General features: G+C 72.2%; 57 protein-coding genes, 1 tRNA gene and 2 pseudogenes (1 of these 60 only partly in view). 38 read left to right on the top strand and 22 right to left on the bottom strand.

The features are described 5' to 3' along the window. The 3 genes from pnp to truB form a co-directional block, all read right to left on the bottom strand. Nucleotides 1-1,465, bottom strand: partial view of a polyribonucleotide nucleotidyltransferase gene (pnp, locus tag FK498_RS02295; RefSeq protein WP_141851197.1) — the 5' portion only. The gene continues 707 nt to the left of window position 1, outside the view; only the first 1,465 of its 2,172 coding nucleotides appear in the window; its start codon is at nucleotides 1,463-1,465; its stop codon lies beyond the left edge, outside the window. Nucleotides 1,466-1,796: 331 nt separating this feature from the next. Beyond that, on the bottom strand, nucleotides 1,797-2,066 hold the full coding sequence (gene rpsO / locus FK498_RS02290; RefSeq protein ID WP_141851196.1) for a 30S ribosomal protein S15: 270 nt from the start codon (nucleotides 2,064-2,066) through the stop codon (nucleotides 1,797-1,799). A gap of 97 nt (nucleotides 2,067-2,163) precedes the next feature. Beyond that, complete coding sequence (gene truB, locus FK498_RS02285; protein WP_141851195.1) at nucleotides 2,164-3,096, bottom strand: tRNA pseudouridine(55) synthase TruB; 933 nt, start codon at nucleotides 3,094-3,096, stop codon at nucleotides 2,164-2,166. Nucleotides 3,097-3,297: 201 nt separating this feature from the next. Here truB and FK498_RS02280 point away from each other — a divergent pair, with 201 nt between their 5' ends. Together FK498_RS02280 and FK498_RS20170 are read left to right on the top strand one after the other, a co-directional pair. Next, nucleotides 3,298-3,777: an FkbM family methyltransferase gene (locus tag FK498_RS02280; RefSeq protein WP_141851194.1), complete on the top strand. Its 480-nt coding sequence runs from the start codon at nucleotides 3,298-3,300 to the stop codon at nucleotides 3,775-3,777. Between the two features lies 1 nt (nucleotide 3,778). Then, a pseudogene (locus tag FK498_RS20170) lies at nucleotides 3,779-3,886 on the top strand (FkbM family methyltransferase); the annotation flags it as partial. A 398-nt stretch (nucleotides 3,887-4,284) separates the two neighbouring features. On the opposite strand, the gene rbfA reads toward FK498_RS20170, so the two are convergent. Both rbfA and FK498_RS02265 read right to left on the bottom strand, forming a co-directional pair. Continuing rightward, entirely contained in the window at nucleotides 4,285-4,695 is a 411-nt protein-coding gene (gene rbfA / locus FK498_RS02270) for a 30S ribosome-binding factor RbfA (protein ID WP_141851193.1), read from the bottom strand. A gap of 107 nt (nucleotides 4,696-4,802) precedes the next feature. After that, nucleotides 4,803-4,877: transfer RNA gene (locus tag FK498_RS02265), tRNA-Val, on the bottom strand. Between the two features lie 92 nt (nucleotides 4,878-4,969). On the opposite strand from FK498_RS02265, the gene FK498_RS02260 reads away from it, so the two are divergent. Then, nucleotides 4,970-5,752: a DUF3108 domain-containing protein gene (locus tag FK498_RS02260; RefSeq protein ID WP_141851192.1), complete on the top strand. Its 783-nt coding sequence runs from the start codon at nucleotides 4,970-4,972 to the stop codon at nucleotides 5,750-5,752. A gap of 202 nt (nucleotides 5,753-5,954) precedes the next feature. On the opposite strand, the gene FK498_RS02255 is transcribed toward FK498_RS02260, so the two are convergent. The 4 genes from FK498_RS02255 to FK498_RS02240 are packed head-to-tail and all read right to left on the bottom strand — an operon-like array spanning nucleotide 5,955 to nucleotide 8,716. Then, nucleotides 5,955-6,848, bottom strand: coding sequence for a ParB/RepB/Spo0J family partition protein (locus tag FK498_RS02255; protein ID WP_141851191.1), 894 nt, complete (start codon nucleotides 6,846-6,848; stop codon nucleotides 5,955-5,957). After that, entirely contained in the window at nucleotides 6,845-7,660 is an 816-nt protein-coding gene (locus tag FK498_RS02250; RefSeq protein WP_141851190.1) for a ParA family protein, read from the bottom strand. The genes FK498_RS02255 and FK498_RS02250 overlap by 4 nt, the downstream gene beginning before the upstream one ends. Further along, a complete protein-coding gene (locus FK498_RS02245; protein WP_141851189.1) occupies nucleotides 7,641-8,246 on the bottom strand; it encodes a 16S rRNA (guanine(527)-N(7))-methyltransferase RsmG in 606 nt (201 codons plus the stop codon). Before FK498_RS02245 ends, FK498_RS02250 begins: the two co-directional genes overlap by 20 nt. A 56-nt stretch (nucleotides 8,247-8,302) precedes the next feature. Further along, nucleotides 8,303-8,716 carry a ferredoxin gene (locus FK498_RS02240; RefSeq protein WP_141851188.1) on the bottom strand — a complete coding sequence of 138 codons (414 nt, stop codon included), beginning with the start codon at nucleotides 8,714-8,716 and terminating at the stop codon, nucleotides 8,303-8,305. Nucleotides 8,717-8,791: 75 nt separating this feature from the next. Between FK498_RS02240 and FK498_RS02235 the strand changes: the two genes are divergently transcribed. From FK498_RS02235 to FK498_RS02200, 8 genes are all read left to right on the top strand, one after another. Continuing rightward, nucleotides 8,792-10,966: a thioredoxin domain-containing protein gene (locus FK498_RS02235; RefSeq protein ID WP_141851187.1), complete on the top strand. Its 2,175-nt coding sequence runs from the start codon at nucleotides 8,792-8,794 to the stop codon at nucleotides 10,964-10,966. Nucleotides 10,967-11,074: 108 nt separating this feature from the next. Then, the gene (locus tag FK498_RS02230) at nucleotides 11,075-11,404 is read left to right on the top strand and encodes a hypothetical protein (RefSeq protein WP_141851186.1); all 330 of its coding nucleotides are present in this window, start codon (nucleotides 11,075-11,077) and stop codon (nucleotides 11,402-11,404) included. A 627-nt stretch (nucleotides 11,405-12,031) separates the two neighbouring features. Next, the gene (gene hisB / locus FK498_RS02225) at nucleotides 12,032-12,634 is read left to right on the top strand and encodes an imidazoleglycerol-phosphate dehydratase HisB (protein ID WP_141851185.1); all 603 of its coding nucleotides are present in this window, start codon (nucleotides 12,032-12,034) and stop codon (nucleotides 12,632-12,634) included. Further along, nucleotides 12,634-13,014: a DUF2628 domain-containing protein gene (locus tag FK498_RS02220; RefSeq protein ID WP_141851184.1), complete on the top strand. Its 381-nt coding sequence runs from the start codon at nucleotides 12,634-12,636 to the stop codon at nucleotides 13,012-13,014. The genes hisB and FK498_RS02220 overlap by 1 nt, the downstream gene beginning before the upstream one ends. Further along, the gene (gene hisH, locus FK498_RS02215; RefSeq protein WP_141851183.1) at nucleotides 13,011-13,676 is read left to right on the top strand and encodes an imidazole glycerol phosphate synthase subunit HisH; all 666 of its coding nucleotides are present in this window, start codon (nucleotides 13,011-13,013) and stop codon (nucleotides 13,674-13,676) included. The genes FK498_RS02220 and hisH overlap by 4 nt, the downstream gene beginning before the upstream one ends. 14 nt (nucleotides 13,677-13,690) lie before the next feature. Next, nucleotides 13,691-14,311, top strand: coding sequence for a GNAT family N-acetyltransferase (locus FK498_RS02210; protein WP_141851182.1), 621 nt, complete (start codon nucleotides 13,691-13,693; stop codon nucleotides 14,309-14,311). Further along, nucleotides 14,308-15,042, top strand: coding sequence for a 1-(5-phosphoribosyl)-5-[(5-phosphoribosylamino)methylideneamino]imidazole-4-carboxamide isomerase (hisA, locus tag FK498_RS02205; RefSeq protein ID WP_237560808.1), 735 nt, complete (start codon nucleotides 14,308-14,310; stop codon nucleotides 15,040-15,042). Before FK498_RS02210 ends, hisA begins: the two co-directional genes overlap by 4 nt. Nucleotides 15,043-15,132: 90 nt before the next feature. Further along, nucleotides 15,133-15,714, top strand: coding sequence for a hypothetical protein (locus FK498_RS02200; RefSeq protein ID WP_161988280.1), 582 nt, complete (start codon nucleotides 15,133-15,135; stop codon nucleotides 15,712-15,714). A gap of 96 nt (nucleotides 15,715-15,810) precedes the next feature. Here the strand turns inward: FK498_RS02200 and FK498_RS02195 are convergent, their stop codons facing one another. Genes FK498_RS02195 through FK498_RS02175 form a run of 5 tightly spaced genes read right to left on the bottom strand, consistent with a single transcriptional unit; the run spans nucleotide 15,811 to nucleotide 20,425 of the window. After that, nucleotides 15,811-16,734 carry a branched-chain amino acid ABC transporter permease gene (locus FK498_RS02195; RefSeq protein ID WP_141851180.1) on the bottom strand — a complete coding sequence of 308 codons (924 nt, stop codon included), beginning with the start codon at nucleotides 16,732-16,734 and terminating at the stop codon, nucleotides 15,811-15,813. A gap of 3 nt (nucleotides 16,735-16,737) precedes the next feature. After that, the gene (locus tag FK498_RS02190) at nucleotides 16,738-17,622 is read right to left on the bottom strand and encodes a branched-chain amino acid ABC transporter permease (protein WP_141851179.1); all 885 of its coding nucleotides are present in this window, start codon (nucleotides 17,620-17,622) and stop codon (nucleotides 16,738-16,740) included. Between the two features lie 51 nt (nucleotides 17,623-17,673). Continuing rightward, on the bottom strand, nucleotides 17,674-18,918 hold the full coding sequence (locus FK498_RS02185) for an ABC transporter substrate-binding protein (protein WP_141851178.1): 1,245 nt from the start codon (nucleotides 18,916-18,918) through the stop codon (nucleotides 17,674-17,676). Between the two features lie 27 nt (nucleotides 18,919-18,945). After that, nucleotides 18,946-19,638: an ABC transporter ATP-binding protein gene (locus tag FK498_RS02180; protein WP_202614711.1), complete on the bottom strand. Its 693-nt coding sequence runs from the start codon at nucleotides 19,636-19,638 to the stop codon at nucleotides 18,946-18,948. Beyond that, on the bottom strand, nucleotides 19,631-20,425 hold the full coding sequence (locus FK498_RS02175; protein WP_141851176.1) for an ABC transporter ATP-binding protein: 795 nt from the start codon (nucleotides 20,423-20,425) through the stop codon (nucleotides 19,631-19,633). Before FK498_RS02175 ends, FK498_RS02180 begins: the two co-directional genes overlap by 8 nt. A 125-nt stretch (nucleotides 20,426-20,550) precedes the next feature. On the opposite strand from FK498_RS02175, the gene FK498_RS02170 reads away from it, so the two are divergent. Further along, nucleotides 20,551-21,285, top strand: a complete 735-nt coding sequence (locus FK498_RS02170) for a serine protease (protein WP_141851175.1) — start codon at nucleotides 20,551-20,553, stop codon at nucleotides 21,283-21,285. Here FK498_RS02170 and FK498_RS02165 read toward each other — a convergent pair. After that, complete coding sequence (locus FK498_RS02165) at nucleotides 21,274-22,359, bottom strand: AI-2E family transporter (RefSeq protein ID WP_161988279.1); 1,086 nt, start codon at nucleotides 22,357-22,359, stop codon at nucleotides 21,274-21,276. The two genes, FK498_RS02170 and FK498_RS02165, sit on opposite strands and share 12 nt — an antisense overlap. 90 nt (nucleotides 22,360-22,449) lie before the next feature. On the opposite strand from FK498_RS02165, the gene FK498_RS02160 reads away from it, so the two are divergent. From FK498_RS02160 to FK498_RS02065, 20 genes are all read left to right on the top strand, one after another. Continuing rightward, nucleotides 22,450-24,774 (top strand): xanthine dehydrogenase family protein molybdopterin-binding subunit, encoded by a 2,325-nt coding sequence (locus tag FK498_RS02160; RefSeq protein ID WP_141851173.1) that lies wholly within the window; start codon nucleotides 22,450-22,452, stop codon nucleotides 24,772-24,774. A 160-nt stretch (nucleotides 24,775-24,934) separates the two neighbouring features. Then, nucleotides 24,935-25,885: an acetamidase/formamidase family protein gene (locus FK498_RS02155; RefSeq protein WP_141851172.1), complete on the top strand. Its 951-nt coding sequence runs from the start codon at nucleotides 24,935-24,937 to the stop codon at nucleotides 25,883-25,885. 136 nt (nucleotides 25,886-26,021) lie between these two features. After that, entirely contained in the window at nucleotides 26,022-26,498 is a 477-nt protein-coding gene (locus FK498_RS02150) for a GcrA family cell cycle regulator (RefSeq protein ID WP_141851171.1), read from the top strand. 133 nt (nucleotides 26,499-26,631) lie between these two features. Beyond that, nucleotides 26,632-27,444, top strand: a complete 813-nt coding sequence (locus tag FK498_RS02145) for a DUF3108 domain-containing protein (RefSeq protein ID WP_161988278.1) — start codon at nucleotides 26,632-26,634, stop codon at nucleotides 27,442-27,444. Nucleotides 27,445-27,534: 90 nt separating this feature from the next. Next, entirely contained in the window at nucleotides 27,535-28,890 is a 1,356-nt protein-coding gene (gene glmU, locus FK498_RS02140; protein WP_141851169.1) for a bifunctional UDP-N-acetylglucosamine diphosphorylase/glucosamine-1-phosphate N-acetyltransferase GlmU, read from the top strand. Continuing rightward, nucleotides 28,890-30,713 (top strand): glutamine--fructose-6-phosphate transaminase (isomerizing), encoded by a 1,824-nt coding sequence (glmS, locus tag FK498_RS02135; protein WP_141851168.1) that lies wholly within the window; start codon nucleotides 28,890-28,892, stop codon nucleotides 30,711-30,713. The genes glmU and glmS overlap by 1 nt, the downstream gene beginning before the upstream one ends. A gap of 59 nt (nucleotides 30,714-30,772) precedes the next feature. Further along, nucleotides 30,773-31,618 (top strand): esterase family protein, encoded by an 846-nt coding sequence (locus FK498_RS02130; RefSeq protein ID WP_161988277.1) that lies wholly within the window; start codon nucleotides 30,773-30,775, stop codon nucleotides 31,616-31,618. 68 nt (nucleotides 31,619-31,686) lie between these two features. Then, on the top strand, nucleotides 31,687-33,165 hold the full coding sequence (locus tag FK498_RS02125) for an NAD-dependent succinate-semialdehyde dehydrogenase (RefSeq protein WP_141851166.1): 1,479 nt from the start codon (nucleotides 31,687-31,689) through the stop codon (nucleotides 33,163-33,165). 97 nt (nucleotides 33,166-33,262) lie between these two features. After that, nucleotides 33,263-34,627, top strand: coding sequence for a glutathione-disulfide reductase (gorA, locus tag FK498_RS02120; RefSeq protein WP_141851165.1), 1,365 nt, complete (start codon nucleotides 33,263-33,265; stop codon nucleotides 34,625-34,627). Nucleotides 34,628-34,691: 64 nt separating this feature from the next. Beyond that, nucleotides 34,692-36,074: a class II 3-deoxy-7-phosphoheptulonate synthase gene (locus FK498_RS02115; protein WP_141851164.1), complete on the top strand. Its 1,383-nt coding sequence runs from the start codon at nucleotides 34,692-34,694 to the stop codon at nucleotides 36,072-36,074. A 13-nt stretch (nucleotides 36,075-36,087) separates the two neighbouring features. Next, the gene (locus FK498_RS02110; protein WP_141851163.1) at nucleotides 36,088-37,224 is read left to right on the top strand and encodes a nicotinate phosphoribosyltransferase; all 1,137 of its coding nucleotides are present in this window, start codon (nucleotides 36,088-36,090) and stop codon (nucleotides 37,222-37,224) included. Next, on the top strand, nucleotides 37,221-38,144 hold the full coding sequence (locus FK498_RS02105; RefSeq protein ID WP_141851162.1) for a DMT family transporter: 924 nt from the start codon (nucleotides 37,221-37,223) through the stop codon (nucleotides 38,142-38,144). The genes FK498_RS02110 and FK498_RS02105 overlap by 4 nt, the downstream gene beginning before the upstream one ends. A gap of 10 nt (nucleotides 38,145-38,154) precedes the next feature. Then, complete coding sequence (locus FK498_RS02100) at nucleotides 38,155-39,819, top strand: NAD+ synthase (protein WP_141851161.1); 1,665 nt, start codon at nucleotides 38,155-38,157, stop codon at nucleotides 39,817-39,819. Next, a complete protein-coding gene (locus tag FK498_RS02095; RefSeq protein ID WP_141851160.1) occupies nucleotides 39,816-40,196 on the top strand; it encodes a hypothetical protein in 381 nt (126 codons plus the stop codon). The genes FK498_RS02100 and FK498_RS02095 overlap by 4 nt, the downstream gene beginning before the upstream one ends. Before the next feature lie 106 nt (nucleotides 40,197-40,302). After that, complete coding sequence (gene gltX / locus FK498_RS02090) at nucleotides 40,303-41,652, top strand: glutamate--tRNA ligase (protein ID WP_141851159.1); 1,350 nt, start codon at nucleotides 40,303-40,305, stop codon at nucleotides 41,650-41,652. A 74-nt stretch (nucleotides 41,653-41,726) separates the two neighbouring features. Then, nucleotides 41,727-43,082, top strand: a complete 1,356-nt coding sequence (gene cysS / locus FK498_RS02085; protein WP_141851158.1) for a cysteine--tRNA ligase — start codon at nucleotides 41,727-41,729, stop codon at nucleotides 43,080-43,082. Next, nucleotides 43,079-44,659 (top strand): citramalate synthase, encoded by a 1,581-nt coding sequence (gene cimA / locus FK498_RS02080; protein ID WP_141851157.1) that lies wholly within the window; start codon nucleotides 43,079-43,081, stop codon nucleotides 44,657-44,659. Before cysS ends, cimA begins: the two co-directional genes overlap by 4 nt. Nucleotides 44,660-44,743: 84 nt before the next feature. Further along, nucleotides 44,744-45,016 (top strand): metal-sensing transcriptional repressor, encoded by a 273-nt coding sequence (locus FK498_RS02075; RefSeq protein WP_141851156.1) that lies wholly within the window; start codon nucleotides 44,744-44,746, stop codon nucleotides 45,014-45,016. Between the two features lie 11 nt (nucleotides 45,017-45,027). Next, nucleotides 45,028-45,426: a DUF305 domain-containing protein gene (locus tag FK498_RS02070; RefSeq protein WP_141851155.1), complete on the top strand. Its 399-nt coding sequence runs from the start codon at nucleotides 45,028-45,030 to the stop codon at nucleotides 45,424-45,426. A gap of 34 nt (nucleotides 45,427-45,460) precedes the next feature. After that, nucleotides 45,461-46,279, top strand: coding sequence for an RNA methyltransferase (locus FK498_RS02065; RefSeq protein WP_141851154.1), 819 nt, complete (start codon nucleotides 45,461-45,463; stop codon nucleotides 46,277-46,279). Nucleotides 46,280-46,281: 2 nt separating this feature from the next. Here FK498_RS02065 and FK498_RS02060 read toward each other — a convergent pair whose 3' ends face one another. Beyond that, a complete protein-coding gene (locus tag FK498_RS02060) occupies nucleotides 46,282-46,488 on the bottom strand; it encodes a hypothetical protein (protein ID WP_141851153.1) in 207 nt (68 codons plus the stop codon). Nucleotides 46,489-46,656: 168 nt separating this feature from the next. On the opposite strand from FK498_RS02060, the gene rpsD reads away from it, so the two are divergent. Next, nucleotides 46,657-47,271, top strand: coding sequence for a 30S ribosomal protein S4 (gene rpsD, locus FK498_RS02055; protein WP_141851152.1), 615 nt, complete (start codon nucleotides 46,657-46,659; stop codon nucleotides 47,269-47,271). Between the two features lie 76 nt (nucleotides 47,272-47,347). Here rpsD and FK498_RS02050 read toward each other — a convergent pair whose 3' ends face one another. Continuing rightward, nucleotides 47,348-47,755: a metallopeptidase family protein gene (locus tag FK498_RS02050; RefSeq protein ID WP_141851151.1), complete on the bottom strand. Its 408-nt coding sequence runs from the start codon at nucleotides 47,753-47,755 to the stop codon at nucleotides 47,348-47,350. A 38-nt stretch (nucleotides 47,756-47,793) separates the two neighbouring features. Here FK498_RS02050 and FK498_RS02045 point away from each other — a divergent pair, with 38 nt between their 5' ends. Genes FK498_RS02045 through FK498_RS02040 form a run of 3 tightly spaced genes read left to right on the top strand, consistent with a single transcriptional unit; the run spans nucleotide 47,794 to nucleotide 49,692 of the window. Beyond that, nucleotides 47,794-48,090: a 4a-hydroxytetrahydrobiopterin dehydratase gene (locus FK498_RS02045; RefSeq protein ID WP_141851150.1), complete on the top strand. Its 297-nt coding sequence runs from the start codon at nucleotides 47,794-47,796 to the stop codon at nucleotides 48,088-48,090. A 43-nt stretch (nucleotides 48,091-48,133) separates the two neighbouring features. Then, the gene (locus FK498_RS19135; RefSeq protein WP_161988276.1) at nucleotides 48,134-48,313 is read left to right on the top strand and encodes a hypothetical protein; all 180 of its coding nucleotides are present in this window, start codon (nucleotides 48,134-48,136) and stop codon (nucleotides 48,311-48,313) included. After that, a complete protein-coding gene (locus FK498_RS02040) occupies nucleotides 48,310-49,692 on the top strand; it encodes an amidase (RefSeq protein ID WP_161988275.1) in 1,383 nt (460 codons plus the stop codon). The genes FK498_RS19135 and FK498_RS02040 overlap by 4 nt, the downstream gene beginning before the upstream one ends. 81 nt (nucleotides 49,693-49,773) lie before the next feature. Here the strand turns inward: FK498_RS02040 and FK498_RS02035 are convergent, their stop codons facing one another. Next, the gene (locus FK498_RS02035; RefSeq protein ID WP_141851148.1) at nucleotides 49,774-50,724 is read right to left on the bottom strand and encodes an MBL fold metallo-hydrolase; all 951 of its coding nucleotides are present in this window, start codon (nucleotides 50,722-50,724) and stop codon (nucleotides 49,774-49,776) included. Between the two features lie 136 nt (nucleotides 50,725-50,860). Between FK498_RS02035 and FK498_RS02030 the strand changes: the two genes are divergently transcribed. Beyond that, nucleotides 50,861-51,250, top strand: a complete 390-nt coding sequence (locus FK498_RS02030) for a DUF2237 family protein (protein ID WP_141851147.1) — start codon at nucleotides 50,861-50,863, stop codon at nucleotides 51,248-51,250. Nucleotides 51,251-51,337: 87 nt separating this feature from the next. Here the strand turns inward: FK498_RS02030 and FK498_RS02025 are convergent, their stop codons facing one another. Beyond that, entirely contained in the window at nucleotides 51,338-51,973 is a 636-nt protein-coding gene (locus FK498_RS02025; RefSeq protein ID WP_141851146.1) for a nicotinamidase, read from the bottom strand. Between the two features lie 57 nt (nucleotides 51,974-52,030). Further along, on the bottom strand, nucleotides 52,031-53,635 hold the full coding sequence (locus tag FK498_RS02020; RefSeq protein ID WP_141851145.1) for an MBL fold metallo-hydrolase: 1,605 nt from the start codon (nucleotides 53,633-53,635) through the stop codon (nucleotides 52,031-52,033). A gap of 33 nt (nucleotides 53,636-53,668) precedes the next feature. Here FK498_RS02020 and FK498_RS02015 point away from each other — a divergent pair, with 33 nt between their 5' ends. Next, complete coding sequence (locus FK498_RS02015) at nucleotides 53,669-53,872, top strand: hypothetical protein (protein ID WP_141851144.1); 204 nt, start codon at nucleotides 53,669-53,671, stop codon at nucleotides 53,870-53,872. A gap of 11 nt (nucleotides 53,873-53,883) precedes the next feature. Here the strand turns inward: FK498_RS02015 and FK498_RS02010 are convergent, their stop codons facing one another. Then, complete coding sequence (locus FK498_RS02010) at nucleotides 53,884-54,213, bottom strand: hypothetical protein (protein WP_141851143.1); 330 nt, start codon at nucleotides 54,211-54,213, stop codon at nucleotides 53,884-53,886. Beyond that, a pseudogene (locus FK498_RS02005) lies at nucleotides 54,210-54,576 on the bottom strand (hypothetical protein); the annotation flags it as partial. The gene FK498_RS02010 and the pseudogene FK498_RS02005, both read right to left, overlap by 4 nt.

The following is a 54,576-nucleotide window of genomic DNA, read 5'->3' as shown; positions in this document are numbered from 1 at the left end:
CGCCGAGATGGTCCTCGTCGCCGAGGATGTCCGAGAGCACCGCGAAGCCGCGCTCCTCCTTGATCAGCCCCATGGCGATGCCGGCCACGGGCCGCGGCAGCGGCACGCCCGCGTCCATCAGCGCGAGCGAGGATCCGCACACGGTCGCCATCGAGGACGAGCCGTTGCTCTCGGTGATCTCGCTCACCACGCGCAGCGTGTAGGGGAACTGCTCCTTGGTCGGCAGGAGCGGGCGGAGCGCGCGCCAGGCGAGCTTGCCGTGGCCGATCTCGCGCCGTCCCGGCGAGCCCATGCGCCCGGTCTCGCCCACCGAAAAGGGCGGGAAGTTGTAGTGCAGCAGGAACCGCTCGCGATACTCGCCCTCGAGCGCATCGATGATCTGCTCGTCGTCCCCGGTCCCGAGCGTGGCCACGCAGAGCGCCTGGGTCTCGCCGCGGGTGAACAGCGCGCTGCCGTGCGTGCGCGGCAGCAGCCCCACCTCGACATAGATCGGCCGCACCGTCTTCGTGTCGCGGCCGTCGATGCGCAGGCCGGTGTCGAGGATCGCGTTGCGCACGATGTCGGCCTCGAGCGCCTTGAGGAGCTCCTTCGCCTTGCCGGCATCGAGCCCCTCGGCGGTCACCGCCTCGATCGCGGCCTGCTTCGCCGCCGCCACCTTCTCGTGGCGCGCCTGCTTCACCGTCTCCCGGTACGCCTCGGCGAGCGGGCCGCGCGCCAGCGCCTCGAGGCGCGCCTTCAAGGTCGCGACCGTGGCGTCCTCCTCGGGCAGCGGCCAGGGGTCCTTCGCCGCCACCTCGGCGAGCTGGATGATCGCCTCGATCACCGGCTGCATCGCCTGGTGGCCGAAGGTGACGGCGCCGAGCATCACCTCCTCGGAGAGCTCCTTCGCCTCGCTCTCGACCATCAGCACGCCCTCGCTGGTGCCGGCGACCACTAGGTCGAGCGCGGTCTCCTTCATCTGCTCGGCGGTCGGGTTCAGCACGTAGGCGCCGTCGATGTAGCCGACGCGCGCGCCGGCGATGGGCCCGAGGAAGGGGATCCCGGAGAGGGTGAGCGCCGCCGAGCAGCCGATCATCGCGACGATGTCGGGATCGTTCGTGAGGTCGTGCGACAGCACGGTGGCGATCACCTGGACCTCGTTGCGGAATCCGTCCGGGAAGAGGGGGCGGATCGGCCGGTCGATCAGCCGGCTGGTCAGCACCTCCTTCTCGGTCGGACGGCCCTCGCGCTTGAAGAACCCGCCCGGGATCTTGCCCGCGGCGAAGGTCTTCTCCTGGTAGTGCACGGTGAGGGGGAAGAAGTCCTGCCCGGGCTTGGCCTGCTTCACGCCAACCGCGGTGCAGAGCACCACCGTGTCGCCGTAGCGGGCGACCACCGCGCCGTCGGCCTGGCGCGCCATCTTGCCGGTCTCGAGGACGAGCGTGCGCCCGCCCCAGGTCAGCTCCTTGCGGAAGAACTGGAACATTCGGTCTTCATCTCCATCGCGCGAGCTTGCGGCGGAGCATGCGTCGGGCGACGGCGCCGCCCGTGCGGGGGCAACGGCGTCTCGGGCGGCATGGAGGGGGGCGTGACGCGGCGTGCCGCGTGCCCCGGGCGCCATGTGGCCGGAAACGCCGTCCTTGCACCGTGACGGTCGGGTCGCGACGCCCGGGCGGGAACGTCCCGCCGCGCGCTCGCTGGTGCCCGCGCGCCCTCGCGGCGCGCGCAGCGGGATTGCCGCGCGCCCCCATGGCGCGCGGAAGGCTGGGCAGGGATGGCCGGCTTGGCCAAGGGGGTCCTGCCCCGGTGGGGCCCGCCTAGCGACGCAGCCCCAGGCGCCTGATCAGCGCCTCGTAGCGCGCCGCGTCCTTCCTCTTCATGTAGTCGAGAAGGCGGCGACGCTGGCCGACCAGCATCAGGAGGCCGCGGCGCGAATGGAAGTCCTTCGCATGCGCCTTCAGATGCTCGGTCAGGTTCCTGATCCGCTCCGAGAGGATCGCGACCTGCACCTCGGGCGAGCCCGTGTCGCCTGGATGGGTCGCGAATTCCCGGATCAGCGCCGTGCGGCGCTCGGCCGTGATCGACATCGTGCTGGTCCTTCGTCCTGGCCGTTGCGTTGCCCTCGCCGCAAGGAGGTGTCATCTCGACGGATCCCTCCGGCGTTCGGGGTCTCGGGGCGCCCTTTCAGGCCGTGGCGGCGAGCATGCGCACCGGGTGCAGCATTCCCCCCTCCAGGCGGCCGATCGCGAGCGCCTTGCCTCCCGCCATCACGCGGACGATCCCGCCATCGGGATCGGCCTCGGGCGGAACCCGGCCGAGGAACGCGACAAGCGAGAGCGCCTGCCCGCTCGACAGCCGTGAAGCCTCGCCCCCGGTCAGGGCCAGCGCCGGGATGTCGGCCAGCGCGGTCTCGACCGGGAGGAGAGGGCTTGAGGCAGCGTCCTCTTGCCCCATCGCAACGGCGCTGTCCAGGGAAACCGCCATCGCCTCGGCGAAGGGGCCGACCCGCAGCCGACGCAGGGCGGCGACATGGCCGACCGTTCCGAGGGCCCCGGCGAGGTCGCGCGCGAGGCTGCGCATGTAGACGCCCTTGCCGGAGACCACCCGGAACACCGCCGTATCGGCGTCCGGCCGCGCCTCGAGCGTGAACGCGTCCACCCGCGCCGGCCGCGGCGCGAGCTCGACCGCCTCGCCCGCGCGCGCGAGGTCGTAGGCCCGCTCGCCCGCCACCTTGATCGCCGAGAACCGGGGCGGCACCTGCAGGATGTCGCCGAGGAAGCCCGCCAGCGCCGCGCGGATCTCCGCATCGGTGGGCCGCACCTCCGAGGTCGCCGTCACCACGCCATCCGCGTCGTCCGTGTCGCGCGCCTCGCCGAACCGGAGCGTGAACCGGTACTCCTTGGTGCCGTCCAGCACATAGGGCACCGTCTTGGTGGCCTGGCCGAAGGCGACCGGCAGCACGCCCGTCGCCAGCGGATCGAGCGTGCCGCCATGGCCGACCTTCTGCGCCTGGAAGGCGCGCTTCAGGCGGTTCACCACGTCGGTCGAGGTGAGTCCGGCCGGCTTGTCGATCACCAGCCAGCCATCGATCTTCCGCCCGCGGCGGCGTCTGTCCATGTACCCAGTGTCCCCGATCGCTCTCTCACCGACGTCGTGTACGATGGCGCTGCCTGCCTGGGATCGACAATGCGGATCGGGCAGGGCGGGAATGACCTTCGCGCATCGGGCCGGCGATCCCCGGCTCGATTGTCTGGCCTGTGGTCGTCTCGGGTCGCTGGTCGTGGCGCCTAGAATAGCGTCCAGAAGAGAGCATATCGGATGTTTCTTGTCTCTCGTTGTATCGACGTTGTAGCCAAACGCCTGGGCCCCAAGGCGGAGTTCAGACTCCGGCTATTTCGGGCTCGCAGATACCGAGCCGGCGAACTCGAATGGCATCTGCTCGATCTGCTCTGCGATCGCGCTCGCATCGCCATCGACATCGGCGCAAATCGGGGCATGTTTGCGGGGCGGCTCGCATACTTGTGTCGCGAAGTCCACGCATTTGAACCGCTTCCGGCACTTGCCGCCGCGCTGCGCGGAAATTTGCCATCGAACGTAACGGTTCACGACTCGGCTCTCTCAGATAGGGCGGGCACTGCGATTCTGAAAGTTCCGGCAACGAAATCAGCGGTGTGCGATGGACTGTCATCAATAGAGTCTAAAAACAATGCAGCAAAACTAATCGGTGCTGCCGATGGATTGCGCATAGATGATATAGACATAAAAAACCGCGACTCTAGACAGTATCAATTTGCGTGATGTGGGCTTCATCAGGATCGATGTCGAGGGTCATGAAGAGGCCGTCCTTAAGGGCGGATATAGGACCATTTCCGAATCAAGGCCGGTTTGTCTTGTAGAGTCACAGAAGGCGACAAATCCGTCTGCCCCGCACAATGTGTTCAGGTTCTTTGCGTCTCTGGGATATGAGGGTGGTTCCTGGTCGGCTCGAATCTTCTTCCTGTGTCGCAATTCGACATTTCCGAACACCAGGATTGGAACAACAGGCATAAGCTCTACGTCAACAACTTCCTGTTCTTCCCAGGGCCGTTGCATCAGCCCGGCCGTGATCGACTTGAGCGGCGTGCCAGGGCCGTCCTGCGGCGGCGAGGCGTCTGAACGGATTGGAGGCGCAGCAACGTCATACCCGGAGCACAAGGGTTTGACCTTTGTGCGGAGGGTATGGCGCGCGGGGCTCAAGGGGCGGCCGCGCGCAAAACCAAGGCCTGATGCCCGGCCGGCAAAGGTCGAACCGTTGTCGGCCAGGTATCAGTCGCCCTCGCCGCCCTCCCGCCGGCAGGCGTCGGAGGCTCGATCAAGATCCCGCTGCACCGCGGGTGAATGGAACAGCGCCTCCACCCGCGCCGCGGCCTCGATCGACGTGTCCGCGCGGAAGGCGAGATCGGGGGCGTATTTGGTGCGCACCGCCTTCGCCACCTGGCCACGGAGGAACGGGGTGGCACGCTTCAGCGCTGCCAGCAGCGGGGCCGCGTCGCCGCCGCCCAAGGGCGTGACGAACACCGTCATGTGCCTGAGATCGGGCGAGGCACGGACCTCCGTCACCGTCACATGGGCCGAGGCGAGGGCAGGGTCGCGGAAGTCGCCGCGCTCGAAGATCAGCGCAAGGGCATGACGGACCTCTTCGCCGACGCGGAGCTGACGCTGGGAGGGAGGCTTCATGGCGATATCCTTTCGGGGGCTCCGCCCCCCTTTACCCCCGGCAGGGCTCCGCCCTGCACCCGCCAAGGGCCATTGGCCCTTGGAACCCTTGAACGAAGAGGAGCTGATGGTGGGCGCGGTAGGGATTGAACCTACGACCCCTGCCGTGTGAAGGCAGTGCTCTCCCGCTGAGCTACACGCCCATCCGAAGCGCGCGCTATAGGGCGCGCCGCGCCAGCGCGTCAAGCGACCGACCGGCTTGTCCGCCTGATGCCGCGGGCCTACCTCGCAGGTCATGCGCAGCCTCGCCGTCACGGCCCTGCTGCTCATCGGCTCCGCCGCCCACGCCGCGACGGTGGAGGCGCACTACGTCGCCCGCGTCGCCGGCGTGCGGGTCATGACCGTCGATGTCCGGGCCGCGATCGGCCCCGACCACTACCAGGTCGCCGCGCGGGCGCGCTCCGTCGGCCTTGCCGCCCTCGCCACGCGCTTCGACCAGACCGCCAGCGCCGAGGGCCGCTTGGCGCGCGAGACCGTCCGCCCGATCCTGTTCCGCGCCGAAGGCGACTGGCAGGGCCAGCACCGCCGCGTCGAACTGCTGCTCGCCGACACCCCGCCGCGCATCGCCCTCGACCCGCCGGATTTGCCCGAACGCGAGCCCGTCCCGCCCGCCATGGCGCAGGGCGGCATCGACACCCTGACCGCGCTGGTCGTGCTCTCGCGCCAGGTCGCGCAGCGCGGCGCGGCGGGCTGCAGCCTCGACGTCACCGTGTTCGACGGGCGGCGGCTGAACCGCTTCACCCTCCGTCCGGACGGCGAGGGCGCGGTCCCCGGCCGGTCCGACCTCGCCGCCGTGCGCTGCCGTGTCGAAGGCCGCCAGCTCGCCGGGTTCTGGCGCGGCTGGGACCGCGACCAGGCGGCGCGGCCGCAGTCGGGCACGGTCTGGATCGCCGCCCCGCTGCCCGACGCGCCGCCCATGCCGGTGCGGCTCGAGATGGGAATCGACTGGCTCGGCACGCTCGTGCTGACCCTCGATCACGCGAGGCCGGCCCCGCTCGGTGCGCTCGCCGCCCGTTGACACGGCCGCGGCTTGCGCCGGCTCCGCGCTCTCGCGAAGCCCTCCGCCCGAAGCCGGCGTCCACGCCCCAGGCAACGCCCGATCCCGGCCTCGGGAAAGGGTTCAGGCGATGGCCGAGGCGATCAGCCGCCCTCCGCGGATCGGGTGATCCGCTGCGCAGACCTGCGGCTGCGCCAACCGGCCCCCGTCATCCCGCCGGACGTCACGCCTCACGCATCAGCAGTGCGAGCAGCCCGTCGAGCTGGTCCAGCGTCGCGTAGCGCAGCCTGAGCTCTCCTCCCTCGCCGCGTGGACGGAGCTGCACCCCGAGCCCGAGCCGCTCGCGCAGGTCGCGTTCGAGGCTCGCGAGGTTCGGATCGGTCGCCTGCCGCGGACGGGTGGTCGGCTTCTTCTCCGGGTTCGCCTCGGCCGCGACCAGCGCCTCGGTCTGGCGCACGCTCAAGCCCTGTTCGACCACCCGGGCCGCCAACATCCCCGCATTGCGCGATCCGAGCAGGGCGCGCGCGTGACCCGCCGTCAGCCGTCCCTCCCGCACATGGTGCTGCACGATGATCGGCAGGTTGAGCAGGCGCAGCGTGTTGGCGACGTGGCTCCGGCTCTTGCCGATCATGCGACCGATCTCTTCCTGCGAGAGTCCATGCATCTCAATGAGACGCATCAATCCCTCCGCCTCCTCGATCGGGTCGAGATCCGTCCGCTGCAGGTTCTCCACCAGGGCTGCCGCCGCCGCCTCCATGTCCGGGAGCGCGCGCACCAGCACCGGCACCTCGTGCAGCGGGATCGCTTGAGCTGCGCGCCAGCGCCGTTCGCCGGCGATGATCTGGTAGCGGCCGTGATGCTCGGGGTGCGGACGGACCAACAGGGGCTGGAGGATGCCGCGCTCGCGGATCGAGGCGATCAGGTCGTCCAGGCTCTCCTGCCGCATGCCCTTGCGCGGCTGGAACGGGCTGGGCTCGAGCGCGGCGATCGGGACGGTCTGGATGTCACCTGCGGGGATGGCCGGCGCCTCGGCCGCGGCGGGGGCGGAGGCGGCGTCGCCCAGGAGTGCGGCCAGGCCGCGGCCGAGGCGCTTGGGTGCGTCACGCTTGGGGCTCATGCTCGGGTCTCCTTGGCCTCGCGCTCGCGCCGCATCAGTTCCGCGGCGAGGCGGATATAGGCCTGGCTGCCGGCGGAGCGGACGTCGTAGAGCAGCACCGGCTTGCCGTGCGAGGGCGCCTCGGAGACGCGGATGTTCCGGGGGATCACCGTCTCGTACACCTTGTCGCCGAAGAAGCCGCGCACATCGGCGGCGACGAGATCGGACAGGTTGTTCCGGCGATCGAACATCGTCAGCACGATGCCCTGGAGGGTGAGGCGGGGATTGAGCCCACGCTTCACGACCTCGATGGTGCGCATGAGCTGCGAGATGCCCTCGAGGGCGAAGAACTCGCATTGGAGGGGGACGAGCACGGAATCGGCCGCCACCAGGGCGTTCAGGGTCAGGAGGCCGAGCGAGGGGGGGCAGTCGATCAGCACGAGGCCGGGCGGGGCGGCGGCGAGGGCGTCGCGCAGGCGGAACTCGCGGCGGGTGAGCGCGACGAGCTCGATCTCCGCGCCGGCGAGGTCCTGATCGGAGGGGAGGAGGGAAAGGTGGGGCACGGCGGTGGGGCGGACCAGCTCGGCGAGCGGTCTTCCCTCGATCAGCATCGCATAGGTACCGGCGCCGCGCTCGCCGCGGGCGAGGCCGAGGCCGGTGGAGGCATTGCCCTGCGGGTCGAGGTCGATCAGCAGCACGGGCTGGCCGGTGGCGGCGACGGCGGTGGCGAGGTTCACCGCGGTGGTGGTCTTGCCGACGCCGCCCTTCTGGTTGGCAAGCGCGATGATGCGGGGGCGGCCGGCGGGCGAGGCGTCAGGGGCTGCGTCGGGCACGCGCGACCTCGGTCAGGCGTAGGATGGTGGCGGCGGGATCGGTGCGGCTGGGGAACCGCTCGATCCGCATTGTCCAGAGGGGGGCGGCGGCGGTCAATTCGGCGTCTGCGGCGACGCCCTTTGGCAGCAGAGCGGCACCGCCCGGCGCAAGGTGGCGGGCGACGAGGGGCAGGAGTGCGGGCAGCGGGGCGAGGGCACGGGCGGTGACGAGATCGGCGTGGAGCGGGGAGAGGGTCGCGGCATCGGCGGCGTGGACAGTGGCGGGTGCGGCGGCGGCGCGGATGGCCTCGCGCAGGAAGGCGGCCTTGCGGCGGTCGCGCTCGACGAGGTGGGTCGGCAGGCCGGTGAGGATCGCCAGGACGAGTCCGGGCAGGCCGGCACCGGAGCCGAGATCGGCGATCGATCGGCTGCCCGGCGGGATCAGCGGGACGAGCTGGGCGGCGTCGGCGATGTGGCGTTCCCAGAGCCGGGGCAGGTCGCCGGGCGCGACCAGGTTGATGCGCGGCGACCAGCGGGCGATCAGCGCGGCATAGGCCTTCAGGCGGGTGCGCTGGTCGGCGGTGAGGGCGGGGAGCTCCCGTTTCACGTGAAACGCCGGCCTTCACCTCGGCCGCCGGCCCGCGTGTTCCACGTGAAACACTCTCAGCCGTCGCCGGCGGCGGCCGCGGCCGCTCCGTCCCCACGCGGCTTCGGCGCCTTCTCCACCACGTCGCGCTCCGTCAGCATCAGCGCCGACACCCGCTCGCCGCGCAGCAGGTGCGCCTCCAGCACGGCGTCGACCTCCGCGCGGCTCCGCACCCGGTACCAGACCCCTTCGGGATAGATCACCATGGTCGGCCCGAACTCGCAGCGGTCCAGGCACCCGGCCATGTTCACCCGCACGCCCTTGAGCCCGAGCTCCTTCGCCCGCGCCTTCATGTAGTCGCGCAGGTCCTCCGATCCTTTCGCCGCGCAGCTCCCGCGCCGGTGTCCGTCGGGCCGCCGGTTGCAGCACACGAACACATGCGCCTCGTAGTACGGAGGAGGATCCCCCGGCCGCCGCCGACCATCCGCCATCGCTTTCTCCCGCGCCGTCGGGCCCTATGTAGAGAGGGGACGCCTCCGTCGAAACCCCGCACCCGGGAGGGCCCGATGCCCGACATCCCCGCCGCCACGCTTCCCCCGCGCAACCTGCTGGCCGCGGAGACCAGCCCCTACCTGCTCCAGCATGCCGACAACCCCGTGCACTGGCGACCCTGGTCGGAGGCGGCGCTGGCCGAGGCCCGCACCACCGGCAAACCGATCCTGCTCTCGATCGGCTACGCGGCCTGCCACTGGTGCCACGTCATGGCCCACGAGTCCTTCGAGAACCCGGCGATCGCCGCGCTGATGAACCGCCACTTCGTCAACATCAAGGTGGACCGCGAGGAACGCCCGGACATCGACGCCATCTACATGCAGGCGTTGCATCTGATGGGCGAGCACGGCGGCTGGCCGCTCACCATGTTCCTCACCCCCGACGCCAAGCCCTTCTGGGGCGGCACCTACTTCCCGCCCGAGCCTCGCTTCGGCCGCCCCTCCTTCCCCCAGGTGCTCGAGACCATCGCCCGCATCGTCCACGAGGAGCCCGACAAGGTTGCCCACAATGTGGAGGCGCTGACCCGGGCGCTCGCCGCCATGGCGCGGAGCCGCCCCGGCCCCGGCATCGGCCCCGCGCAGATGGAACAGGCCGCCGCCACGCTGCTGCGCACCATCGACCGGCGCGACGGCGGGCTGCAGGGCGCGCCCAAGTTCCCCCAGTCCGCGCTGTTCCGCTTCCTCTGGGCCGAGCACCGCCGTTCCGGCAACAGGGGGGCTCGCGCAGCCGTCATGCTCACCCTGGAGCGGATGTCCCAGGGCGGCATCTACGACCACCTCGGCGGCGGCTACGCACGCTACTCCACCGATGCGCGCTGGCTCGTCCCCCATTTCGAGAAGATGCTCTACGACAACGCCCAGATCCTCGAGCTCCTCGCCCTGCTCGCCGCCGCCGAGCCCGACGCCGCCGCCTACCCCGCCCCCCTCTGGCGCGCCCGCGCCGAGGAGACCGTCGCCTGGCTCGTCCGCGAGATGCTCGTCACCCCGGCCGAGGACGGCACCGCCGGCTTCACCTCCTCCCTCGACGCCGACAGCGAGGGCGAGGAGGGGAAGTTCTATGTCTGGACCGACGCCCAGGTCCGCTCCGTGCTGAAATCCGCCGGCTTCGACCCGGGCGCGATCGAGCGCTTCTGCCGCGCCTACGACGTCACGCCCGAGGGCAACTGGGAGCACAAGGTCATCCTCAACCGCGCCGCCTCCGCAGAGGCCGACCCGGCCGAGGAGGCGGGTTTCGCCCGCGCCCGCGAGGCCCTGTTCGCCAACCGCGCCGGCCGCATCCCCCCGGGCCGCGACGACAAGGTGCTGGCGGATTGGAACGGGCTGATGATTGCGGCCCTGGCCCGCGCGGGCCACGTCTTCCGCCGCCCCGACTGGCTCGCCCTCGCCGCCCGCGCCTTCGCCTTCGTCGCCCGCCACATGGACGCGGGCGAGGCCCCGGAGGGCGCGATGGGCGGCGGCCGTCGCCTCTGGCACTCCTGGCGCAACGGCGTGGTGCGGGTGCCCGGGCTGCTGACCGACTACGCGTCGATGATCCGTGCCGGGGTGATCCTCGCGGGCGCGACCGCCGACCCGGCGCCGCTGCGTGCCGCCGAGGCCTGGGCCCGTGCCGCCTTCGCCCTCTTCGCTGACGCCGACGGTGCCTTCTTCACCGCGCCCGCGGATGCGGCCGACGTGATCCTCCGCGCCAAGGACGCGACCGACAACGCCGTGCCCTCCGGCAACGGCATGATGGCGGATGCGCTGGTTCGGCTGTTCCTGGTCACCGGGGAGGACCGGTACCGCGCCGCCGCCGCGTCCCTGATCACGGCCTATGCCGGGGGTGCGGTCGAGCAGCCATGGGCTCATCCCTGGCTGCTGGTCGCGGCCGACATGCTCGAGCGCGGGGCGGCGGTGGTCGTGGCCGGCACGCCCGACGATCCGGGCACCCAGGCCCTCCTCGCCGCTGCCCACGCGGTGCCCGAGCTCGGCGTTACGGTGCAACTCGCCGGGGCGGACCTGCCGCCGAGCCACCCGGCCGCGGGCAAGGGACCGCTAGCGGGGCGTGCCGCCGCCTATGTCTGCCGTGCCGGCACCTGCGGCCTGCCGATCACCGAGCCGGACGCCCTGCGCGCCGCGCTAGTGCCCGTCGTTGAGACCTCTCCGTCGCGGTCGGGTTCTCTCTCCCAGGACCGTGGGGGAATGTCAGGGTGAGGGCACGACGGCGGCGGGCTGCGTCCACCCGCCGCTGCGCCGCCACGATCCCCGCGCCTTGCCGCCTTGATCGCGTGGTCACCTCCCCGCAACGAAGGGAGGGACAGCATGCGCAGATACCTCGTGCCTGTGGCTCTGCTGGTCTGCGGCTGCGCGACCTACGCCGAGCCTCATCCGGACTACGGCTATCCCGCCTATCCGGCCTATTCCTACGGCTATGCGACCTACGCCTATCCGGGCCACGTCCACTACCCGCGCGTCTATCGCCCGCCGCGCTACCGGACGGTAACCCCGCCATACTGGTACGGTCGGGACCGCGAGTATGACGCAAGAAGGCGCTGGCACGATCGCGATCGCCGCTGGGAGCCCGGCGAGCGACACTGGCATCGCGGCCACCGGCGCACGGATGAGCGTGGGCGGCGCTGGCGGGAGGAGTGATGGCCCGCCGCGGAAGTTCCGATCCCGGCCGCAAGAGGACCCGTATCGCCTGCAAGGGGGCAAGGCACATACACCCCGCTGGCGGCCGGCCAGCGGAGCATGGACCCTCCCGCGGACGATCGAGAGGCGCGCCCTTGGGGCGCGCAAGCCGCTGCGCGGGAGACTCGCCACCCGCTCGAAACGATACCACAGCACTATAGTAGTCACTGCGTATCCTGGCACATATATTTACCTTGTTCTTGTGGATATCGATGGTTTCATGCGTAGATACGTAAGTCTGTTCCGGCATCCCGCACCAGGACGATGGCGCCCGGGCGGGAGGTTGCGGCGGGCGCCGACGCGGTTGCGGCCGGCCGGTGAGCATGGGGTGAATGGTCGCGATGCGCAGGACGGCGCCAGCGATCCTGCTCTCCGCGCGCGGGAACCCGTGCCCCCGCTGATCGCGGTCGCGGCGGCGGTCACGGCCGATCCATCCGATGGCGCGCTGCACGACGCTTGACCGGCACGCCGTCGCGCAGCCGCGCCCGAGGGCGCCCGAGGGCGAGGCGCCCGTCACCGCCGCCAACACCGGCAAGTCCTCGGCGGCCCCGCGTGGACGCCGCCCCGCCCCTTCGCTAGAACGCCCGCATGACCTCCATGCGCCGCGCCTCCATCCGCCGCGAGACGAGCGAGACGCGCATCTCGGCCACTGTCGATCTCGACGGCACCGGCGCCGCCAAGGTCACGACCGGCATCGGCTTCCTCGACCACATGCTCACCGCCCTCGCCCGGCATGGCATGCTCGACCTCGAGCTCGCGGCCGAGGGTGACCTGCACGTGGACGCGCACCACACCACCGAGGACACGGGCATCGTGCTCGGCCAGGCGGTCGCCAAGGCGCTCGGCGAGAAGCGCGGCATCCGCCGCTACGGCGCGGCGACTATCCCGATGGACGAGGCGCTCGCCGAGGCGGCGGTCGATGTCTCCGGCCGGCCGTTCCTCGCCTGGGACGTGCGCTTCCCGACCATGACGGTCGGCGGGATGGACACGGAGCTGTTCGTCGAGTGGTTCCGCGCCTTCACGACCAACGCCGGCATCACCCTGCACGTCACGCTGCGCGCCGGGGCGAACAGCCATCACATCGCCGAGGCCTGCTTCAAGGCGCTCGCCCGCGCGCTGCGCCAGGCGGTCGAGGCCGATCCGCGCGCGGCCGGCAGCATCCCCTCCACCAAGGGACGGCTGGTCGGCTGATGCGGGTCTGGACCGTGCATGTCCGCCCGGGCCACGAGACCATCCTCGTGCGCGAGGGCTTCGCCTGGCTCGCCTTCCTGTTCCCGGCCCTCTGGTTCCTGGCGAACCGGATGTGGCTGGTGGTGGTGCTCTACCTCGCCGGGGCGGCGATCCTCGGCGCCGCGATGCGCGACCTGCCGGAGGCGCTGATCGCGCTCGCCGGCCTCGCCGCGCAGCTCCTGATCGGCTTCCACGCGCGCGACCTGCGCCGCTGGACGCTCGCGCGCCGCGGCTGGCGTCTCCTCGGCGTGGTCGCGGCCAGGGGCGGCGAGGATGCGGCCCTCGCCCGGCTCTACACCGGCCGGCCGGACCTGCTCGCCTGGGGGTCGGCGCGGGCGTGACCGGCACCGTCGCGATCGTCGATTACGGCTCGGGCAATCTCCGCTCGGCGGCCAAGGCGTTCGAGCGCGTCGCGGCCGAGGCGGCGCGGGGCGCGCGGGTCGTGGTCACCGGCGAGGCCGAGGTGGTGGCGCGCGCCGACCGGATCGTGCTTCCGGGCCAGGGCGCCTTCGCCGACTGCCTCGCCGGGCTCTCGGCCGTGCCGGGGATGCTCGAGGTGCTCGGGGATGCGGTGCGAAGGCGCGGCGTGCCCTTCCTCGGCATCTGCGTCGGCCTGCAGCTCCTCGCCGATCGCGGCCTCGAGCACGGCGTGCACCAGGGATTCGGCTGGATCCCGGGCGAGGTCGTGCATCTCCGCGACCTGCCGGGCCACGATCCGGCGGCGCGCCTGCCCTATCCGCAGATGGGATGGAACGCCCTCTCCTGGCGTGAGCCGGGTCACGCGCTCCTGGCAGGACTCCGTCAAGGATCCCATGTGTATTTCGTGCACTCCTATGCGCTGTCGGCGGGGGACCAGGGTGACGTGATGGCGGTGACCGACTACGGCGGCCCGGTGGTCGCGGCGGTGGCGCGCGGCAACATCGCCGGCGTGCAGTTCCACCCCGAGAAGAGCCAGGCGGCGGGGCTACGGATCCTGGCCAATTTCCTCGCCTGGGATCCGTGAGGAGAAGGGGCGCGATGGAGCGCAACGAGCGGGAGGCGCGCGAGCCCGGGCTGCACACCGAGGCGGCGCCCGATCGGCGCGGCGGGACCGCGCCGCAGCTTGCGGTGGAGCGTGTCCAGGCGCTCGGCGACAGCGAGGTCGCCGAGCTCGCCGAGGCGGCGGCCGCGGCGATCATGGATGGCGGCGGCTTCGGCTGGGTGAAGCCGCAGCCGCGCGACACGCTGGCGCGCTACTTCCGCGGCGTGCTGCTGGTGCCCGAGCGCAGCCTGTTCGTCGCGCGGCTGGACGGCACCATCGTCGGCGCGGCGCAGCTCGTCCGTCCGCCGCGCAACAACGAGGCGCAGGCCTTCTCGGCGCAGCTCATGCACTTCTTCATCGCGCCCTATGCGCGCGGCCACGGGCTCGCGCGGCTTCTGGTCCGTCGGGTCGAGGACTACGCGGCGGCGATCGGCGTGCGCGTGCTCAACCTCGACGTGCGCGAGACGCAGGCGAGCGCGATCCATCTGTTCGAGGCCGCGGGGTTCCTCCGCTGGGGCACGCATCCGGCCTATGCGCAGGTCGGCGGCAAGGTGATCGCCGGACACTTCTACTACAAGCGGCTGGCCCCGGCGCCGCGCCGGGGCAGGGGCGCGTGAGGCCGATCACCGTCTATCCGGCGATCGACCTGAAGGACGGCGTCTGCGTCCGGCTGCGCCGCGGCGCGATGAGCGAGGCGACGGTCTATGCCGAGGATCCGGCGGCCCAGGCACGCGCCTGGGCCGAGGCCGGCTTCGACTGGCTGCACGTGGTCGATCTGAACGGCGCCTTCGCGGGCCGCAGCGTCAACGCCGAGGCGGTGGCCGCGATCCTGCAGGCGGTGACGATCCCGGTGCAGCTCGGCGGCGGCATCCGCGACATGGCCGGGATCGAGCGCTGGCTCGCCGCCGGGGTGCGGCGGGTGATCCTGGGCAGTGCCGCGGCCAAGGATCCGGGCCTGGTGCGCGAGGCGTGCAGGGCGTTCCCGGGCCGCATCGTGGTCGGCATCGACGCGCGCGACGGCTTCGTCGCGACCGAAGGCTGGGCCGAGACCACCGCGATGCGCGCGCTCGATCTTGCCCTCGCGTTCGAGAACGCCGGCGTGGCGGCGATCGTGTTCACCGACATCTCGCGCGACGGGATGCTGGCGGGGCTCAACCTCGAGCAGACCGAGGATCTGGCCTGGGCGCTCACCACGCCGGTGATCGCCTCGGGCGGGGTGGCGCGGGTCGAGGACATCGCCGCCGTGCGCGCGCGCGCCGAGGCCGGGATCGAGGGCGTGATCGTCGGCCGGGCGCTCTATGATGGCCGGATCAGCCCGGCGGAGGCGCTGCGGGCGGCGCGGGGCTGAGCGGTGGGGAGGACGATGATCGACGTTTATGTCTGGAACCCGATCGGTGCGGCTGGCGGGGTGTTCGGCAGATCGGTCGGCCACGGGGCGATGCTCGTGCTGCCCGATCCGGCAAGGCCGGAGCGTGGGCGCTACATCTCGTGGTGGCCCTTGGCAGTCGGGGCCTTGGAGGCGAGCTTGAACGTCGGCGTCAGACCCTATCCGAACACCTGGAGCGAGGATCTGCGCGATATGGGGCGCCCGCCCGATTTCTGCTGGATGCTGAACCGGACCGGCACGGATTTCGACGAGACGGCGATCATGCGCGCCTGGGACGCAGAGGCCTCGCGGGTTCCCCTGTGGTCGGCGGGAAACCGCGCGAACCCGGAATACCGGGCGCTCGACCGCAACTGCTGTTCGACGGTGATGAACCTGCTCTTCGGCCCCGGCGGTGGCGCGCGGTACCGCACCTACGGCCCCATTCCGCTCACGTGGTGGAACCCCAATGACGTCAACGCTTGGATGGAAGGCGCCGTAACCCGCGGGCTTGCTCTGGGCATCTCGCCCGCTCCCCCTCCGCCCGGCGGCGTGCCCGCCTTCGGCAGGAGCCACCTCGAGGGGCCGGAGGCCGATCGGCTGACCGAGCTCGGCCGTCGCCTCGCCACGAGGGCGCCGCCGCGGCCCCGGCGCTGAGCGTCGCGCGAGGCGGTCCGTCGATCCCGGCCTACCGGCGCTCAAGCCTCCGGAAGCCGGGCCTGGGGTCCCCCGTCGCCGCGTCCCGATCCGCCGCTACAGCGGGCACCGCAGCTTCGCCTGCAGCTCGCCGATGATGCCGCGGCGGAACGCCAGCACGCAGGCGACGAAGATCGCCCCCTGCACCACCGTCACCCAGGCGCCGATCTGCGCGAGCTCGTTCTGCATCGTGATGATCACCAGCGCCCCGACCGAGGGGCCGAACATCGTGCCGATCCCGCCGAGCAGCGTCATCAGCACCGCCTCGCCGCTCATCGGCCAGTTCACGTCGGTCAGCGTGGCGATCTGGAACACGATCGCCTTGGTGCCGCCGGCGATCCCGGCCAGCGCCGCGGAGAGCACGAAGGCGATCAGCTTGTAGGTCTCGACCCGGTAGCCGAGCGAGACGGCGCGCGGCTCGTTGTCGCGGATCGCCTTCAGCACCTGGCCGAAGGGGCTGTGCACCACGCGCCAGACGAACAGGAAGCCGGCGAGGAAGATCGCCGCCACCACCCAGTAGAGGACGAAATCGTTGCCGACGTCGATCAGCCCGAACAGCCGCCCGCGCGGTACCGCCTGGATGCCGTCCTCGCCGCCGGTGAACGGCGCCTGCACGCAGAAGAAATAGACCATCTGCGCCAGCGCCAGCGTGATCATCGCGAAGTAGATGCCCGCGCGCCGGATCGCGAGCCAGCCGAACGCCGTGCCCAGACCCGCCGCCACCAGCCCGCCCGCGAGGATCGCGAGCTCCGGCGTCAATCCCCACACCTTCGCCGCGTGCGCCGAGATGTAGGAACCCATGCCGAAATACGCCGCATGGCCGAAGCTCAGCAGCCCGACGAAGCCGAGCAGCAGGTTGAAGGCGGTCGCGAACAGCGCGAAGCACAGCACCTTCATCAGGAACACGGGGTAGAGCAGGAACGGCGCGGTCGCGATCAGCGCCGCCATGACCAGGAAGGCAATCCGCTGCGAGCGTGCCATGCGTCAGGCCCGACCGAACAGGCCCGCAGGCCGCACCAGCAGCACGATCGCCATGATGATGAAGATCACGGTGGCGGAGGCCTCCGGCCAGAACACCTTGGTCAGCCCCTCGATCAGGCCGAGCCCGAACCCGGTCACCACCGAGCCGAGGATCGATCCCATGCCGCCGATCACGACCACGGCGAAGACGACGATGATGAGGTTCGAGCCCATGTTCGGATTGACGCTGTAGATCGGCGCCGCCAGCACGCCGGCGAGGGCGGCGAGCCCGACGCCGAAGCCGTAGGTCAGGGTGATCATGCGCGGCACGTTCACGCCGAAGGCGCGCACCAGCTCCGGCCGCTCCACCGCGGCGCGCAGATAGGCGCCGAGCTTGGTCTTCTCGATCACGAACCAGGTGAGCAGGCAGAGCGCGAGCGAGGCGACGATCACCCAGCCGCGGTAGTTCGGCAGGAACATGAAGCCGAGATTCATCGCCCCCTGGAGTTCGTGCGGGATCTGGTAGGGCAGCCCGGAGGAGCCGAAGAAGTTGCGGAACGTTCCCTCGATCACCAGCGCGAGCCCGAAGGTCAGCAGCAGCCCGTAGAGGTGGTCGAGCTTGTAGAGCTTCGAGATCATCAACCGCTCGAGCACGATGCCGAGGGCGCCGACCGCGAGGGGGGCGAGCAGCAGCGCCGCCCAGTAGCCGATCCCCGCCCAGTTCAGCAGCATCCAGGCGACGAAGGCGCCCATCATGAACTGCGCGCCGTGCGCGAAGTTGATGACGTTCATCATCCCGAAGATCACCGCGAGACCGAGCGAGAGCATCGCGTAGAACGCGCCGTTCACCAGCCCGAGCATGAGCTGGCCGTAGAGCGCGACGGTCGGGACGCCGAGGATCGTGGTCATGGGATGGCGGGCGGGGGAGGGGCCCGCGGGCCCTTCCCCCGCCGTTCCGTGTCAGGTGCGCACGAGCGGGCAGTTGCCCGCGGTGATCGGGCGGAACGCCTCGTTCGCGGGGATGGTGTTGAGCAGCTTGTAGTAGTCCCACGGCCCCTTGCTCTCGGCCGGAGCCTTCACCTGGAACAGATAGGCCGGGTGGATCTTCCGCCCGTCGGGGCGGATCGTCCCCTCGCCGAAGCAGTCGTCGCTGGTCGGCATCGCCTTCATCTGCTCGACCGCCTTGCTGCCCGAGGCCTTGGCGGCGGCCACACCCATCGCCTCGACCGCCTTCAGGTAGTGGAGGACCGCGGCGTAGCAGCCGGCATGCGCCATGGTCGGGCGGACATCGTTCGGCATCCGGCCGAGCCGGCGCGTGAAGTCGCGCGTGCGGTCGTTCAGGTCCCAGTAGAAGCTCTCCGTCAGCACCAGGCCCTGGGCGGTCTGCAGGCCGAGCGCGTGCACGTCGGTGAGGAACACGAGCAGTCCGGCGAGCCGCTGCCCGCTGCGGGTGATGCCGAACTCGGCCGCCTGCTTGATGCAGTTGATGGTGTCGCCGCCGGCATTGGCGAGGCCGATCACCTGCGCGCCCGAGGCCTGGGCCTGCAGCAGGAACGAGGAGAAGTCGGTGGTGCCGGGGAAGGGCGTGCGCACGCTGCCGACCACGCGCCCGCCGGCCTTGCGCACGAACTCGGCGGTGTCGCGCTCGAGCGCGTGGCCGAAGGCGTAGTCGGCGGTGATGAAGAACCAGCTCCGGCCGCCGGACTGGACGAGCGCCGCACCGGTGCCGTGCGCCAGCATCCAGGTGTCGTAGGTCCAGTGCACCGTGGTCGGCGCGCAGGCCGGGCCCGTCAGGTCCGAGGTCGCGGCGGTGGAGTTGAGGAACACCTTGTCGCGCTCGCGGCAGAGCGTGTTGACGGCGAGCGCCACCGACGAGGTCGGCACGTCCACCACCACATCGACGCCGTCGCGGTCGAGCCACTGGCGCACGATGGTGGAGCCGACATCCGGCTTGTTCTGGTGGTCGGCCTCGATCACCTCGACGTTCACGCCCTTGGTGGTGATGCCGCTCTCGCGCACCGCGAGCCGCACCGCCTGGGTGGAGCCCGGGCCGGCGAGGTCGCGGTAGAGTCCGGACTGGTCGTTCAGCACGCCGATCCGGATGGTGTTCGCGGCCTGCGCGCGCGCATGGCGCAGCGGCGCGACCAGCGGCAGGGCCGCCCCGGCGGCGGCGCCTGCGAGCAGCGTGCGTCGGTTGAATGCCATCGGTCGTCTCTCCCTGTATCGGCCGCGCTACACGCCGAGATAGGCGTGCAGGCGGTCCATGCTGGACCCGAGCTGGGCGCGGGGGATCATGTCGACGATCCGCCCATGCTCCATCACATAGTGCCGATCCGCGACCTTCTGGGCGAATCGGAAATTCTGCTCCACCAGCAGCACGGTCAGGCCGATCTCCTTCAGCGCCTGCACGGTGCGGCCGATCTGCTGGATGATCACCGGTGCCAGCCCCTCGGTCGGTTCGTCGAGCAGCAGCAGCCTGGCGCCGGTGCGCATGATGCGCGCGATCGCCAGCATCTGCTGCTCGCCGCCCGAGAGCTTGGTGCCCTGGCTGCCGAGCCGCTCCCTGAGATTGGGGAACAGCGCGTAGATGCGGTCGAGATCGACCTGGCTCGGCGCGATCTCGGGCGGCAGCAGCAGGTTCTCCTTCACGGTCAGCGACGCGAAGATGCCGCGCTCCTCCGGGCACCAGGCGAGCCCGAGCCGGGCGATCCGGTCGGGCGGAAGGCCGACCGTCTCGGTGCCGTTGAAGCGCACCGAGCCGCGGCGGTTCTCCACCACCCCCATGATCGCCTTGATGGTGGTGGACTTGCCGGCGCCGTTGCGGCCGAGCAGCGTCACGACCTCGCCGTCGGCGACCTCGAGGTCCACGCCGTGCAGGACGTGGCTCTCGCCGTACCAGGCCTCCAGCCCCCGCACCTCAAGCATCGTCGGATCCGATATAGGCGGCCTTCACGTCCGGATTCGTGCTGATCGCGGCGTAGTCGCCTTCCGCCAGCACCTGCCCGCGCGTCAGCACGGTGATGGTGTCGGACAGGCCGGCGACCACCTTCAGGTTGTGCTCGACCAGCAGGATGGTGCGTCCGGCGCGCACGCGCCGGATCAGCGCGACGACGCGATCGACATCCTCGTGCGTCATCCCCGCGGTCGGCTCGTCGAGCAGCATCATCGGCGGGTCGAGCGCGAGCGTGGTGGCGATCTCGAGCGCGCGCTTGCGGCCGTAGGGCAGAAGCCCCGCCGGCACGTCCTCGTACCCGGCGAGCCCGACATCGGCGAGCAGCGCGCGCGCGCGCTCCTCGTAGCCGGCGAGCAGGCGTTCGGAGCGCCAGAAGTCGTAGGACGAGCCGCGCGCGCGCTGCAGTGCGACGCGCACGTTCTCGAGCGCGGTCAGGTGCGGGAACACCGCCGAGATCTGGAAGCTCCGCACCATGCCGAGCCGGGCCACCTCGGCCGGCTTGAGGCGGGTGATCTCCCGCCCCTCGAAGCGGATCGTGCCTGCCGTCGGCTCCAGGAACTTGGTCAGCAGGTTGAAGCAGGTGGTCTTGCCGGCACCGTTGGGGCCGATCAGCGCATGGATGCTGCCGCGCCGGACGCGCAGGGCGACATCCTTCACGGCCACGAAACCGCGGAACTCCTTCGTCAGCCCTTCGGTTTCGAGAACGACGTCGCTGTCCAAGGCCCCCCCCTTGCGAGACGCAGCCTGCCAGCTTGTCATGCTGCGGCGCAAGGGCAGCGTTGCGGCAGGGGCGCGGCTGGCTACCCCTGCGATTGTGTGTTCACGCTTCGTTCAGGCGTTTCTGGTTCCATGGCGTCCTGTTCGCCCGCACGAGGATCGCCCTGATGCGCTGCCCCCTGTCCGCCCTGCTGCTCGCCCTGACGGCCGCCTGCGCCGCCGTGCCCGGCCCCGCCACCATCGGCACGCCGGTCGAGCCGGTCGCACGGCAGAGCTATGCCGCGGTCGTGATCGGCGCGCCGCCGCTGATGGAGGGGATCGGTTCCGCCGTCGCGATCGATGCGCGCCATGTGCTCACCAACAGCCACGTCATGCGCCTCGCCGGCATGGCGGTCGAGCGCGCGACGCTGGTGCGCGACGACGGCGGCCGCGCCGAGGCCACGCTGGTCGCCCGCTCCGAGGCGATGGATCTCGCCGTCCTGCGCATGCCCGAGGGCTTCCTCGCGCCGGCGCGGACCGCCAAGGCCGGGCCCTTGCCCGCGCAGCCGGTCTGGGCGGCCGGCACGACCGCGGCCGGTCCCGCCCTCGCCCAGGGCTGGGTGATGGAGCATGACGCCGCGATCGAGGGCCTGGGCGAGGGGTTCATCGCCCGCCTGGGCGCGCGGATGGGCTATTCCGGCGGTCCCGTGATCGGCCCCGACGGGGCGGTGCTGGGCCTGACCACCGCGCTGGTCTCGCCCGACGCGGCACCGCCGATCGGCCTGCTCGCGGGCGCCGAGGTGGACGCCCGGCCGGGCGGCGGGGCCGGCGAGGTGTTCGTGCTCGGCATCGGCCCGGCGCTCGACGAGGCGCGGCGGCTGATCGCCGCCTCCGACCGCGTCGCCGAGGCCTCACGCCGCTGACGGCGCGGTCGGGATCGGCTCGAGCCCGAGCCAGCGGCGCAGCAGCACGTAGCCGACGCCGAGGATGGTGGGGCCGAGGAACACCCCGATCAGCCCCATCGACAGGAGCCCGCCCAGCACACCCACCAGCATCAGCAGCAGCGGCAGCCGCGCGCCGCGGCTGATCAGGATCGGCCGCAGCACGTTGTCCACCGTCTGCACCACGCCGGCGCACCAGACCGCCAGCAGCACCGCCGCGAGCGTGCTCTCCGCGGTCGCGAACATCCAGGCCACGACCGGCAGCCAGACCGGCAGCGGCCCGACCTGCACGATCCCCAGCACCAGGATCCCGACCGCGAGCGGCAGGGCGGCCGGCACGCCGGCGACCGCGAAGCCGATCCAGGCCAGCACGGCCTGCACCGCCGCCGTGCCGATCACCCCGGCCGAGACCGCGCGGATCGCCCGCACCGCCACCTCCAGCGTCTCGATCCCGTCCGTCCCGCCGACCCGCTCGGCCAGGCGGAGCGCCACGCGCGCCCCTGCCGGGCCCTGGGCGTAGAGCACTCCGGTCGCCAGCGCGACCAGCAGGAGCTGGATCAGCGTCGCCCCGAGCGCCAGCGTCTGGCGCGCGAGCCAGGCGCCGATCTCCGGTGCCACGCCGCTCACCGTGTCGATCAGCGCGCCGGCGTCGCCCACCATCATGCGCCAGGTCGCGGCCAGCCGGTCGCCGATCATCGGAACGCCGGCAAGCCAGAGCGGTGCGCGTTCGGCCGCGACCGCGCCGAGCGCCTGCGCCATCGCCTGCACCTGCGGAAAGGCCGCGACCGCCGCATCGCCGAGCGCGATCGCCGGCCCGACGAGGAGCGCCAGCATCGCGAGCGCGAGCAGGGTGCCGACCGCCGCGCGTCGCCCGCCCAGGCGTGCGGTCAGCCACTCGAGCGGGCGCCAGAGCGAGACCACGATCACCGCCGCCCAGAGCAGCGCCGCGGCGAAGGGCGCGATCACCACCAGACAGGCGACCAGCAGCAGGCCGGGCAGCGCCAGCGCGAGCAGCCGTTCGAACTGGACGTAGCCGGCGGGGGGATCTGTCGGCACGGGGCGACTCCGAAAGCCGGGGGCTTGGCGAAGCATAGCGCTCCGCCACATGCTGTGGCGCGGAACGATGCAACCCCCGGGAGAGAGCGCATGAAGTTCGGGCTCAGCCAGCCGATGCGTCGCGTCGAGGATCCGCGCCTGCTGCGCGGTGCGGGGCGCTACACCGACGACCTCTCCCTGCCGGGCCAGAGCTACGGCGTGGTGGCGCGCAGCCCCCATGCGCATGCGGTGATCCGGGCGATCGACCCGGCGCCGGCGCTGGCCGTCCCGGGCGTGCTCGGCGTCTTCACCGGCGCGGATCTGAAGAAGGCGGGACTCGGCGACGTCCCCTGCATGATCCCGCTCAAGAGCCGCGACGGCTCCCCGCGCGCCGAGACGCCGCGGCCGGCGCTGGCGGTCGGGCGCGTCCGCCATGTCGGCGACCCGGTCGCCTTCGTGGTGGGCGAGACGCCGCAGGCCGCGCGCGACGGTGCCGAGGCGCTGGCGGTGACGTACGAGGAGCTGCCGTCGGTGACCGATCTCGCGCGCGCGCACGACCCCGACGCGCCGCTGGTGTGGGAGACGGCCGAGCGCAATCTCTGCTTCGACTGGGAGACCGGCGACCGGGCCGAGACCGACCGGCTGTTCCGCGAGGCCGCCCATGTCACGAAGTTGACGGTGGTGAACAACCGCATCGTCGTCGCCTCGATCGAGGCGCGCGCTGCCCTCGCCGCCTACGACGTCGCCACCGGCCGCTTCACGCTCTACGCCAACACCCAGGGCTCCTGGCAGCTCAAGGAGATGCTGGCGAAGTTCGTGTTCAACCTGCCGCCCGAGCAGTTCCGCGTGATCACGCCGGATGTCGGCGGCGGATTCGGGATGAAGCTGTTCCTCTACCCCGAGCACGTGATGGTCTGCTTCGCCGCGCGCGCCCTCGGCCGGCCGGTGAAGTGGGTTTCCGACCGGTCGGAGGCGTTCCTCTCCGACACGCATGGGCGCGACAACATCACCACCGGCGAGCTCGCCCTCGACAGGGACGGGCGGTTCCTCGCCCTGCGCACGAAGACGCTCGCCAACATGGGCGCCTATCTCTCGAACTACGCGCCCTTCATCCCGACCGGCGCCGGTTCGAAGGTGCTGGCGAGCGTCTACGGGTTCAAGGCCGTGCATGTGAACGTGCTCGGCCTGCTCACGAACACGACCCCCGTCGATGCCTATCGCGGCGCGGGCCGGCCGGAGGCGAACTACGTGGTCGAGCGGCTGATCGACACGGCCGCGCGCGAGATGGGGATCGACCGCGTCGAGATCCGCCGGCGCAACATGGTCCCGCCCTCGGCGATGCCGTGGAGGACGCCGATGGGCGCCACCTATGACAGCGGCGACTTCGTCGCCGTGCTGGATGCGGCGTTGAAGCGGATCGACTGGGCCGGCTTCCCGCAGCGCCGGCAGGAGGCGGCGCGGCGCGGCCGCCGGCGCGGCATCGGACTCGCCTACTATCTCGAGGCCACGGGCGGGGCGCCGACCGAGCGCGCCGAGATCCGCTTCGCCGAGGACGGCATGGTGGACGTGCTGGTCGGCACGCAGTCGACCGGCCAGGGCCACGAGACCGCCTACATCATGCTCACCGCGCACGAGCTCGGCATCCCGCCCGAGAAGATCCGCGTGGTGCAGGGCGATTCGGACGTGATCCCGACCGGCGGCGGCACCGGCGGGGCGCGCAGCCTCTACTCCGAGGGCCAAGCGATCCTCGCCACCACCGCGACCGTGATCGAGAAGGGCAAGCGCGCCGCCGGCGAGGCGCTGGAGGTCGCACCCGCCGACATCGTGTTCGAGGGCGGCCGGTTCAGCGTGGTCGGCACGGACCGCGCGATCGGCATCATCGAGCTCGCGCTCGCGCAGCGGCGGAAGGCCGCGGCCGGGCAGGACGTGACCACGCTCGATGCGGCGGAGGTGGCCGAGATCAAGGCACACACCTTCCCGAATGGCTGCCACATCGCCGAGGTGGAGATCGATCCGGCGACCGGCGAGGTGGACGTGGTGCGCTACATCGTCTGCGACGACGTCGGCCATGCGATCAACCCGCTGATCGTGCGCGGCCAGGTGCATGGCGGGGTGGCGCAGGGGATCGGCCAGGCGGTGCTCGAGCACACGGTCTATGACCCGTCGAGCGGCCAACTCGTCTCGGGCACCTTCATGGACTACGGCATCCCGCGCGCCGACGACCTGCCGGACATCGACGTCGACCTGATCGAGATCCCCTGCGAGACCAACCCGCTCGGGGTGAAGGGGGCGGGTGAGGCGGGCGCGGTGGGCAGTCCGCCGGCGGTGGTGAACGCGATCGTCGACGCGCTCGCCGAGGACGGCGTGCGGCACGTGGACATGCCGGCCACGCCGGAGCGGCTCTGGCGCACGATCGCGGCGGCCAGGGCAGCCTGACCGGGGGGGCGTCCGCCCTCCCGCCCGGGCTTCTGCCCCCTTCGGACGGGACGAGAAGGGGCGCGGACAGCGCGCGGGCGGCCGCAGGGCCGTGTCGGCCGCCATGATTGACGCGCCCCGCTCGGGCTGCTGCGATGCGCCCATCCTGCCGGAGTCCCCCATGGCCACGCACCGTCTCGCCGCCTCGCCCGCGACCGTCCACTGGGGGTATTTCGACGCGGCCCTGCCGCCGGTGCTGACGGTGAACTCGGGCGACACGGTCGAGGTGCAGTGCGTCTCCGGTCGCGAGGGCGTGATGCCGCCGCCCGAGTCCGGCCTCGCCATCCCGCCCGCGCTCGCCGAGATCGTCGCGCGCGTCACGCCGGAACTCGGCGCGCACATCCTGACCGGGCCGATCGCGGTCGCGGGGGCGGAGCCGGGCGACATGCTCGAGGTGCGGATCGAGCGGATCACCCCGGGGGCGGACTGGGGCTACAACATGGTGCGTCCCCTGGTCGGCACGCTGCCCGAGGACTTCCCCACCACGCGCGTGCTGCACATCCCGGTCGATCGCGACCGGCTCACCTGCCGCCTGCCCTGGGGAACGGAGCTCGCGCTCAGCCCCTTCTTCGGCGTGATGGGCGTGGCCCCGCCGCCGGCCTATGGCCGGATCGCCTCCAACCCGCCGCGCGAGCACGCCGGCAATCTCGACAACAAGGAGCTGGTCGCCGGCACGACGCTCTATCTGCCGGTGCATGTCGCCGGGGCGAAGTTCTCGGTCGGCGACGGGCACGGCGTGCAGGGCGACGGCGAGGTCTGCATCACTGCGCTCGAGATGTGCCTCGACGGCGTGCTCACCCTCGTGCTGCACAAGAAGCGCGGCGCAGCACCACTCCTGGCCTTTCCCCGCGCCGAGACCCCGACGCACTACATCTCGATGGGGCTGAACGAGGACCTCGACTTGGCGATGAAGCAGGCGCTGCGCGAGATGATCGCCTTCATCTGTGCCCGCACCAATCTCGCCCCGATCGACGCCTACCAGTTCTGCTCGCTGGCGGCCGATTTCCGCGTCACCCAGACCGTGAACGGGGTGAAGGGGGTGCATGGGATGCTGCGCAAGGATCTCCTCTGAAGGCGCGCCGATCCCTGCGCGTTCCGGTTGTCCACAACTTTCTGGTGCTGCGCGACCTCTATCCGTTGTGTTTCTTCCGCGGTCTCTGATACCGTATGTGGTAGAGGAAGGACCCTACAGGTCGAGGGCACGCGGGATGGAGTGGACCGAGGACGCGATCGCCACGCTGCGGCAGTTGTGGGCGGAGGGCCTCTCGACCGCCGAGATCGGCCGGCGCATGGGAATCTCCAAGAACGCGGTGGTGGGCAAGGCGCATCGGCTCAACCTCGCCGCGCGACCTTCGCCGATCCGGCGCACCCCTGGGGTCGCCCCCGCGCCGCGGCCCCCGCGCCGCGCGGCGCGGCCGGCGATGCCGCGACCCTCGCCGATGATGGCGGGTGCGGTCGTCGCGGCGCGGCCGCCGGCGGAACGCCCGGCCGCTCCGGTCGTGGCGATGCGCCCATCGCCGCCTCTCAGGCTCGGCAACAGCGCCTGCTGTTGGCCGATCGGCGATCCCGGCACCCCCGGCTTCCGCTTCTGCGGCGCCCAGGCGCTGCTCGGCAAGCCCTACTGTGCCGAGCACGCCTCGGTCGCCTATGTGCGGGTGAAGGACCGGCGCGAGGACGCGGCCTGAGGGCGGTTCCCGACGTCCGGGAGCGGATCGGCGCCTCCGGCGCGCCAGCGGGCTGGCGATGGGCCGACGCGGCGACGCCGTCGCCGGCCCGTTCCCTATTCACACCCGCAGGACGCCCCCCTTATACGGAGGCATGCGCACGCTGATCGCCGCCGCGGCTGCCGCCGCGCTCGCTCCGGCCGCCCGTGCCGGCGAACCCGTGCTCGCCTCCTACACGGCCTATTTCAGCGGCTTCTCGGTCGCCGCGCTCGACGCCTCCTTCGCCCTCGACGACCGTCGCTACCGCATGGTCGCACGCATGCGCACGATCGGCATCCTCGCCGCCTTCGTCACCGGCGAGCAGACCACCGAGGTCGAGGGCACGATCCGGTCCGGCCATGCGCTCGGCCTCGCTCCGGCGCGCTACGCCATGGACGGGCGCTGGCGCGACCGGCCAAGACGCATCGCCATGACCTGGCCCGACGGCCGGCCGGAGGTGCTGGCGCTGATCCCCGCCAACACCGAGGAGCGCGAACCCGTGCCGCCCGAACTCCAGCACGGCACGGTGGACACGCTGACCGCGATCGCCGCGCTGCTCCGCAGCCTCGCCGCCACCGGCCGCTGCGAGGGCGAGGCCGCGCTGTTCGACGGCCGCCGCCGCACCGACGTCGTTGTCCGCACCGAAGGCGAGGACACGCTGGAGCCACACCGCTGGGGCGTCTTCGCCGGTCCTGCCCTCAGGTGCAGCGTCGAGGGGCGCCAAGTCGCCGGCTTCCGCACCGACCAGGACCGCGCGGAGGCGGGCAGGCCGCGCAGCGCCACGGCCTGGTTCGCCCGTCCCGCGCCCGACCTGCCGCCCATCCCCGTACGCATCGAGGCCGAGACCGGCTGGGGGCCCGTCTATCTCCACCTGACCCGGATCGGCCGCGGCGACCTGCCGGTGCCGACCCGGCAGACGCGCAACTGACGGCGCGCAACGCCGTTGCATCGCGAAACGCGAAGTGACTGCGGGCGCCTTTGACAGCACCGTCTCGCCTGCGGCACAACCTGCGCCGCCGTGACGCATCCAGATCCCCTCCCTGATGCGCTCGCCGTGATCCTGGCCGCAGGTCTTGGGACGCGGATGCGCTCCGCCATCCCCAAGCCCCTGCACCGTCTCGCCGGCCGGCCGATGGTGGCGCACCTGATCGCGGCCTGCGCGGAGGCAGGCTTCGGCCACGCCGCGGTGGTCGTCGGTCCCGAACCCGCCTTCGGCCCGCTGCGCGAGGCGGTGGCGCCCCATCCCTGCTTCGTGCAGCGGGACCGGCTCGGCACCGCGCACGCGACCCTCGCCGCCGCCGAGGCGCTCGCCGCCACCGCGGGAGAGGCGATGGTGCTCTATGGCGACGTGCCGCTGGTGCGTCCCGCGACCATGCGGGCCCTCGCCGCGCGGCGGCGCGAGACCGGGGCCGGCCTCGCCCTGCTCGCCTTCCGCCCGGCGGACCCGGCGCAGTACGGCCGCGTGATCCTGGGCGAGGACGGGTTCGTGACCCGCATCGTCGAATGGCGTGACGCGGATGCGGCCGAGCGCGCGGTCGGGCTCTGCAATGCCGGCCTGTTCTGCGCTCCGGCGGCCGACCTCCTGCGCTGGCTGCGCCGGGTCGGCAACGACAACGCCAAGGGCGAGTACTACCTGACCGACGTCGTCGCGATCGCGCGCGCCGAGGGCGCCCGGGTCGCGCATGCGGAGGCGCCGCCCGGGGAGCTGCTCGGCATCAATTCCCGCGCCGAGCTGGCCGCTGCCGAGGCGGCGCTCCAGCAGCGCCTGCGCGCCGCGGCGATGGAGGGCGGGGCCACGCTGGTCGCGCCCGAGACCGTGTTCCTCGCCTGGGACACGCGGCTCGGCGCCGACGTGACCGTGCACCCGCACGTGGTGTTCGGCCCCGGCGTGACGGTGGAGGAGGGAGCCGAGATCCGGGCCTTCTCGCATCTCGAGGCCTGCCGGGTCGGCCCGGGCGCGACCGTCGGGCCGTTCGCCCGGCTGCGCCCAGGTGCGGAGATCGGCGCGGGCGCGCATGTCGGCAACTTCGTCGAGCTGAAGAACGCCTCGCTCGGCGCGGGGGCGAAGGCGAACCATCTCGCCTATCTCGGCGATGCGACGATCGGCGCGGGCGCCAACATCGGTGCCGGCACCATCACCTGCAACTACGACGGTGTCACCAAGCACCGCACCACGATCGGCGAGCGCGTCTTCGTCGGCTCCAATGCCACGCTGGTGGCGCCCGTCACGCTCGGTGACGGTTCCTTCATCGCCGCCGGATCTACCATCACCTCGGATGTCGCGCCGGACGCGATGGCCTTCGGCCGCGCGCGCCAGAGCGACAAGCCGAATCGCGCGGCCGAGTTCCGCGCGCGCTGCAGGGAGAAGGGCTGATGTGCGGCATCGTCGGCGTGGTCGGGCGCAACCCCGCCTCCCCGCTCCTGGTCGAGGCGCTGCGCCGGCTCGAGTACCGCGGCTACGACAGCGCCGGCATCGCCACCCTCGTCAACGGCCACATCGAGCGCCGCCGCGCCGAGGGCAAGCTCGCCCGGCTCGCGGCACTGCTCGACCAGCGGCCGCTGCCCGGCACCACCGGCATCGGACACACGCGCTGGGCGACGCACGGACGGCCGTCGGAGACCAATGCGCACCCGATCGCGACCGACCGCGTCGCGGTGGTGCACAACGGCATCATCGAGAACCACGCCGAGCTGAAGGCGCGGCTCGCCGCCGCGGGCGCCACCTTCGAGACCGAGACCGACACCGAGACGGTGGCGCGGCTGCTCGACCGCGATCTCGCCGCCGGCGCCACCCCCGAGGAGGCGATGGCGGCGACGCTGAAGCGGATCGAGGGCGCCTTCGCGCTCGCCGTGCTGTTCGCCGGCCGGCACGACATGATCATGGCCGCGCGCCGCGGCTCGCCGCTCGCGATCGGCTACGGCGACGGCGAGATGTACGTGGGCTCGGATGCGCTCGCCCTCGCCCCGCTGACCGAGCGGATCAGCTACCTCGAGGAGGGCGACTGGGCGATCGTCACCCAGCAGGGGGCGGAGATCTTCGACCATGCGGATCGGCCGGTGGTGCGGCCGATCAGGCGCACCGCGGTCTCCGGCGCGATGGTGGGCAAGGGCAATTTCCGCCACTTCATGCAGAAGGAGATCCACGAGCAGCCGGCGGTGATCGGCGACACGCTCAAGACCTATCTCGACCCGGCGACGCGCCAGATCACGCTGCCCGACCTGCCGGTCGACCTCGCGCGCATCCCGCGCGTCTCGATCGTCGCCTGCGGCACCTCGCTCTATGCCGGCCAGGTGGCGCGCGACTGGTTCGAGCAGGTCGCGCGCCTGCCCGCCACCGCCGAGATCGCCTCGGAGTTCCGCTACCGCGAGCCGGTGCTCGATCCGGGCGCGCTCGTGCTCTGCATCAGCCAGTCCGGCGAGACGGTCGACACCCTTGCCGCGCTGCGCTGGGCCAAGGGCCAGGACCAGCGCGTGCTCTCGGTGGTGAACGTGCGCGAGAGCGCGATGGAGCGCGAGAGCGACGGCACGCTGCTCACGCTCGCAGGCCCTGAGATCGGCGTCGCCTCGACCAAGGCCTTCACCACCCAGCTCGCCGCCCTCGCCTGCCTCGTGGTCGCCACCGCGCGCGCGCGGGGCACGCTCTCGGCGGTGGATGCGGCCGCGCTCGCCCAGGCGCTGATCGAGACCCCGGGCAAGACGGCCGAGGCGCTCGAGCTCGACGAACGCATCGCGGCGGTCGCGGCCGAGATCGCCGAGGCGCGCGACGTGCTCTATCTGGGGCGCGGCACGGCCTGGACCGTGGCGATGGAGGGCGCGCTCAAGCTCAAGGAGATCAGCTACATCCACGCCGAGGGCTACCCCGCCGGCGAGATGAAGCACGGGCCGATCGCGCTGATCGACGAGCACGTGCCGGTGGTGGTGGTCGCGCCGCCGGGGCGGCTGTTCGAGAAGACGGCCTCCAACGTGCAGGAGGTGCATGCCCGGGGCGGCCGGGTGGTGCTGCTCTCCGACCGGGCGGGGTGCGAGAAGCTCGCCCATCTCTGCGCCCACACGATCGCCCTGCCGGAGACGCACCCCTTCACCGCGCCGATCGTCTATTCCATCCCGGTCCAGTTGCTGGCCTATCATGCGGCCGTGCTGAAGGGGACGGATGTCGACCAGCCGCGCAACCTGGCCAAGAGCGTGACGGTGGAGTGACGGCGGAGCGGGGATCGAGGCTGCGGCGGCCGGGGAGAGCGTTCGCGGCGCTGCTTTTGGTGCTGGCTCTGGCCGTCCGTCCGGCGCTGGCCGAGTGGCGTGTCGTGCCCGACCGCGTCGAGGCCGGGAGCGGTGCGGCGCTGCGCTACAACGTCTTCCTGCCCGACGGCTGCGATCCCGCCCGCGGCCCCTATCCGCTGCTGGTGCTGCTGCACGGCGCGGGCGGCGACGAGCAGTCCTGGGCCGGGCGGATCCGGCTCTGGCAGGCGGTGGAGGAGGGCATCCGCGCCGGGCGGCTGCCGAAGCTGATCGCGGTGATGCCGGGGGCGAGGGACACCTGGTGGATCGACAGCGCCTTCGCGCGCGCCGAGACGGCCGTCGTCTCCGACCTGCTCGCCGATGTCGCGCGCAAGTATCCCGTGATGACGACCCGCGAGGGCCGGGCGATCGCCGGGTTCTCGGCCGGCGCCTATGGCGCGCTCCGGATCGTGCTGAAGCATCCGGAGCTGTTCGGCGCCGCCGCGCTCTGGGCGCCGGCGATCTACGCCGAGAGCCCGCCGCCGCTCTCCGCCGCACGGCGGTCGCCCGCCTTCGCCGGCGCCGATGGCGGCTTCGATCAGGAGGCCTGGACCCGCAACGCCTGGCCGGCGCTGCTGCCCGCCTATCTGGTCCAGCCGCTGCGCGTTCCGCTCTTCATCGCGGCGGGCGACGACGACCGGCTCGAGATCGCCTTCGAGGCGGCCCGGCTCGCCAAGGCGCTGTTCCGCCATCAGCCCGAGGCGTTGGAACTGCGCATCGTCGATGCCGGCCACACCATGCGCGTCTGGGAGGTGACGGCCGACGAGGCGCTGACCTTCCTGTTCGCCCATCTCGCGCGGATCGGGCTGGCGCGGCTCGCGGAATAGCCGTCCGGTTGGACCCGGCCCCGGCCCGGGGCTATGGTCCGCCCCGAACCTCCGGGGAGGACCATCCGATGTTGAACCCAGCCGCCCCCCTGCCGCTCAAGGACCCGAGCCTGTTCCGCCAGGCCTGCCTGGTCGACGGCAAGTGGATCGAGGCCGACAGCGGCAGGACGATGCCCGTGCCGAACCCCGCCACCGGCGAGACGCTCGGCGTCGTGCCCGCCTTCGGCGCCGCCGAGACGCGCCGCGCCATCGAGGCCGCGCACCGCGCCTATCCCGCCTGGCGCGCGCTGACCGCGAAGGAGCGCAGCGCGATCCTGCGCCGGCTCTACGAACTGATGCTCGCGCATGCCGACGACCTCGCGCTGCTGATGACCTCCGAGCAGGGCAAGCCGCTCGCCGAGGCGAAGGGCGAGGTGCTCTATGCGGCCTCCTTCGTCGAGTGGTTCGCCGAGGAGGGCAAGCGCGCCTACGGCGACATGATCCCGACCAACCAGAAGGGCCGGCGCATCCTGGTGATGAAGGAGCCGGTCGGCGTCTTCGCCGCGATCACGCCGTGGAACTTTCCCGCCGCGATGATCACGCGCAAATGCGCGCCCGGCCTCGCGGTCGGCTGCACCGGCGTGGTGCGGCCGGCGAGCCAGACGCCCTTCACCGCGCTCGCGATCGGCGTGCTGGCGGAGCGCGCCGGGATGCCGCCCGGCGTCCTGAACATCATCACCGGCCCGTCGTCCGAGACGGGCAGGGAGCTCACCGGCAATCCGCTGGTGCGCAAGCTCTCCTTCACCGGCTCGACCGAGGTGGGCAAGGTGCTGATCGCGCAGTGCGCGCAGACGGTGAAGAGGATCAGCATGGAACTCGGCGGAAATGCGCCCTTCATCGTCTTCGACGACGCCGATCTGGACGCCGCCGTCGCGGGCGCGATGGCGAGCAAGTTCCGCAACACCGGCCAGACCTGCGTCTGCGCGAACCGCATCCTGGTGCAGGACGGGATCCACGACGCCTTCGCGGAGAGGCTCGCGGCGGCGGCGAGGGCGATGAAGGTCGGTCCCGGCACCGAGGAGGGGGTGACGCAGGGGCCGCTGATCAACGCCGCTGCCGTCGCCAAGGTCGAGGAGCACATCGAGGATGCCGTGAGGCAGGGCGCGAGGATCCTCGCCGGCGGGCGGCGGCATCCGCGCGGCGGCACGTTCTTCGAGCCGACCGTGCTCGCGGATGTGCCGGTGGGGGCGAAGATCTTCCGCGAGGAGACCTTCGGTCCGGTGGCGCCGCTGTTCCGCTTCAAGACCGAGGAGGAGGCGGTGCGGCTGGCCAACGACACCCCCTTCGGGCTGGCGGCGTACTTCTATGCGCGCGATGTCGGCCGGATCATGCGCGTGAGCGAGGCCCTGGAATACGGGATCGTCGGCGTGAACGAGGGGGTGATCTCGACCGAGATCGCGCCCTTCGGCGGGTTCAAGGAGAGCGGGCTCGGCCGCGAGGGATCGAAGTACGGGATCGAGGAGTATCTGGAGATCAAGTACGTGGCCCTGGGCGGGATCGGAACGTAAGGCCCGGGGGAGGACGGCCGCCCCCCGGGTCCCTTCCGGAGAGCGGCCCTCCCCTCGGTCGGGCCGCGGCCCCCCGCGCGGGTTCCAGGAGACCTTCATGGACTTCGACCTCTTCGTGATCGGCGGCGGCAGCGCGGGCGTGCGCTGCGGACGCATCGCCGCGGGCCACGGCGCGCGCGTCGGCATCGCCGAAGCGCGCTTCTGGGGCGGCACCTGCGTCAATGTCGGCTGCGTGCCCAAGAAGCTGATGGTGCAGGCCGCCGAGTACGGTACGCTCGCCGAGGACGCGCGCGGCTTCGGCTGGGACGTCGCGGTGCACGGCCACGACTGGAGCAGGCTCGCGCGCGCGCGCGACGGCGAGGTCGCCCGCCTCTCCGGCATCTACCGCAAGCTGCTCGAGGGCGCGGGCGCGGCCGTGTTCGAGGCGCGCGCGCGCCTGCTCGACGCCCACACGGTGGAGGTGGACGGCCGGCGCGTCACCGCGAAGCATATCGTCATCGCCACCGGCGGCGCGCCGGTGCGCCCGACCTTCCCCGGCGCCGAGCACTGCCTGGTCAGCGACGACCTCTTCACCCTGCCGCGGCGGCCCGATCGGGTGGTGCTGCTCGGCGGCGGCTACATCGCCTGCGAGTTCGCCTCCATCCTGCACGGCCTGGGCGCCAAGGTGCACCAGCTCTATCGCGGGCCCTTGTTCCTGCGCGGCTTCGACGACGACATCCGCGAGGGACTGGCGGAGGAGATGCGCGCCGCCGGCATCGATCTGCGCTTCGACTGCGACGCGCTGCGGGTCGAGAAGGCGCATGACGGGTTCATCGTCCACACCACGGACGGGCGGATGCTGGAGGCGGATGCCGTGTTCGCCGCTGTGGGGCGGCGGCCGAACATCGCCGGGCTCGGGCTCGAGGACGCCGGCGTGCGGGTGACCGGGCGCGGCGCGATCGCGGTGGACGAGGCGGGCCGCACCTCGGTGCCGCACATCTACGCGCTCGGCGACGTCACCGACCGGCTGAACCTCACCCCGGTGGCGACCGCCCAGGGCCATGCGCTGGCCGATACCCTGTTCGGCGGCAATCCGCGGACGGTCAGCCTGGAGAACGTGCCGACCGGAATCTTCACCATCCCGCCGATCGGCACCGTGGGTCTGTCGGAGGCGCAGGCGGCGAAACGCGGACCGGTCGATGTCTACCTCGCCCGCTTCCGCCCGCTGCGCCACGCGATCACGGGACGCGACCGCAAGACCCTGATGAAGCTGGTGGTCGAGCGCCAGACGCAGCGCGTGCTCGGCGCCCACATGCTGGGCGAGGACGCGCCCGAGATCATCCAGGGCATCGCCATCGCCGTGGTGATGGGCGCGACCAAGCAGGATTTCGACCGCACGATCGGGGTCCACCCCTCGGCGGCCGAGGAGTTCGTCACCATGCGCCAGAAGCGGCCCGACCCGCTGGCCGAGGCGGCGGAGTAGCGCGCGCGGCCCGGCTGTGGGAGAATTCTGCCGCACTGCAACGAAGTCATCCGAGGATCACGCCATGTCTCCGTCCTGGACCCCCGATTCCTGGCGGGCCAAGCCGATCAGGCAGATGCCGGTCTATCCCGACCAGGCTGCGCTGGCGGCCGTGGAGGAGCGCGTGCGGCGATTTCCCCCGCTGGTCTTCGCGGGCGAGGCACGCCGGCTCAAGGCGGCGCTGGCCGCCGCATCGGAAGGCCGCGCCTTCGTCCTGCAGGGCGGGGACTGCGCCGAGAGCTTCAACGACCTGAACGCCAACATCATCCGCGACAGCTTCCGCGTGCTCCTGCAGATGGCGGTGGTGCTCACCTATGGCGGCCAGGTGCCGGTGGTGAAGATGGGCCGCATGGCCGGCCAGTTCGCGAAGCCGCGCAGCGCCGAGACCGAGACGGTGGACGGCGTCACCCTGCCCTCCTACCGCGGCGACAACATCAACGGGCCGGAGTTCACGCCCGAGGCGCGCACGCCCGACCCGACGCGGATGGAGCGCGGCTACTTCCACGCTGCCTCGACGCTGAACCTGCTGCGCGCCTTCGCCCAGGGCGGCTATGCCGACCTGCACGAGGTGCACCGCTGGAACCTGGGCTTCGTCGAGCGCAGCCCGGCCGCCGAACGCTACCGGGATCTCGCCGACCGGCTGGACCAGACGCTCTCGTTCATGGCGGCCTGCGGGCTGACCAGCGAGACCACGCCGCAGATCCGCGAGACCGACTTCTACGTCTCGCACGAGGCGCTGCTCCTGCCCTTCGAGCAGGCGATGACGCGCATCGATTCCACCTCGGGCGACTGGTACTGCACCTCGGCGCATCTGCTCTGGATCGGCGACCGCACGCGCCAGGCCGACGGCGCGCATGTCGAGTTCCTGCGCGGGGTGAAGAACCCGATCGGGCTGAAATGCGGGCCGAGCCTCGAGCCCGACGACCTCTTGCGCCTGATCGACATCCTCAACCCGGCGAACGAGCCCGGGCGGCTGACCCTGATCGCGCGCATGGGCGCGGACAAGGTCGAGGCCAGGCTCGCCCCGCTCGTGCGCGCGGTGAAGCGCGAGGGCCGCAAGGTGGTGTGGCTGACCGACCCGATGCACGGCAACACCGTGAAGGCGGCGAACGACTACAAGACGCGCAGCTTCGATGCGATCCTGTCGGAGGTGACGCGCTTCTTCGACGTGCACGAGGCGGAAGGGACCTGGGCGGGCGGCGTGCACGTGGAGATGACGGGGCAGGACGTCACCGAGTGCCTGGGCGGGTCGCGCGCGGTGACCGAGGCCTCGCTCGCCTCGCGCTACCACACCTTCTGCGACCCGCGGCTGAACGCCGAGCAGTCTCTCGAGCTCGCCTTCCTGGTCGCGGCGGAGCTGAAGGAGCGCCGCCAGCCGGCCGATCGGCGGCGCGTCGCGGCCCAGTAGCCCGGGCCGCGCCGTGCTCGGCCCGCCCTCGCCGCCGCCCGAGGAGATCGCGCGCCGCACCGACAGCTATTTCAGCCGCACGCGCGCGATCGTCGAGCGGTTCGGCGACATCGAGGTCACCTATGCGGTGTTCATGCGCCGTCCGGTGATCTCGGCGCCGCGCTTCGCGATCGAGTGGATCCGCGGCGTGCGGGGCGAGGACGTCACGATCGAGGTGATGCACCCGGAAGGGGCGGCGGTCGGCGCGGGCGACCCGATCCTCTACATCACGGGCTCCTTCGCCGCGCTCGCCGAACTGGAGACGCTCTACCTCCAGAAGCTCGGCGCCCCCTGCGTCGCGGCCTGGAACGCCTGGGCGATGTGCCTGGAGCTGCCGCAGGTGGGGTTCCTGGCGATGGATGCGCGCCACTGCGCCGGCACCGAGATGGCCGAGATGATGGCCTATGCCGCCTCGGTCGGCTCGCGCGCGGCGCAGAAGCAGGGGGCGAAGGGCTTCATCGGCAACGCCACGGACGCGACCGCGCATTGGTTCGGTCTCAACCGCGGCCGCGGCACGATGCCGCATGCCTTGATCGGCTATGCCGGCTCGACCGTGCGGGCCGCCGAGATGTTCAGGGAAACCTTTCCGGACGAGGATCTGACGGTGCTGGTGGATTACTTCGGTCACGAGATCACCGACGCGATCGCGGTGGCGCGCCGCTTCCCCGATCTCGCCGCGGCCGGGCGGCTCGCGGTGCGGCTCGACACCCATGGCGGACGGTTCATGGAGGGGCTCGATCCGCCCTCCTCCTATGCCGTGCTGGAACGGCACGCCCCGGATGCGATCCGCCGCTACCGCACCCATGACGAGCTGCGCTGGCTGGTCGGGACCGGCGTCTCCGCCGCCGCGGTCTGGCGCATGCGCGAGGCGCTCGACGAGGCCGGGTTCCCGCGCGTGCGGATCGTCGGCTCCTCGGGCTTCTCGGTGGAGAAGTGCCGCGTGATGGCGGATGCGAAGGCCCCGCTCGACGTGGTCGGCACCGGCTCCTTCCTGCCCGAGGCCTGGTCCGAGACCTATGCGACCGCCGACGTGATCGCCTATGGCGGCGAGAAGCGGGTGAAGGTCGGGCGGGAGTTCCTGTTCCGCAAGAACGGCGCCGCACGGTCGTGATCGCGACGGTGCTGGCGGCGTCGCGGGATCCCGCGCGCGAGCGGCGGATCGGCTTCGCCTGCGCCTTCGCGATCCTGTTCGTCTGGACGGGGTTCATCCTGGCCAGCCGCGCCGGCGCGCGCGGCGTGCTGACGCCGTGGGACCTCGCCGGCCTGCGCTTCGGGGTCGCGCTGGTCGCGCTGATGCCGCTCGTGCTGCGCGGCGTGCTGAGGCGGATCGCCCTCTGGCGCATCCTGGTGATGGGGGCGACGGCCGGGCTGGGCTTCGCGCTGTTCGCCTACAACGCCTTCGCGCTCGCCCCGGCCGCGCACGGCGCGGTGCTGCTGCCGGGCGCCTTGCCGTTCGTCACCGCTCTCCTCGCGTGGAGCTGGCTGGGCGAGGCGCCGACGGCGCGGCGCGCGGTCTCGCTCGCGGTGGTGGCATTCGGCATCGCGCTGCTGGCGGGCGCGGAGTTCTTCGCCACCCCCGGCGCCTGGCGGGGCGACATCCTGTTCTTCATCGCGACCTCGAGCTACGCCGTCTTCATCGTGCTGGTGCAGCGCTGGCGCATCACCGCGATCGAGGCCACCGCCGCGGTCGCCGTCGGCGCGGCGCCGTTCTACCTGCCGGTCTGGTGGCTGGCGCTGCCCTCGGCGATGGCGGAGGCCGCCTGGCAGGAGGTCGTGTTCCAGGGCGTCTATCAGGGCTTGGTGGCGATGGTGCTGGCCTCGCTGCTCTACACGCGTGCGCTGGTGGCGTTGGGATCCACCACCGTCTCCCTCTTCACCGCGGTGGTGCCGGCGCTCGCCGCGCTCGCCGCCTGGCCGGTGCTGGGCGAGCCGCTGGGCCTGGGCGCGCTGGCCGGCGTGCTGCTGGTGACGGGCGGGATGATCCTCGGCGTGCGCGCCGGTCGCGTTGACGTGCCCCTGGCGCGACCATAGCGTGCCGGCCATGACCGAGAGGCTCCGCATCGCGCTCGCGCAGCTCAACCCGCACGAGGGCGCGCTGGAGGCGAACGCGGCGAAGATCCTTGCCGCGCGGCAGCGCGCGGCCGGGCTCGGTGCCGATCTGGTGCTCACCCCGGAGCTCTCGATCGCCGGCTACCCGCCCGAGGATCTGGTGATGAAGCCGGCCTTCATCGCCGCCTGCCGGGCGGGGATCGAGCGGCTCGCCGCCGCCACGGCGGACGGCGGCCCCGGCATGGTGGTCGGCGGGCCGTGGGTGAACGACGGCAAGCTGCACAACGCCGCCTTCCTGCTCGACGGCGGCAGGATCACCGCCGTGCGCGCCAAGCACGAGCTGCCGAACTACGGCGTGTTCGACGACAAGCGCCACTTCGTCGCGGGCCCGGCACCCGGTCCGGTGTCGTTCCGCGGCTTCCGTCTCGGGCTGATGGTGTGCGAGGACTGGTGGCTGCCGGACGTGTCCGAGACCCTTGCCGAAAGCGGCGCCGAGGTGCTGCTCTCGATCAACGGCAGCCCGTATGAGTCCGGCAAGCAGGATCGCCGCATCGGGCTCGCGGTCGCGCGCGTGGTGGAGAACGGGCTCGGCTTCGTCTTCCTCAACCAGGTCGGCGGACAGGACGAGCTGGTGTTCGACGGCGCCTCCTTCGTGCTGAATCCGGACCGGTCGGTCGCGGCGCGGCTGCCGGAGTTCGACGAGGAGATCGCGCTCACCGAGTGGACCCGCGAGGGCGACCGGCTGGTCTGCGCGCCGGGGGCCATCGCGGCCGAGGACAGCCGCGAGGAGAGCATCTGGCGCGCGATGATGCTGGGGCTCGCCGACTACGTGGACAAGAACGGCTTTCCCGGCGTGGTGCTGGGGCTCTCGGGCGGGATCGACAGCGCGGTCTCGGCCGCGGTCGCGGTCGATGCGCTGGGGCCCGAGCGCGTGCGCGCGGTGATGCTGCCCTCGCCCTACACCAGCCGGGAGAGTCTCGAGGACGCCGCGGACTGCGCGCGGCGCCTGGGCATCCGCTACGACACGATCCCGATCACGCCGGCGATGGAGGCGTTCCACCAGGTGCTCGCGCCCGTGTTCGGCAACCGCGCGCCTGACATCACCGAGGAGAACATCCAGTCGCGCTCGCGCGGTCTGATCCTGATGGCGCTCTCCAACAAGTTCGGCGACATGCTGCTGACCACGGGCAACAAGAGCGAGATGTCGGTCGGCTACGCGACGCTCTACGGCGACATGTGCGGCGGGTTCAGCGTGCTGAAGGATGTCTACAAGACCACCGTGTTCGCGCTCGCGCGCTGGCGCAACGCGCATCGTCCGCGCGGGGCGAAGGGGCCGGCGGGGTTGGTGATGCCGGAGCGCGTGATCACCAAGGCCCCCTCGGCCGAGCTGAAGCCCAACCAGACCGACCAGGACTCCTTGCCGCCCTACGACGTGCTCGATGCGATCCTGGAAGGGCTGGTCGAGGGCGAACAGAGCGTCGATGCGCTGGTGGCGCGGGGGCATGACCGGGCGACGGTGCTGCGCGTCTGGCGCATGCTCGACCGCGCCGAGTACAAGCGCCGCCAGGCGCCGCCCGGGGTGAAGATCTCCCCGCGCGCCTTCGGGCGCGACCGGCGCTATCCGATCACCAACGGCTTCACGGCGCTCGTCTCGTGATCGGCGACCTGTTCGCTCCGCCGGGCGGCTGGGTGGTGCGCATCCGCGACCACTCGGCGGAGACGGAGGAGGAGGCGTTCGAGGACGTGCGCGGTTTCGCGAGCCTGATGCACGCCAATGCCTTCGCGCGCGCCTATGTGCGCGACAGCGTCGAGCGCTGCCGTGTGCCCGATGCGACGCCCGAGGAGGTGGTGGGCGACTGGCACGCCTTCGGCGAGGATGCCGAGGTGCTGGAAGCGGGGGCGCAGGGCTGGTCGAGCGCGGCGGAGCTTGCGTTCTTCGCGCGCCATCCCGCGCCGGCGGGCAGCATCGAGCGCGACTGGCGCGGGCTCGATCCGCGGCGCGACGAGCCGGACGACGGCGACAACGATGAGTGAGAGGGGGCGCGTGACGGCGCACCCGACCGCATCGGGGGCATGGCGGTCTCACCGGGCGGTCATCGCCTTCGACGGCGTCGGCCGCGCCTGAACGCCTCCGCCCGACATGTCCGTCCGCGTCCGCTTCGCGCCCTCGCCCACCGGCCATCTGCACGTCGGCAATGCGCGCGTGGCGCTCGCCAACTTCCTGTTCGCGCGCCGGCACGGTGGCGCGTTCGTGCTGCGCCTCGACGACACCGACACCACGCGCTGCAAGCCGGAGTACGAGACCGCGATCGAGGACGATCTGCGCTGGCTCGGCCTCGCCTGGGACGAAGGGCCGATCCGCCAGCGCGACCGCCTCGCCGCCTACGCCGCGGCGGCCGAGAGACTGAAGAACGCCGGCCGCCTCTACCCGTGCTGGGAGAGCGAGGAGGAGCTGGAGGCGAAGCGCCGCCACCGCCTCAAGCGGGGCCTGGCGCCGATCTACGACCGCGCCGCGCTCGCCATGACCGAGGACCAGAAGGCGCGCGCCTTCGCCTCCGGCCGTCCGCCCTACTGGCGCTTCCGCCTCTCCGACGGCGAGACCGCCTGGGACGACCTCGTGCTCGGCCGGCGCGCGGTCAAGCTCCCCGCCGTCTCCGACCCGGTGCTGATCCGCGCGGACGGGACGCCGCTCTACACCTTCGCCTCGGTGGTGGACGACCTGGAGATGGGGATCACCCACGTGATCCGCGGCGAGGACCACGTCACCAACTCGGGCGTGCAGCGCGACATCATGGTCGCGCTCGGCGCCGAGCCGGACGCGATCCGGCTGGCGCATCTGCCGCTTCTGGTGGGCGGCGGGGGCGAGCCGCTCTCCAAGCGCCTGGGCTCGCTGTCGCTTCGCGCGCTGCGCGCCGACGGCATCGAGCCCGCGGCGCTCGCCGCCTATCTCGCCCGGCTCGGCACGCCCGACGATCTCGCCCCGGCCGATCTCGCCACGCTGGCGGCCGGCTTCGACCTCGGGCGGATCAGCCGCAGCCCCGCGCGCTTCGACCCGACCCAGCTCCTCGCCCTCAACCGCAAGGTGCTGCACACGACGCCGTTCGCGGCCGTGCGCGACCGGCTGCCCGCGGGCGCGACGGAAGCGTTCTGGCTGGCGGTGCGCGGCAATCTCGACCTCGCCACCGAGGCGCGGCACTGGTGGGAGGTCGTCGCCGGGTCGATCGTGCCGCCGCCGCTCGAGGGCGAGGCCGCGTTCCTGCGCGCGGCTCTCGCCCGGCTTCCACCCGAGCCCTGGGACGGCACCACGGCCAAGGCCTGGGCCGCGGCGGTCAGTGCCGCCACCGGCCGCAGGGGCCGTGCGCTCTGGCGCCCGCTCCGCCTCGCCCTGACGGGCGAGGACCACGGCCCGGACATGGCGTCCTTGCTTCCCCTGATCGGCCGGGATCGCGTAGTCTCGCGGCTCAGCATGGCCGCAGGAGCCGCCCCGTGATCTGTCCCCGCGCGATTTGACCGAACCTCGCGCCTGACCCATACCCCGGGCATCGCCCCGCACGGACCGGACGGATGACGGATCTCACGCTCTACAACTCCGCGACGCGGCGGAAGGAACGCTTCGAGCCGATCGACCCGGCGCATGTGCGCCTCTATGTCTGCGGCCCCACCGTCTATGACCGCGCGCATATCGGCAACGCGCGCCCCGTGGTGGTGTTCGACGTGCTCACGCGGCTGCTGCGGCGGCTCTATCCGCGCGTGACCTATGTTCGCAACGTCACCGACGTGGACGACAAGATCATGGCGGCGGCGCGCGAGCGGGGCGAGCCGATCGAGGCGGTGACGGAACGGACGCTCCGCTGGTTCCACGAGGACATGGCCGCCCTCGGCGCCCTGCCGCCGGACGTGGAGCCGCGCGCGACCGAGACGATCGCCGAGATGATCGTGCTGATCGAGCGGCTGATCGCGAACGGCCACGCCTATGTCGCCGACGGGCATGTGCTGTTCGATGTGCCCTCCTACCCGCGCTACGGCGCGCTCTCCAACCGCACGCCGGAGGAGATGGAGGCGGGCGCGCGCGTGGACGTCGCCCCCTACAAGCGCTCGCCCTACGACTTCGTGCTGTGGAAACCCTCGGCGCCGGACCAGCCGGGCTGGGCGAGCCCCTGGGGCCGCGGCCGCCCCGGCTGGCACATCGAGTGCAGCGCGATGTCGTGGCGCCATCTCGGCCCCGAGTTCGACATCCATGGCGGCGGGCTCGACCTGATCTTCCCGCACCACGAGAACGAGATCGCGCAGTCGGTCTGCGCCTTCCCGGGCAGCCGTTTCGCGCGGCTCTGGATGCACAACGGCATGCTGCTGGTGGACGGCGAGAAGATGTCGAAGAGCCTCGGCAACTTCGTCACGGTGGCCGACGTGCTGCGGCACGGGCCTTGGGCGGGCGAGGCGTTCCGGCTGCTGCTGCTGAAGACGCATTACCGCATGCCGCTCGACTACTCCGAGGCTGCGCTTGCGGAGGCGCGGCGCGAGCTCGACCGGTTCTATCGCGCGCTGGAGCACGCCGGCGAGCCGGCCGCGGCGGAGATGCTGCCGGCCGATGTGCTGGCGGCACTGCTCGACGACCTGAACACCCCGGCCGCGCTTGCGGCGATGCATGGCCTCGCCGACCGCGCGCTCGCCCGCGATGCGCGCGCGGGCGCGGATCTGCGCGCCGCCGCCGACGTGCTCGGGCTGTTGCCACGCACGGCCGAGGCGTGGTTCCGCGGCGAGGGCGATGCGGCCTCGATCGAGGCGGCAATCGCGAGGCGCCTGGCGGCGCGCCGCGCGCGCGACTTCGCCACCGCGGATGCGATCCGCGCCGAATTGCTGGCGCAGGGGATCGTGCTCGAGGACGGGCCGCAGGGCACGACCTGGAGGCGCGCGTCGTGAGCGGTGAGCGCATCCACATCTACGACTGCACGCTGCGCGACGGCCAGCAGATGCAGGGCATCGACTGGGGGGTCGCCGACAAGCAGGCGATCGCGCGCGCACTCGATGCGTTCGGCGTCGATACCGTCGAAGGCGGCTGGCCGGGCGCCAACCCGATCGACGACGCGTTCTTCGCCGACCCGCCGCCGCTGCGCACCGCCCGCCTCGCCGCCTTCGGCATGACGCGCCGGGCCGGCCGTTCCGCCGCCAACGATCCCGGCCTCGCCGCGGTGTTCGGCGCGCGCACCCCCGTCGTCACCCTGGTCGGCAAGACCTGGGACTACCACGCCGAGGTGGCGCTCGGCGTCTCCCTCGACGAGAACCTCGCCATGATCGCCGACAGCGTCGCCGAGGCCGCGCGCCGCGGCGAGGCGATGTTCGACGCCGAGCACTTCTTCGACGGCTACAAGCGCAACCGCGCCTACGCGCTCGCCGCGATCAGGGCCGCGCACGAGGCCGGCGCGCGCTGGATCGTGCTCTGCGACACCAACGGCGGCACCCTGCCGCACGAGGTGGAGGCGATCGTCGCCGAGGTCGCGAAGGTCATCCCCGGCGAGCAGCTCGGCTTCCACGGCCATGACGACACCGGCAACGGGGTCGCGAACACGCTCGCGGCCGTGCGCGCCGGCTGCCGCCAGGTGCAGGGCACGATCAACGGCATCGGCGAACGCTGCGGCAACGCCAACCTGATCAGCATCATCCCGACCCTGATGCTGAAGATGGGCTACGCGACGGGCATCACGCCGGAGGGGCTGCGCGGCCTGACCAAGCTCTCCCGCGCGCTCGACGAGCGGCTGAACCGCGCCCCCAACCGCGGCGCGCCCTATGTCGGCGAATCGGCCTTCGCCCACAAGGGCGGCCTGCACGTCTCGGCCGTGCAGCGCGATCCCGCGACCTACGAGCACATCCCGCCCGAGACGGTCGGCAACCGCCGCCACATCGTCGTCTCCGACCAGTCGGGGAAGTCGAACATCCTCTCGCGTCTCACCGAGGTCGGGATCGAGATCGACCCGGACGACGCGCGCATCCGGCGCATCCTCGAGGAGGTGAAGGCGAAGGAGTTCGCCGGCTACGCCTACGACGCGGCCGAGGCCTCCTTCGAGCTGCTCGCGCGGCGCGTGCTGGGGACCGTGCCGGAGTATTTCCGCCTGGAATCGTTCCGGACGCTCGTCGAGCGCCGGGCCGAGCACGAGGAGCCGCTCTCCGAGGCGACGCTGAAGCTGGTGGTGAAGGGCGAGCGCGTGCTGACCGTGGCCGAGGGCAACGGGCCGGTGAACGCGCTTGATGCGGCACTGCGCAAGGCGCTCGTGCCGCACTATCCGGCGGTCGCGCGCCTGCGGCTCGTGGACTACAAGGTGCGCATCCTCACCCCCGACCAGGCGACGGCGGCGACCACGCGCGTGATCATCGAGAGCGAGGGCGATGGCGGCGGTCGCTGGAGCACCGTGGGCGTCTCGGGCAACGTGATCGAGGCCTCGTTCGGCGCGCTGGCCGATGCCGTGACCTATCTGCTGATGCGCGAGGGCGTGGCGGCGTAGCGTCCTCGCCCCGCCCCTTCCCGGCGGGAGGGGCGGCGCGCGAGGGCCTTCCCACATCCCATCCCCCTGGATACCATCATCCGCATGGCCCATGGCATCCGTCACGCCGCCCATGCCGATGTCGTGAAGCGGCTGAAGCGCGTCTCGGGGCACCTGACCGCCACGATCGGCATGATCGAGAGCGGCCGGCCCTGCCTCGACCTCGCCCAGCAGCTCCGCGCCGTCGAGCGGGGGCTGGCGGAGGCGAAGCGCGTGCTGATCGAGACCCATATCGACCACTGCCTCGACCGGGCGGTGAGCGAGGGCAAGGCCGAGGCGGCGCTCGCCGAGGTCCGCGAGCTCACCAAGTATCTCTGAGGGAGAGGCGCATGAAGACCATCCTGCTCGCCGGCGCGCTGCTGACCGGAGCGCTGCCTGCGGCCGCACATCACCACGATGCCCGTTCGCCCGTCATCGCGCAGATGCAGCACGGGCCGCATGGCGCGCATGGCGGCCCGGCACGGGCCGAGGAGCCTGCCAGCACGCGCGCCTTCCGCGAGGCCAATGCGCGGATGCACCGCGAGATGGACATCCGCTACTCCGGCAACGCCGACATCGACTTCGTCCGCGGCATGATCCCGCACCACCAGGGCGCGATCGACATGGCGCGCATCGCGCTGGAACACGGGCGCGATCCGGAGGTGCGCCGGCTCGCCGAGGAGATCATCAGGGCGCAGGAGGCCGAGATCGCCCAGATGCGCGCGATCCTGCGCCGCCTGGGCGGTTGACCGGCCGGGCCCGGCGGGACTACCCCGCCGCGCCATGACGGGACGCGAGGGCGGGGCGGCGATCGGCCCGGTGGGCGAGCATTCGCCCGTCGTCATCCTGGTGCGTCCGCAGCTCGCCGAGAACATCGGCGCGGCGGCGCGCGCGATGGCGAATGGCGGGCTCTTCCATCTCCGCCTGGTCGCCCCGCGCGACGGCTGGCCGCAGGAGAAGGCGTGGCGCACCGCCTCGGGCGCGGATGCGATCCTGGAGGCGGCGACGCTGCACCCGACGGTCGCGGATGCGGTCGCCGACCTCCAGCGCGTGTTCGCCACCTGCCCGCGGCCGCGCCACGTGATCGTCAACACGGCGACCGCGCGCGGGGCGGCGGGGATGCTGCGCGGGATCGCCGCGCGCGGCCTCGCCTCCGGCATCCTGTTCGGCCCGGAGCGCGCCGGCCTCACCGCCGAGGATCTCGCCCATGCCGACACGCTGGTGCGGATCCCGCTCAATCCCGCCTTCAACTCGATGAACCTCGCCCAGGCGGTGATGGTGATGGCCTACGAGTGGTGGATCGCCGCCGACACCACCCCGCCCGTGCGCCTCGTCACCAACGAGACGCGCATCGCCACCAAGGACCAGCTCGAGAACTTCCTGCGCCATCTGGTCGCGGAGCTCGACGCCTGCGGCTTCCTGCGCAACCAGGCGAAGCGGCCGAGCATGGTGCGCAACATCCGCCACCTGTTCGAGCGCGGCGAGGTGACCGAGCAGGAGCTGCGCACGCTGCACGGCATCGTCACCGAGCTCGCGCGCGGGCGGCGCGTGCGCGGCCGCATCGAGCCCGACATGGAGGTCGAGCCCGACGAGGCCGTGTAGCGCTACCCGGGCAGGCGCCGCGCGAGGCGACGGGCCAGCAGCAGCCCGATCAGCCCGCCCGCCGGGGCGCCGGGCAGGGCGAGCAACCAGCCGATATGCGCACCCTGGCTGATCAGACCCATCCCGACCCCGAGCATCATGCCGCCGACCAGGGAGCCGATGACGCCGGCTGTGAGGCCGAGGACCAGGATCTCGGAGCGCGTGACCATGCGCCGGGATAAGGGCCGGGGTGGCGGTTTGACAAGCCGGGCCTCCCCCCGTATCACCCGCCGCTCATTCCCGGGAATGCGAACGGCCGTTCCGCCCGCAAGGGACTACCGGGACAGGAGGGGCGCGGCGGTCGCTGCCCCGCAGAATGAAGGAAAGGGCCGCGCGCCATGACGAAGCGCGTCGAGAGCAAGTACAAGGTCAATCGTCGGCTGGGCCAGAACCTCTGGGGCCGGCCGAAATCCCCGGTCAACAAGCGCGACTACGGGCCGGGCCAGCACGGCCAGCGGCGCAAGAAGCCGACCGACTTCGGCATGCAGCTCGCGGCCAAGCAGCGGCTGAAGTTCTACTACGGCAACATCGGCGAACGTCAGTTCCGCCGCTACTACGAGGAGGCCGTGCGCCGGAAGGGCGACACCTCGGAGAACCTGATCGAGCTCCTCGAGCGGCGGCTCGACACGGTGGTGTATCGCCTCAAGTTCGCGATCACGCCCTTCGCGGCGCGCCAGCTCGTCAACCACGGCCACATCATGGTGAACGGCCGCCGGGTGAACATTCCCTCCTTCCTCGTGCGCGACGGCGACCAGATCGAGGTGAAGGAGAAGTCGAAGCAGTTGGCGTCGGTGCTCGACGCCGCGCAATCGGCCGAGCGCGACGTGCCCGAGTACCTGGAGGTGGACCACCGCGCGATGCGCGGGCGGTTCCTGCGCGCGCCGAAGCTGATGGACGTGCCCTATCCGGTGCAGATGGAGCCGGCGCAGGTCGTCGAGTTCTACTCGCGCTAAACGCGGTCAAGGGGCCAATGGCCCCTTGCGGGGGGCGGGGGGCAAGGGGGCAGGGCCCCTGCATCGCGTCAGCGCGCTACCCCTCGCGTTCCAGCCGGGTGATCTCCTCGTCGGAGAAGCCGAAATGGTGTGCGATCTCGTGGATCAGGACATTGCGCACCAGGCTGCGCAGGTCCTCGCCGGTCTCGATCCATTCGGCGAGGATCGGCAGCCGATAGAGATGGACCATCTCGGGCTGATCGGGCGTCTGCAGCACGCTGCGCTGGGTGAGCGGCACACCGCGCCAGAGCCCGGTGAGCTCCCACGGGCTGTCGAACCCCATCTCCTCCACGGTCTCGTCGTCGGGCAGGTCGTCGACGACGATCGCCACGCCTTCGAGCAGCTTCGCGAGGTCGCGCGGGAAGTGCCGCTGCGCCCAGGCGAGCGCCTCGTCGGCAAGGGCGACGATCTCCTCCGTGGTCGGGGCTGTGGTGAAGCTGCGCATGTGCCCTACATGGGGTGGGCGCGGACGAGGAGGCAAGCATGGTGGCGACGCTGAGCGAGGCGGAGCGGGCGGGGCTGGGACAGGCGCTGCCCGGGTGGTCGATGGTCGAGGGGCGCGATGCGATCCGGCGCGTGTTCCGCTTCCGGGACTTCTCCGAGGCCTGGGCCTTCATGAGCCGGGTCGCGCTGCTGGCCGAGAAGCACGACCACCACCCCGAGTGGTCCAATGTCTGGAACCGGGTGGAGATCGTGCTGTCCACGCACGACGCCGGCGGGCTGTCGATGCGCGACGTGACGCTCGCGCGGGCCATCGACGCGATCGCGCCGGCGACCTAGAGGCCTATTCCGGCCGGCCGGAACAGGCTGCTAGGCTCGCATCATGCCAGCACCCACCGAGGATCCCTTCACCCGCGCCGGCCTCCCGCTCGACGCGGCGGAGCGCACCCGCCTCGGCGAGCCCGCGCGCCTGCTCGAGGCCCTGCTCGCGCGCGTGCGCGACGGCGCGGGGCAGGGCGAGCCGGCCGTGATCTTCGTGCCCCCCGCGGCGAAGCGGCCGTGAGCGCGATCCCGACCATCGCCGCGGCGGCGCGCGCGATCGCCGCGCGCCGCCTCTCGCCCGTGGAACTGATCCGCGCGTGCATCGGCCGGATCGAGAAGCACCAGGAGGTGCTTCACGCCTTCGTCGCGCTGGACCTCGAGCGCGCGATCGCGGCTGCGCGCGCCGCCGAGGCGCGCATCCTGCGCGACGGGCCGCGCGGACCGCTGGACGGCATCCCGATCGCGCACAAGGACATCGTCGACGTCGCCGGGCTGCCGACCACCGCGTGCTCGCGCATCCTGGCCGGCAATGTCGCCACGCGCGACGCGGCGGTGGTGCGGCGCTGGGCCGAGGCGGGTGCGATCTCCCTCGGCAAGCTCACCACGCACGAGTTCGCCTGGGGCGGGCCGTCCTTCGATCTGCCCACGCCGCCGGCGCGCAACCCCTGGAACCCGGATCATTTCACGGCCGGCTCGTCCTCGGGCACGGGCGCGGCGGTCGCCTCCGGCATGATCCTGGGCGGCACCGGGTCGGACACCGGCGGGTCGATCCGCGGCCCCGCGGCGCTGTGCGGTCTCGCCGGCATCAAGCCGACCTACGGGCTGGTGCCCCGCACCGGCGTGATCCCGCTCGCTTGGTCGATGGACCATGTCGGCCCGCTCGCCTGGACGGCGGAGGACTGCGCCCTCCTGCTGCAGGCGGCGGCCGGGCACGATCCCGAGGATCCCGGCTCCGCGGCGCGGCCTGCGCCCGACCTCGTCTCCGGGCTCGGCGACGGGGTGAAGGGGCTGCGCGTCGGCGTGGTGCGGCATTTCCACGAGGCCGACGTGCAGGTGAGCCCGGCGACGCGGCAGGGCATCGACGCGGCGGCGCGGATCTTCGCCGACCTCGGCGCCGAGCTGCGCGACGTGACGCTGCCGCCGCTCGCCGAGTTCTGGGCGCCGGGGATGACGCTGCTCTTGGGCGAGGCCTTCGCGGTGCACGGCCCCTGGCTGCGCGCGCAGCGCGCGGCCTATGGCGAGATCCTGCGCGAGCGGCTGCTGCTCGGCGCGCTGGTCACCGGCGAGCACATCATCGCCGCGCAGCGGCTCCGCCGCCGTCTGGCCGGAGAGGTCGCGGCGGCGATGCGCGAGGTCGATCTCCTGCTGACCGCCGCCGCCATGGGCGAGGCGCCGCGGATCGACGCGGTGGATCCGTGGATCGGCTTCAGGACGCCGAGCCTGACGCTGCCGTTCAACCTGACCGGCCAGCCGGCGATGACGGTGTGCGCGGGTCTCGGCGAGGGCGGATTGCCGGTGGCGATCCAGCTCGCCGGTCGTCCCTGGGAGGATGCGACGGTGCTGCGCGCCGCCCACGCCTACGAACAGGCGCGCGGGCCGCTGAAGCGCCCGGGGGCATAGCCGCGGGAGGCGCGGCGGAGCGGGCTTCCGTGGCGGCTTGCCGCGACGGGACCCGGCAGCCTCATCCCCCCGGGGTCTTCCTCAGACCTGGCTGGTCCAGGGGATCGGCACGAGGTCATAGCCCGTGCCGTTCTTGCGCACGTACCCGACGGCCGGGAACGGCCAGTGATAGCCGACGATCGGCGTGCGGTCCGCCGCGGCACGATCGAAGAAGCGCCGCCGCGTCTCCTCGGCCATCGCGGCGTCCATGTCGAACACGGCGTGCCAGCCGGGATTGCGCAGGTTGATCGTCGGATGGTTGGTGACGTCGCCCAGCACGATCAGCGTGCCGTTGCCGGACTGCACCGACCAGGTCGTGTGCCCGGGCGTGTGGCCGAAGGTCGGGATGCCGCGGATGCCGGGGGCGACCTCGGCGTCGCTCGCCACCCGCCTGATCCGCTCGGCCGGGTAGGGGCCGAACCGGCCCTTCACCATTGCCGCCGGCTGCTGCGGCGCGCGCTCCCCCATCCAGAACGTCCATTCCGCCTCGGGCACGATCAGCTCGGCGTTCGGGAAGCGCGGCTGCCCCTCGCGGCTGACCAGCCCGGAGACGTGGTCGCCGTGGAAGTGGCTGAACACGATCTTGTCCACCTGCGCGGGTGCGATGCCGGCGGCCTGCATGTTGTCCCACATCGTGCCCGCGGTCGCCGCGAGATTGCCCCCCGTGCCGGTGTCGAACAGGATCAGCTCGCGGCCGGTGTTGACGAAGGTGATGTTGAAGGTGATGTCGAGATGGCCGGTCGGCAGGAAGTCGCGCGCGAGGGCGGCTTCGACGGCGGCCTTGTCGGCATTGCGCACGAAGCCCTCGCCCGGGTTCGGGCGGCGGTTGATCCCGTCGTTGACGATGGTCACCTCGTAGTCCCCGACCTTCAGCCGGTAGAAGCCGGGCGCCTGGCGTCCCGCCTGCGGGGCGGCGGCGCGCAGCGGCGCGGCGGAGACGAGTGCCGGTGCCGCGAGCGCGGCGGCAAGCGCGTGGCGGCGGTCGAGACGCATGGGTTCCTCCCCCGGATCGTTGCCCTGGGGACGAATCGATAGGCCAAGTTCACCGCCGGCGCTGCGCACGGCCGCGTGATCCGCGATCTTGCCGTGCCGGCGTGGGCGGACCATCTCCCCGGCGGAGGAGCGGGCGATGCCGCGCGACGGCGAGGACAGGCGGGCGAGGAACGTGCTGGGCGGGCCGCTCAGGGCCTGCTCGCACGATCCGCTGACGGGCTGGTTCCGCGACGGCTGCTGCAACACCGACGAGCGCGATCTCGGCCTGCACACGGTCTGCGCGGTGATGACCGAGGCGTTCCTTGCCTTCAGCAGGTTGCGCGGCAACGATCTCGTCACGCCGCGGCCGGAACTCGGCTTCCCCGGGCTCAAGCCGGGCGACCGCTGGTGCCTCTGCGCAGCGCGCTGGCAGGAGGCGCTGGAGGCCGGTTGCGCGCCGCGCGTGGTGCTCGCCGCGACCCATGCCGACACGCTGGCGGTCTGTTCGCTCGCCGATCTGAAGGCCCACGCCGCCGACCAGGCGTGAGCCGGGCGGCCATATCCGGCGCGGAGGCGGAGGCCTGCCCTGCGCGCGTCCGGCCCTCTCGAGGGTCGCGCCCTGCCGGGGCGCGGCTCAGGCGCCGGCGGCGGCGATCCGGCGCACCCCGGCCGCTTCCATCTCTGCCCAGGCCCTCGCCAGGCTGCCGTCGAGATCGATGCCGCGGCAGGCCTCCTCGATCACCGCCGCCGCGAGGCCGAAGCGGCGCGCATCGAGCGCGGTCCAGGCGACGCAGAAATCGGTCGCCAGACCGCAGAGGTGCACCGTCCGGATGCCGCGGCTGGCGAGATAGCCGTCGAGCCCGGTGCGCGTCGTACGGTCCGCCTCCAGGAAGCCCGAGTAGCTGTCCACGGCGCGGCGGCAGCCCTTGCGGATGACCGCCTGGGCATGCGGGATGTCGAGCCCGGGCGCGAAGGCGGCGTCGGGCGTGCCCATCACGCAGTGGTCGGGCCAGAGCACCTGCGGGCCGTAGGGCTGCGCGATCGTCTCGAACGGCGCGCGGCCGGGATGCGCGCTGGCGAAGGAGAGGTGATCGGGCGGATGCCAGTCCTGCGTGAGCACGACGGTCGCGTAGCGGCGCGCGAGCGCGTTGATGATCGGTACCACGTCGTCGCCTTCGGGCACGGGCAGGCTGCCGCCGGGCAGGAATCCGACCTGCACGTCGACGACGATCAGTGCGGTATCGTCGTCAGGTGGCTCGACGGGGGGCATGGGCCGTTCTCCTTCGCGGCGGCTGGCGCAGGCCGGCGCCGGCCGAGGCCGGACGACCTATCGGCCCTCGATCTGGTGCGCCGGCGCGTCGGCGGAACCCCTGAGCGCCGCCCGGACCCGCGAGAGCAGGGCGGCGCGCGCCCGGTCGTCGCCCGCCTCCTCGAGACGCCGGCGCAGTTCCAGCAGGAGCGCTGCCCGCTCGTTGTGCCAGTCGAAGGCCGCATGCGTCGCCTCCGGCGGCAGCCGTGCCGCCGCCCCGCGCGGCCGCGCCGGCCCCTCCACCGGCAGGGCGTAGCGGGAGTCCATCTCGGGCAGGTCCACCGCGAGGCCGCGCTGCCGCAGCGCGCCGGCGAGTGCTGCGCGCGCCTCGGGCTCGCCGTGGACCAGGAACACGCCGCGCCGGACGCTGCCGCGCGCCGCCACCCAGTCCAGCAGGCCCTGGCGGTCGGCATGGCCGGAGTAGACATCGAGCCGGCGGATGCGCGCGCGCACCGCCACCTCCTGGCCCATGATCGAGACCTCGCTCGCCCCGTCCACCAGCAGCCGCCCGAGCGTGCCGGGCGCCTGGTAGCCGACGAACAGCACCGTCGCCTCCGGCCGCCAGAGGTTGTTCAGCAGGTGGTGGCGGATCCGGCCCGCCTCGGCCATGCCCGAGGCGGAGATCACGATCATCCCGCCGGCGACCTGATTGAGCTTCTTGCTCTCCTCGACCGAGGCGGTGATGCGGATGTTCGGCCCGGCGAGGAAGGTCTCGGCCGGCTCGGTCTCCTCCGGCAGGTCCTTCAGGTGGGCGCGGAAGGTGCGGGTCGCCTCGGCCGCGAGCGGGGAATCGATCACCACCGGCACCGCCGGCAGTTCGCCCCGCTCCATCAGGAGGTCGAGATCGTGCAACAGCTCCTGCGTGCGCTCGACCGCGAAGGCCGGGATCAGCAGGTTGCCGCCCGCCTTCAGCGCCGCCTGCACCTCGGCGCGCAGGAGCGCGCGGCGCCCGGCCGGCGGCGGGTCGTCGCGCTCGCGGTCGCCATAGGTGGATTCCAGCACCAGCCAGTCGGGATCGTGCGGCGCCTCGGCGTCCTCGACGAAGGGCTTGGCGCCGGGGCCGAGATCGCCGGAGACGAGCAGCGTGGCGCCGCCGGGCAGGACGAGCTCGACCGAGGCCGAGCCCAGGAGGTGGCCCGCGTTCCAGAGCCGCGCGCGCGTCCCGCCGGGCAGGTCGAGCCAGCGGCGGAGCGGCAGCGGGCGGAAGTGCTGGAGCGCGGCCTCGGCGTCGGCGCGGGTGTAGATCGGCGTCACCGCCGCACGGCCGCGCGCGCGGTTGCGCCGGTTCAGCCGCTCCACCTCGCCCTCCTGGATGAAGCCCGAGTCGGGCAGCATGAAGCGGCAGAGATCGATCGTCGCCGGCGTGGCGTGCACCGCGCCGCGGAAGCCCTCGCGGGTGAGGCGGGGGATCAGCCCGGCATGGTCGATATGCGCGTGGGTGAGCAGCACGGCGTCGATCGTGCGCGGGTCGAAGGGCAGCGGGCGCCAGTTCAGCTCCTTCACCGTCTTCGGGCCCTGGAACAGGCCGCAATCGACCAGGAGGCGGGCCCCGCCCGCCTCGATCAGCAGGCAGGAGCCGGTGACGGTGCCGGCGGCGCCGTGGAAGGTGAGGGCTTGGTCCATGCGACTATCCTGGGGCCGGGACGGAGGGACGCGATGGAGACCTGGCAGATCGTCGGGCTGGTCTGGGTGGCGGGTGCGCTGGCGCTGCTGCTGCCGGGGATGCGGGCGCGGCTCGCGGGCCAGCCGGCGCTGCGCTGGGCGGCGCTGTGGCTGGCGGCGCTCGCCGCGCTCGTGCTCGCCTACGAACTCCTGCTCGCGGTCGGGATCGACCTGACGCCGGCGCGGCGCGGCCCCTGACCACCGACCGGCTACTGGCGGAGCTGCACCGGGGTGGTCGGCGCGGCCGCGCCCGCCGGTGCCTGCGCGGGCGAGGCGCGGCCGAGGCATTCGCGATAGATCCGGTCGCGGTCGAGGATCTCGGTGGTGCGGATGCGCTGCGCCTGGAACCCCTCGGCGCCGAAGCGCGACTCCATGTCGTCGAGCCGGTCGCGGTTGGCACGCGAGCGCTCCCGCATCACCCGCTCGGCCTCGGCGCGGCAGGCATTCTCCACCGAGGCGCTGACGCGCTGCTCCGGCGGCGGCGGCCCGGCGCAGGCGGCGAGCGCGGCGCAGGCGGCGAGGGCGAGGGTGCGGATCATCGGACGGACCCTGTCAGTCGGGTGGCGAGGGCGCGACGGATGCCGGCCTGGTCGAACCGGCCGTCCGCGGCGAGCGGCGCGCGCGCGGCGGCGGCGAGCAGCGCCGGGTGGAGCGTGGTGCCCTCGGGCGCGACATCGAACAGCCCGCGCGCCCATGGCGCGGTGGCGAGCAGCTCGATCAGCCCGAGCAGGCGGAAGCAGAGCGCCAGCCCGTAGAGCGAGTCGAGCCCGACCGCCTGGTCGACGGCCGCCGCCCAGCAGCGCGCATCGGCATCGGCGATCACGAGCTCGGTCGCCTCGCCGCCGGCGCGGCGGAACAGCACGGCGCGGGCCTCGCCCCAGCGCTCGCGCTCGGCGGCCGCG

Origin of the sequence: Elioraea sp. Yellowstone, from assembly GCF_006704265.1 — a bacterium.
Taxonomy (GTDB): domain Bacteria; phylum Pseudomonadota; class Alphaproteobacteria; order Acetobacterales; family Acetobacteraceae; genus Elioraea.
The sequence above is the reverse complement of the archived record's forward strand: the minus strand, read 5'-3'. Positions and strand labels throughout refer to the sequence as shown.

Bases quoted from the DNA above. Each gene is read 5' to 3' on its own strand.
- rpsO (WP_141851196.1), bottom strand. From the start codon at position 2,066: ATGTCGATCACGGCCGAGCGCCGCACGGCGCTGATCCGGGAATTCGCG.
- truB (WP_141851195.1), bottom strand. From the start codon at position 3,096: ATGGACAGACGCCGCCGCGGGCGGAAGATCGATGGCTGGCTGGTGATC.
- FK498_RS02280 (WP_141851194.1), top strand. From the start codon at position 3,298: ATGTTTCTTGTCTCTCGTTGTATCGACGTTGTAGCCAAACGCCTGGGC.
- rbfA (WP_141851193.1), bottom strand. From the start codon at position 4,695: ATGAAGCCTCCCTCCCAGCGTCAGCTCCGCGTCGGCGAAGAGGTCCGT.
- FK498_RS02260 (WP_141851192.1), top strand. From the start codon at position 4,970: ATGCGCAGCCTCGCCGTCACGGCCCTGCTGCTCATCGGCTCCGCCGCC.
- FK498_RS02255 (WP_141851191.1), bottom strand. From the start codon at position 6,848: ATGAGCCCCAAGCGTGACGCACCCAAGCGCCTCGGCCGCGGCCTGGCC.
- FK498_RS02240 (WP_141851188.1), bottom strand. From the start codon at position 8,716: ATGGCGGATGGTCGGCGGCGGCCGGGGGATCCTCCTCCGTACTACGAG.
- FK498_RS02235 (WP_141851187.1), top strand. From the start codon at position 8,792: ATGCCCGACATCCCCGCCGCCACGCTTCCCCCGCGCAACCTGCTGGCC.
- FK498_RS02230 (WP_141851186.1), top strand. From the start codon at position 11,075: ATGCGCAGATACCTCGTGCCTGTGGCTCTGCTGGTCTGCGGCTGCGCG.
- hisB (WP_141851185.1), top strand. From the start codon at position 12,032: ATGACCTCCATGCGCCGCGCCTCCATCCGCCGCGAGACGAGCGAGACG.
- FK498_RS02220 (WP_141851184.1), top strand. From the start codon at position 12,634: ATGCGGGTCTGGACCGTGCATGTCCGCCCGGGCCACGAGACCATCCTC.
- FK498_RS02210 (WP_141851182.1), top strand. From the start codon at position 13,691: ATGGAGCGCAACGAGCGGGAGGCGCGCGAGCCCGGGCTGCACACCGAG.
- FK498_RS02200 (WP_161988280.1), top strand. From the start codon at position 15,133: ATGCTCGTGCTGCCCGATCCGGCAAGGCCGGAGCGTGGGCGCTACATC.
- FK498_RS02195 (WP_141851180.1), bottom strand. From the start codon at position 16,734: ATGGCACGCTCGCAGCGGATTGCCTTCCTGGTCATGGCGGCGCTGATC.
- FK498_RS02190 (WP_141851179.1), bottom strand. From the start codon at position 17,622: ATGACCACGATCCTCGGCGTCCCGACCGTCGCGCTCTACGGCCAGCTC.
- FK498_RS02185 (WP_141851178.1), bottom strand. From the start codon at position 18,918: ATGGCATTCAACCGACGCACGCTGCTCGCAGGCGCCGCCGCCGGGGCG.
- FK498_RS02180 (WP_202614711.1), bottom strand. From the start codon at position 19,638: ATGCTTGAGGTGCGGGGGCTGGAGGCCTGGTACGGCGAGAGCCACGTC.
- FK498_RS02175 (WP_141851176.1), bottom strand. From the start codon at position 20,425: ATGACAAGCTGGCAGGCTGCGTCTCGCAAGGGGGGGGCCTTGGACAGC.
- FK498_RS02170 (WP_141851175.1), top strand. From the start codon at position 20,551: ATGCGCTGCCCCCTGTCCGCCCTGCTGCTCGCCCTGACGGCCGCCTGC.
- FK498_RS02160 (WP_141851173.1), top strand. From the start codon at position 22,450: ATGAAGTTCGGGCTCAGCCAGCCGATGCGTCGCGTCGAGGATCCGCGC.
- FK498_RS02155 (WP_141851172.1), top strand. From the start codon at position 24,935: ATGGCCACGCACCGTCTCGCCGCCTCGCCCGCGACCGTCCACTGGGGG.
- FK498_RS02150 (WP_141851171.1), top strand. From the start codon at position 26,022: ATGGAGTGGACCGAGGACGCGATCGCCACGCTGCGGCAGTTGTGGGCG.
- FK498_RS02145 (WP_161988278.1), top strand. From the start codon at position 26,632: ATGCGCACGCTGATCGCCGCCGCGGCTGCCGCCGCGCTCGCTCCGGCC.
- glmS (WP_141851168.1), top strand. From the start codon at position 28,890: ATGTGCGGCATCGTCGGCGTGGTCGGGCGCAACCCCGCCTCCCCGCTC.
- FK498_RS02125 (WP_141851166.1), top strand. From the start codon at position 31,687: ATGTTGAACCCAGCCGCCCCCCTGCCGCTCAAGGACCCGAGCCTGTTC.
- gorA (WP_141851165.1), top strand. From the start codon at position 33,263: ATGGACTTCGACCTCTTCGTGATCGGCGGCGGCAGCGCGGGCGTGCGC.
- FK498_RS02115 (WP_141851164.1), top strand. From the start codon at position 34,692: ATGTCTCCGTCCTGGACCCCCGATTCCTGGCGGGCCAAGCCGATCAGG.
- FK498_RS02100 (WP_141851161.1), top strand. From the start codon at position 38,155: ATGACCGAGAGGCTCCGCATCGCGCTCGCGCAGCTCAACCCGCACGAG.
- gltX (WP_141851159.1), top strand. From the start codon at position 40,303: ATGTCCGTCCGCGTCCGCTTCGCGCCCTCGCCCACCGGCCATCTGCAC.
- cysS (WP_141851158.1), top strand. From the start codon at position 41,727: ATGACGGATCTCACGCTCTACAACTCCGCGACGCGGCGGAAGGAACGC.
- FK498_RS02075 (WP_141851156.1), top strand. From the start codon at position 44,744: ATGGCCCATGGCATCCGTCACGCCGCCCATGCCGATGTCGTGAAGCGG.
- FK498_RS02070 (WP_141851155.1), top strand. From the start codon at position 45,028: ATGAAGACCATCCTGCTCGCCGGCGCGCTGCTGACCGGAGCGCTGCCT.
- FK498_RS02065 (WP_141851154.1), top strand. From the start codon at position 45,461: ATGACGGGACGCGAGGGCGGGGCGGCGATCGGCCCGGTGGGCGAGCAT.
- FK498_RS02060 (WP_141851153.1), bottom strand. From the start codon at position 46,488: ATGGTCACGCGCTCCGAGATCCTGGTCCTCGGCCTCACAGCCGGCGTC.
- rpsD (WP_141851152.1), top strand. From the start codon at position 46,657: ATGACGAAGCGCGTCGAGAGCAAGTACAAGGTCAATCGTCGGCTGGGC.
- FK498_RS02050 (WP_141851151.1), bottom strand. From the start codon at position 47,755: ATGCGCAGCTTCACCACAGCCCCGACCACGGAGGAGATCGTCGCCCTT.
- FK498_RS02045 (WP_141851150.1), top strand. From the start codon at position 47,794: ATGGTGGCGACGCTGAGCGAGGCGGAGCGGGCGGGGCTGGGACAGGCG.
- FK498_RS19135 (WP_161988276.1), top strand. From the start codon at position 48,134: ATGCCAGCACCCACCGAGGATCCCTTCACCCGCGCCGGCCTCCCGCTC.
- FK498_RS02035 (WP_141851148.1), bottom strand. From the start codon at position 50,724: ATGCGTCTCGACCGCCGCCACGCGCTTGCCGCCGCGCTCGCGGCACCG.
- FK498_RS02030 (WP_141851147.1), top strand. From the start codon at position 50,861: ATGCCGCGCGACGGCGAGGACAGGCGGGCGAGGAACGTGCTGGGCGGG.
- FK498_RS02025 (WP_141851146.1), bottom strand. From the start codon at position 51,973: ATGCCCCCCGTCGAGCCACCTGACGACGATACCGCACTGATCGTCGTC.
- FK498_RS02020 (WP_141851145.1), bottom strand. From the start codon at position 53,635: ATGGACCAAGCCCTCACCTTCCACGGCGCCGCCGGCACCGTCACCGGC.
- FK498_RS02015 (WP_141851144.1), top strand. From the start codon at position 53,669: ATGGAGACCTGGCAGATCGTCGGGCTGGTCTGGGTGGCGGGTGCGCTG.
- FK498_RS02010 (WP_141851143.1), bottom strand. From the start codon at position 54,213: ATGATCCGCACCCTCGCCCTCGCCGCCTGCGCCGCGCTCGCCGCCTGC.